General features: G+C 48.3%; 57 protein-coding genes, 7 tRNA genes and 1 rRNA gene. 19 read left to right on the top strand and 46 right to left on the bottom strand.

The window, feature by feature from the left end; all coding sequences use genetic code 11:
* Positions 1-13: 13 nt before the first annotated feature.
* The 3 genes from AC3B4V_RS09510 to AC3B4V_RS09500 all read left to right on the top strand — a co-directional run bounded on the left by AC3B4V_RS09510 (position 14) and on the right by AC3B4V_RS09500 (position 4,190).
* Positions 14-1,786 (top strand): CDP-glycerol glycerophosphotransferase family protein, encoded by a 1,773-nt coding sequence (locus AC3B4V_RS09510; protein ID WP_488378269.1) that lies wholly within the window; start codon positions 14-16, stop codon positions 1,784-1,786.
* A complete protein-coding gene (locus AC3B4V_RS09505) occupies positions 1,783-2,844 on the top strand; it encodes an acyltransferase family protein (protein WP_223041145.1) in 1,062 nt (353 codons plus the stop codon). Before AC3B4V_RS09510 ends, AC3B4V_RS09505 begins: the two co-directional genes overlap by 4 nt.
* 149 nt (positions 2,845-2,993) lie before the next feature.
* The gene (locus AC3B4V_RS09500) at positions 2,994-4,190 is read left to right on the top strand and encodes an MFS transporter (RefSeq protein WP_488378268.1); all 1,197 of its coding nucleotides are present in this window, start codon (positions 2,994-2,996) and stop codon (positions 4,188-4,190) included.
* 79 nt (positions 4,191-4,269) lie between these two features.
* Here AC3B4V_RS09500 and AC3B4V_RS09495 read toward each other — a convergent pair whose 3' ends face one another.
* From AC3B4V_RS09495 to AC3B4V_RS09485, 3 genes are all read right to left on the bottom strand, one after another.
* Complete coding sequence (locus AC3B4V_RS09495; protein ID WP_290714391.1) at positions 4,270-4,569, bottom strand: hypothetical protein; 300 nt, start codon at positions 4,567-4,569, stop codon at positions 4,270-4,272.
* A gap of 67 nt (positions 4,570-4,636) precedes the next feature.
* Positions 4,637-5,089 carry a DUF4385 domain-containing protein gene (locus tag AC3B4V_RS09490; protein ID WP_075642788.1) on the bottom strand — a complete coding sequence of 151 codons (453 nt, stop codon included), beginning with the start codon at positions 5,087-5,089 and terminating at the stop codon, positions 4,637-4,639.
* A gap of 49 nt (positions 5,090-5,138) precedes the next feature.
* A complete protein-coding gene (locus tag AC3B4V_RS09485; protein ID WP_326188582.1) occupies positions 5,139-5,768 on the bottom strand; it encodes a TetR/AcrR family transcriptional regulator in 630 nt (209 codons plus the stop codon).
* A 108-nt stretch (positions 5,769-5,876) separates the two neighbouring features.
* Between AC3B4V_RS09485 and kynU the strand changes: the two genes are divergently transcribed.
* Genes kynU through kynB form a run of 4 tightly spaced genes read left to right on the top strand, consistent with a single transcriptional unit; the run spans position 5,877 to position 10,044 of the window.
* On the top strand, positions 5,877-7,154 hold the full coding sequence (gene kynU, locus AC3B4V_RS09480) for a kynureninase (RefSeq protein WP_488378267.1): 1,278 nt from the start codon (positions 5,877-5,879) through the stop codon (positions 7,152-7,154).
* 10 nt (positions 7,155-7,164) lie between these two features.
* Positions 7,165-8,544 (top strand): amino acid permease, encoded by a 1,380-nt coding sequence (locus AC3B4V_RS09475; RefSeq protein ID WP_488378266.1) that lies wholly within the window; start codon positions 7,165-7,167, stop codon positions 8,542-8,544.
* A 23-nt stretch (positions 8,545-8,567) separates the two neighbouring features.
* Entirely contained in the window at positions 8,568-9,407 is an 840-nt protein-coding gene (gene kynA / locus AC3B4V_RS09470; RefSeq protein ID WP_050676921.1) for a tryptophan 2,3-dioxygenase, read from the top strand.
* Positions 9,408-9,420: 13 nt separating this feature from the next.
* A complete protein-coding gene (gene kynB / locus AC3B4V_RS09465; protein ID WP_064300471.1) occupies positions 9,421-10,044 on the top strand; it encodes an arylformamidase in 624 nt (207 codons plus the stop codon).
* 40 nt (positions 10,045-10,084) lie between these two features.
* On the opposite strand, the gene AC3B4V_RS09460 is transcribed toward kynB, so the two are convergent.
* The 3 genes from AC3B4V_RS09460 to cydD all read right to left on the bottom strand — a co-directional run bounded on the left by AC3B4V_RS09460 (position 10,085) and on the right by cydD (position 14,517).
* Entirely contained in the window at positions 10,085-10,726 is a 642-nt protein-coding gene (locus AC3B4V_RS09460; protein WP_488378265.1) for a cyclase, read from the bottom strand.
* 354 nt (positions 10,727-11,080) lie between these two features.
* The gene (gene cydC / locus AC3B4V_RS09455; RefSeq protein WP_488378264.1) at positions 11,081-12,790 is read right to left on the bottom strand and encodes a thiol reductant ABC exporter subunit CydC; all 1,710 of its coding nucleotides are present in this window, start codon (positions 12,788-12,790) and stop codon (positions 11,081-11,083) included.
* Positions 12,787-14,517, bottom strand: coding sequence for a thiol reductant ABC exporter subunit CydD (gene cydD / locus AC3B4V_RS09450; RefSeq protein WP_488378263.1), 1,731 nt, complete (start codon positions 14,515-14,517; stop codon positions 12,787-12,789). Before cydD ends, cydC begins: the two co-directional genes overlap by 4 nt.
* A gap of 208 nt (positions 14,518-14,725) precedes the next feature.
* On the opposite strand from cydD, the gene AC3B4V_RS09445 reads away from it, so the two are divergent.
* Together AC3B4V_RS09445 and AC3B4V_RS09440 are read left to right on the top strand one after the other, a co-directional pair.
* On the top strand, positions 14,726-15,208 hold the full coding sequence (locus AC3B4V_RS09445; protein WP_336449463.1) for an Rrf2 family transcriptional regulator: 483 nt from the start codon (positions 14,726-14,728) through the stop codon (positions 15,206-15,208).
* 22 nt (positions 15,209-15,230) lie between these two features.
* A complete protein-coding gene (locus tag AC3B4V_RS09440) occupies positions 15,231-15,599 on the top strand; it encodes a nuclear transport factor 2 family protein (RefSeq protein WP_488378262.1) in 369 nt (122 codons plus the stop codon).
* Between the two features lie 63 nt (positions 15,600-15,662).
* On the opposite strand, the gene AC3B4V_RS09435 is transcribed toward AC3B4V_RS09440, so the two are convergent.
* Together AC3B4V_RS09435 and ypfJ are read right to left on the bottom strand one after the other, a co-directional pair.
* Positions 15,663-15,830 (bottom strand): hypothetical protein, encoded by a 168-nt coding sequence (locus AC3B4V_RS09435; protein WP_488378261.1) that lies wholly within the window; start codon positions 15,828-15,830, stop codon positions 15,663-15,665.
* Positions 15,831-15,913: 83 nt separating this feature from the next.
* Entirely contained in the window at positions 15,914-16,756 is an 843-nt protein-coding gene (ypfJ, locus tag AC3B4V_RS09430; RefSeq protein ID WP_488378260.1) for a KPN_02809 family neutral zinc metallopeptidase, read from the bottom strand.
* Between the two features lie 183 nt (positions 16,757-16,939).
* Between ypfJ and AC3B4V_RS09425 the strand changes: the two genes are divergently transcribed.
* Entirely contained in the window at positions 16,940-21,385 is a 4,446-nt protein-coding gene (locus AC3B4V_RS09425; protein WP_488378259.1) for a hypothetical protein, read from the top strand.
* Between the two features lie 120 nt (positions 21,386-21,505).
* On the opposite strand, the gene AC3B4V_RS09420 is transcribed toward AC3B4V_RS09425, so the two are convergent.
* A complete protein-coding gene (locus AC3B4V_RS09420) occupies positions 21,506-22,678 on the bottom strand; it encodes a glycosyltransferase (protein WP_488378258.1) in 1,173 nt (390 codons plus the stop codon).
* Between the two features lie 49 nt (positions 22,679-22,727).
* Here AC3B4V_RS09420 and AC3B4V_RS09415 point away from each other — a divergent pair, with 49 nt between their 5' ends.
* The 3 genes from AC3B4V_RS09415 to AC3B4V_RS09405 are packed head-to-tail and all read left to right on the top strand — an operon-like array spanning position 22,728 to position 25,910.
* Positions 22,728-23,906, top strand: a complete 1,179-nt coding sequence (locus tag AC3B4V_RS09415; protein WP_488378257.1) for an MATE family efflux transporter — start codon at positions 22,728-22,730, stop codon at positions 23,904-23,906.
* A gap of 1 nt (position 23,907) precedes the next feature.
* The gene (locus AC3B4V_RS09410) at positions 23,908-25,047 is read left to right on the top strand and encodes a glycosyltransferase family 4 protein (protein WP_488378256.1); all 1,140 of its coding nucleotides are present in this window, start codon (positions 23,908-23,910) and stop codon (positions 25,045-25,047) included.
* Positions 25,044-25,910, top strand: coding sequence for a glycosyltransferase family 2 protein (locus AC3B4V_RS09405; RefSeq protein WP_488378255.1), 867 nt, complete (start codon positions 25,044-25,046; stop codon positions 25,908-25,910). Before AC3B4V_RS09410 ends, AC3B4V_RS09405 begins: the two co-directional genes overlap by 4 nt.
* On the opposite strand, the gene AC3B4V_RS09400 is transcribed toward AC3B4V_RS09405, so the two are convergent.
* Entirely contained in the window at positions 25,894-26,505 is a 612-nt protein-coding gene (locus tag AC3B4V_RS09400; protein ID WP_488378254.1) for a response regulator, read from the bottom strand. The two genes, AC3B4V_RS09405 and AC3B4V_RS09400, sit on opposite strands and share 17 nt — an antisense overlap.
* 43 nt (positions 26,506-26,548) lie before the next feature.
* On the opposite strand from AC3B4V_RS09400, the gene AC3B4V_RS09395 reads away from it, so the two are divergent.
* Positions 26,549-27,883 (top strand): sugar phosphate nucleotidyltransferase, encoded by a 1,335-nt coding sequence (locus tag AC3B4V_RS09395; protein ID WP_488378253.1) that lies wholly within the window; start codon positions 26,549-26,551, stop codon positions 27,881-27,883.
* A 35-nt stretch (positions 27,884-27,918) separates the two neighbouring features.
* Here the strand turns inward: AC3B4V_RS09395 and manA are convergent, their stop codons facing one another.
* From manA to AC3B4V_RS09335, 12 genes are all read right to left on the bottom strand, one after another.
* A complete protein-coding gene (gene manA / locus AC3B4V_RS09390) occupies positions 27,919-28,869 on the bottom strand; it encodes a mannose-6-phosphate isomerase, class I (protein ID WP_488378252.1) in 951 nt (316 codons plus the stop codon).
* A gap of 175 nt (positions 28,870-29,044) precedes the next feature.
* Positions 29,045-29,608, bottom strand: coding sequence for a peroxiredoxin-like family protein (locus AC3B4V_RS09385; protein WP_488378251.1), 564 nt, complete (start codon positions 29,606-29,608; stop codon positions 29,045-29,047).
* 117 nt (positions 29,609-29,725) lie between these two features.
* Positions 29,726-30,793, bottom strand: coding sequence for a YcjF family protein (locus AC3B4V_RS09380; protein ID WP_488378250.1), 1,068 nt, complete (start codon positions 30,791-30,793; stop codon positions 29,726-29,728).
* A 98-nt stretch (positions 30,794-30,891) separates the two neighbouring features.
* A complete protein-coding gene (locus AC3B4V_RS09375) occupies positions 30,892-31,374 on the bottom strand; it encodes a GNAT family N-acetyltransferase (protein WP_488378249.1) in 483 nt (160 codons plus the stop codon).
* A 64-nt stretch (positions 31,375-31,438) separates the two neighbouring features.
* The gene (locus tag AC3B4V_RS09370; RefSeq protein WP_488378248.1) at positions 31,439-32,797 is read right to left on the bottom strand and encodes a DUF4179 domain-containing protein; all 1,359 of its coding nucleotides are present in this window, start codon (positions 32,795-32,797) and stop codon (positions 31,439-31,441) included.
* The gene (locus AC3B4V_RS09365; RefSeq protein WP_488378247.1) at positions 32,772-33,314 is read right to left on the bottom strand and encodes a sigma-70 family RNA polymerase sigma factor; all 543 of its coding nucleotides are present in this window, start codon (positions 33,312-33,314) and stop codon (positions 32,772-32,774) included. The genes AC3B4V_RS09370 and AC3B4V_RS09365 overlap by 26 nt, the downstream gene beginning before the upstream one ends.
* Positions 33,315-33,415: 101 nt before the next feature.
* Positions 33,416-33,853 (bottom strand): GNAT family N-acetyltransferase, encoded by a 438-nt coding sequence (locus AC3B4V_RS09360; protein ID WP_488378246.1) that lies wholly within the window; start codon positions 33,851-33,853, stop codon positions 33,416-33,418.
* A gap of 107 nt (positions 33,854-33,960) precedes the next feature.
* Positions 33,961-34,662 (bottom strand): YjjG family noncanonical pyrimidine nucleotidase, encoded by a 702-nt coding sequence (locus tag AC3B4V_RS09355; RefSeq protein ID WP_488378245.1) that lies wholly within the window; start codon positions 34,660-34,662, stop codon positions 33,961-33,963.
* Positions 34,663-34,664: 2 nt separating this feature from the next.
* The gene (locus AC3B4V_RS09350) at positions 34,665-35,135 is read right to left on the bottom strand and encodes a DMT family transporter (RefSeq protein ID WP_023466690.1); all 471 of its coding nucleotides are present in this window, start codon (positions 35,133-35,135) and stop codon (positions 34,665-34,667) included.
* A 12-nt stretch (positions 35,136-35,147) separates the two neighbouring features.
* On the bottom strand, positions 35,148-35,810 hold the full coding sequence (locus tag AC3B4V_RS09345) for a Crp/Fnr family transcriptional regulator (RefSeq protein WP_064300451.1): 663 nt from the start codon (positions 35,808-35,810) through the stop codon (positions 35,148-35,150).
* A 12-nt stretch (positions 35,811-35,822) separates the two neighbouring features.
* Positions 35,823-36,248, bottom strand: coding sequence for a DMT family transporter (locus tag AC3B4V_RS09340; RefSeq protein WP_488378389.1), 426 nt, complete (start codon positions 36,246-36,248; stop codon positions 35,823-35,825).
* A gap of 121 nt (positions 36,249-36,369) precedes the next feature.
* On the bottom strand, positions 36,370-36,987 hold the full coding sequence (locus tag AC3B4V_RS09335) for a GntR family transcriptional regulator (RefSeq protein WP_064300450.1): 618 nt from the start codon (positions 36,985-36,987) through the stop codon (positions 36,370-36,372).
* Between the two features lie 185 nt (positions 36,988-37,172).
* Between AC3B4V_RS09335 and garR the strand changes: the two genes are divergently transcribed.
* The 3 genes from garR to AC3B4V_RS09320 all read left to right on the top strand — a co-directional run bounded on the left by garR (position 37,173) and on the right by AC3B4V_RS09320 (position 40,921).
* Entirely contained in the window at positions 37,173-38,063 is an 891-nt protein-coding gene (gene garR, locus AC3B4V_RS09330) for a 2-hydroxy-3-oxopropionate reductase (RefSeq protein WP_488378244.1), read from the top strand.
* Between the two features lie 3 nt (positions 38,064-38,066).
* On the top strand, positions 38,067-39,506 hold the full coding sequence (locus tag AC3B4V_RS09325) for a four-carbon acid sugar kinase family protein (RefSeq protein ID WP_488378243.1): 1,440 nt from the start codon (positions 38,067-38,069) through the stop codon (positions 39,504-39,506).
* A gap of 71 nt (positions 39,507-39,577) precedes the next feature.
* A complete protein-coding gene (locus AC3B4V_RS09320) occupies positions 39,578-40,921 on the top strand; it encodes a GntP family permease (RefSeq protein ID WP_064300447.1) in 1,344 nt (447 codons plus the stop codon).
* 42 nt (positions 40,922-40,963) lie between these two features.
* Here the strand turns inward: AC3B4V_RS09320 and AC3B4V_RS09315 are convergent, their stop codons facing one another.
* Together AC3B4V_RS09315 and AC3B4V_RS09310 are read right to left on the bottom strand one after the other, a co-directional pair.
* Positions 40,964-41,815 (bottom strand): PPK2 family polyphosphate kinase, encoded by an 852-nt coding sequence (locus tag AC3B4V_RS09315; protein WP_488378242.1) that lies wholly within the window; start codon positions 41,813-41,815, stop codon positions 40,964-40,966.
* A gap of 74 nt (positions 41,816-41,889) precedes the next feature.
* Complete coding sequence (locus tag AC3B4V_RS09310; RefSeq protein ID WP_488378241.1) at positions 41,890-42,744, bottom strand: SDR family oxidoreductase; 855 nt, start codon at positions 42,742-42,744, stop codon at positions 41,890-41,892.
* A 122-nt stretch (positions 42,745-42,866) separates the two neighbouring features.
* On the opposite strand from AC3B4V_RS09310, the gene AC3B4V_RS09305 reads away from it, so the two are divergent.
* Entirely contained in the window at positions 42,867-43,208 is a 342-nt protein-coding gene (locus tag AC3B4V_RS09305) for a winged helix-turn-helix transcriptional regulator (protein WP_488378240.1), read from the top strand.
* Between the two features lie 51 nt (positions 43,209-43,259).
* Here AC3B4V_RS09305 and AC3B4V_RS09300 read toward each other — a convergent pair whose 3' ends face one another.
* The 4 genes from AC3B4V_RS09300 to AC3B4V_RS09285 all read right to left on the bottom strand — a co-directional run bounded on the left by AC3B4V_RS09300 (position 43,260) and on the right by AC3B4V_RS09285 (position 46,263).
* On the bottom strand, positions 43,260-44,252 hold the full coding sequence (locus AC3B4V_RS09300; RefSeq protein ID WP_035399314.1) for an NAD(P)/FAD-dependent oxidoreductase: 993 nt from the start codon (positions 44,250-44,252) through the stop codon (positions 43,260-43,262).
* 64 nt (positions 44,253-44,316) lie between these two features.
* The gene (locus AC3B4V_RS09295; protein ID WP_488378239.1) at positions 44,317-45,210 is read right to left on the bottom strand and encodes a phosphotransferase family protein; all 894 of its coding nucleotides are present in this window, start codon (positions 45,208-45,210) and stop codon (positions 44,317-44,319) included.
* On the bottom strand, positions 45,207-45,689 hold the full coding sequence (locus AC3B4V_RS09290) for a GNAT family N-acetyltransferase (protein WP_488378238.1): 483 nt from the start codon (positions 45,687-45,689) through the stop codon (positions 45,207-45,209). Before AC3B4V_RS09290 ends, AC3B4V_RS09295 begins: the two co-directional genes overlap by 4 nt.
* A 13-nt stretch (positions 45,690-45,702) precedes the next feature.
* Positions 45,703-46,263, bottom strand: a complete 561-nt coding sequence (locus tag AC3B4V_RS09285; protein ID WP_488378237.1) for an isochorismatase family protein — start codon at positions 46,261-46,263, stop codon at positions 45,703-45,705.
* Between the two features lie 129 nt (positions 46,264-46,392).
* On the opposite strand from AC3B4V_RS09285, the gene AC3B4V_RS09280 reads away from it, so the two are divergent.
* A complete protein-coding gene (locus AC3B4V_RS09280; protein ID WP_156357224.1) occupies positions 46,393-46,566 on the top strand; it encodes a hypothetical protein in 174 nt (57 codons plus the stop codon).
* Positions 46,567-46,603: 37 nt separating this feature from the next.
* Here the strand turns inward: AC3B4V_RS09280 and AC3B4V_RS09275 are convergent, their stop codons facing one another.
* From AC3B4V_RS09275 to rrf, 18 genes are all read right to left on the bottom strand, one after another.
* Positions 46,604-47,203 carry a short chain dehydrogenase gene (locus tag AC3B4V_RS09275; protein ID WP_488378236.1) on the bottom strand — a complete coding sequence of 200 codons (600 nt, stop codon included), beginning with the start codon at positions 47,201-47,203 and terminating at the stop codon, positions 46,604-46,606.
* Between the two features lie 38 nt (positions 47,204-47,241).
* A complete protein-coding gene (locus AC3B4V_RS09270) occupies positions 47,242-48,009 on the bottom strand; it encodes an alpha/beta hydrolase (protein WP_488378235.1) in 768 nt (255 codons plus the stop codon).
* A gap of 23 nt (positions 48,010-48,032) precedes the next feature.
* Complete coding sequence (locus tag AC3B4V_RS09265) at positions 48,033-48,599, bottom strand: hypothetical protein (protein WP_488378234.1); 567 nt, start codon at positions 48,597-48,599, stop codon at positions 48,033-48,035.
* Between the two features lie 76 nt (positions 48,600-48,675).
* Positions 48,676-50,472 carry a glutamine--fructose-6-phosphate transaminase (isomerizing) gene (glmS, locus tag AC3B4V_RS09260; protein ID WP_064300436.1) on the bottom strand — a complete coding sequence of 599 codons (1,797 nt, stop codon included), beginning with the start codon at positions 50,470-50,472 and terminating at the stop codon, positions 48,676-48,678.
* Positions 50,473-50,883: 411 nt separating this feature from the next.
* Complete coding sequence (glmM, locus tag AC3B4V_RS09255; RefSeq protein WP_029343107.1) at positions 50,884-52,239, bottom strand: phosphoglucosamine mutase; 1,356 nt, start codon at positions 52,237-52,239, stop codon at positions 50,884-50,886.
* A gap of 29 nt (positions 52,240-52,268) precedes the next feature.
* A complete protein-coding gene (locus tag AC3B4V_RS09250; RefSeq protein ID WP_488378233.1) occupies positions 52,269-53,555 on the bottom strand; it encodes a CdaR family protein in 1,287 nt (428 codons plus the stop codon).
* On the bottom strand, positions 53,555-54,415 hold the full coding sequence (cdaA, locus tag AC3B4V_RS09245; protein WP_050676886.1) for a diadenylate cyclase CdaA: 861 nt from the start codon (positions 54,413-54,415) through the stop codon (positions 53,555-53,557). The genes AC3B4V_RS09250 and cdaA overlap by 1 nt, the downstream gene beginning before the upstream one ends.
* A gap of 79 nt (positions 54,416-54,494) precedes the next feature.
* Positions 54,495-55,115, bottom strand: a complete 621-nt coding sequence (locus AC3B4V_RS09240) for an anti-sigma factor (RefSeq protein WP_023466661.1) — start codon at positions 55,113-55,115, stop codon at positions 54,495-54,497.
* Positions 55,116-55,131: 16 nt separating this feature from the next.
* The gene (gene sigW, locus AC3B4V_RS09235) at positions 55,132-55,695 is read right to left on the bottom strand and encodes an RNA polymerase sigma factor SigW (RefSeq protein WP_023466660.1); all 564 of its coding nucleotides are present in this window, start codon (positions 55,693-55,695) and stop codon (positions 55,132-55,134) included.
* Between the two features lie 124 nt (positions 55,696-55,819).
* Positions 55,820-56,728: an arginase gene (gene rocF / locus AC3B4V_RS09230; RefSeq protein WP_488378232.1), complete on the bottom strand. Its 909-nt coding sequence runs from the start codon at positions 56,726-56,728 to the stop codon at positions 55,820-55,822.
* A 211-nt stretch (positions 56,729-56,939) separates the two neighbouring features.
* A tRNA-Ala gene (locus AC3B4V_RS09225) sits at positions 56,940-57,015 on the bottom strand.
* Positions 57,016-57,024: 9 nt separating this feature from the next.
* Positions 57,025-57,096: transfer RNA gene (locus AC3B4V_RS09220), tRNA-Gly, on the bottom strand.
* A 6-nt stretch (positions 57,097-57,102) separates the two neighbouring features.
* Positions 57,103-57,175: transfer RNA gene (locus AC3B4V_RS09215), tRNA-Lys, on the bottom strand.
* A 4-nt stretch (positions 57,176-57,179) separates the two neighbouring features.
* Positions 57,180-57,263, bottom strand: a tRNA-Tyr gene (locus AC3B4V_RS09210).
* Positions 57,264-57,301: 38 nt separating this feature from the next.
* Positions 57,302-57,374 (bottom strand) — tRNA-Thr (locus AC3B4V_RS09205).
* Between the two features lie 13 nt (positions 57,375-57,387).
* A tRNA-Glu gene (locus AC3B4V_RS09200) sits at positions 57,388-57,462 on the bottom strand.
* A gap of 2 nt (positions 57,463-57,464) precedes the next feature.
* Positions 57,465-57,539, bottom strand: a tRNA-Asn gene (locus AC3B4V_RS09195).
* A gap of 11 nt (positions 57,540-57,550) precedes the next feature.
* Positions 57,551-57,666 (bottom strand): 5S ribosomal RNA (rrf, locus tag AC3B4V_RS09190).
* Positions 57,667-57,671 lie beyond the last annotated feature (5 nt).

Below are 57,671 nucleotides of genomic sequence, written 5' to 3'. Positions count from 1 at the left end.
CAAGCGAGGAGAGATGGTTTTGATAGAAGAGACACTGACCCCTACCTTACATGCTGAGGTCACCTACTTGGAATTAGCTGGAACGACGTTTCGTTTCGAAGCACGTTTAAGTGGATTGGCTGATTTTTTGCGTGCCGAACAAACATTATTTGAAAATCCTACATCGCAACAGCAACCTGAACTTGAGGAACATGACGATGAGTATATTCAGTCTGAACCTACTGAAGCATTGGTACCGCTTGAACGTGCCATCGTCTTTCGTAATAAACGAAACAAACGGACGTTCATTTGCCGCTTTCCGTTCGAAGGTGACTGGACGGAAGAGTCCTTTACAGGCGAATTGAATCTGAATCATATCACGCCGACCGGTCGTCCATTGCCGATGGGCTATTTTGATGCGTTCTTCGCCATCGTCCAAGGAAAGACGATCTTACATGAAGCGCCTTTTGGTGATACGCGTTCGTTAATCCCGGTCGCTTACCGCGTCGATACAAAACATAGTAACGCCTTGATCTTACTCGAATATGAACTTGTCGTGCAGTATTCGGAATACAGCAACTCTTTAGGTTTCCATTCCCTGAAGAAAGGCGAATCGAAACGTCTAATCCAAGTCATCGATCGCTATAAGAAGTGGAAGAAGAACATGAAGAAGCGCGCGTTCAAGTTCCGTCGTTTTACATTTAAGGCGATCTATAACGTTACGAAATGGACGCAACCAATTCAAGAGAACAAAGTCATCCTCGCTTCGGATTCGCGGAGTGATATCAGTGGGAACTTTGCTTATATCTTGGATGAAGTCAAACGCCGCGATTTAGATCTTGATGTGAAAACCTTCTTCAAACCGAATCTTCAGTCTCGTCGTGATTGGCGTGACAAATTTGCCTTGCCATACCACTTAGCGACAGCAAAGACGATTCTTGTCGATGACTTCTATCCGATGATCTACCCGTTGAACATTCGTAAAGGCAGTGATTTGGTTCAAGTCTGGCATGCCGTTGGCGCCTTCAAGACATTCGGGTATAGCCGTCTCGGAAAACCGGGTGGTCCAAGCGCGAACTCGCTCAGCCATCGAAATTATACGAAAGCGATCGTCAGCTCGCATAATGTCGCCCGTCATTATGCTGAAGGCTTCGGGTTACGGGAAGATCAAGTCATCGCGACCGGTATTCCACGGACGGATATGTTCTTTGATCAACCGTTCATCGAGGAAGCGAAAGCACGTATCTATGAGGAATATCCCATCTTCAAACAAAAGAAAGTCATCATGTTCGCGCCGACGTTCCGAGGAAATGGTGCGAAGAGTGCCTATTATGATTTTGATCAACTTGATCTCGATGCGCTGTACGAAGCACTTCATGAGGAGTACGTCTTCGTCCTTAAACTGCATCCATTTATCCGCCGCCGGATGGAGATTCCAGAAGTCTACGCTGACTTCTTCCTCGATTTGACGGATCATCGTGAAATCAATGAGTTGCTGTTCGTCTCAGACATCTTGATTACGGATTACTCATCAACGTGTTTCGAGTTCTCCCTATTGAATCGACCGATGTTGTTCTTCGCGTATGACCTTGAGGACTACATCTCAAAACGTGATTTCTATTACGACTTCGAAGAATTCGTTCCGGGTCCAATCGTCAAGACATCGGACGAATTGATTGAACGGATTAAAAACAAAGACTTCGAAATGCATAACGTCAAAGCATTCGCAGAGTATTTCTTTGAACATCAAGACGGGAAATCGAGCGCCCGGTTCGTTGATCAAATCCTTCTGGGTGAGAAAAAATGAATCGCTCCATCAAACCAGTGACCACACCAGCGTACGATCATTGGCTTGGGAACTATAAGGTCTTACTCATCTTCATGGTAGTCTTCGGTCATTTGATCGAGACGTTCCGTGATTTACCGGGAAACGATAGTGTGAGGATGGCGTATAACGTCATTTACTTGTTGCACATGCCCGCCTTCATCTTCATGAGCGGCTACTTTTTCAAACAAGTTCGACCTCAACGCATCCTCGCCTTCGTTGCCCTATATTTCATCTGGCAATCGATTCACGAAATCTATTTGTCCTACACGCAGGATGATTCCTTACGTGAGATGCTCGATGGGTTACTCCATCCGCTCGTTCCGAATTGGACGCTTTGGTATCTGCTTGGGATCATCATTTGGCAAACCGTCACACCGGCATTCCAGGTGATGCGTTTCCCGCTGATCGTGAGTGTCTTATTTGCTTTATTGATCAATGCCAACCCAGATTCAATCACGAACTTCCTGTCGTTACAAAAAGTCGTCAGTTTTTATCCGTTCTTTTTGATGGGTTACCTCGTCAAAGAGCGCGGTTGGCTGACTGACGCCGGCTGGCGAAAGCAGATGACGGCACCGATCGGTCGACTGACCGGACTAATCGTCTCGCTCTTGATTGTCGTCTTCATGATTGTCTGGACGAAAAACGGATTTGATACGGTCTGGCTCTTCTATCGCGACACCTACGGGGAATTTGAAGTCTCGCTTCTAAAGGGAGCAGCGATTCAATTGTTCCTCTATGCTGTCAGTACGATCATGATCTTCTCGGTCTTGTTGCTCGTGCCGCACCGGTCATTCGGAGATCGATTCGACCAGATCGGCATACAGACGCTTGCGATCTACTTGATTCACTCGTTCATCGTCCGTTTGTTCCGTGATTCGGTTCCACCAGCCATTACGGAGTCGCCACTGTTACTAATCGGACTGTCCTTCTTGCTCGCTACCGGATTCGTCTGGTTGCTGTCGAGTCGCCCCGTCGTGACAATCTTCCGACCGTTGCTGTCACCGAACATCAAATGGTTATTAAAAAAAGAACAATAAGTCTGAACTGACTTCATCCTTCTCAAAGGATGGAGTCTTTTTTGAATCCTCGACTCGTCTACATTGACAGGTCCTTTAGCTTGAATCTAAGATAATGAAGGTGAAACAAATAACCGCTTACAGAAAGCGGGTCGAAAGAAGGGGTCCCCTTGCACGCGGATCAACGAAAAAAATTAACGGTCCTCATGATCAATATGTTTATTGCGGTCGGGAGCTTCGGGATCATCATTCCGATTCTACCCGCTTACTTAGCTTCGATTGGACAAGGTGGGACGGCGGCTGGGTTAATGATCGCCATCTTTGCCGGGGCACAACTCGTCATGTCACCGATTGCCGGAAAATGGGCGGACCAATACGGTCGTCGCAAGATGATCATCTATGGATTGATCGGCTTGACGCTCTCGATGTTTGTCTTCTACTTCTCCAATTCCGTCACGGTCCTCTACATCTCGCGCGCAATCGGCGGTGCCGGTGCTGCACTTCTGATTCCAGCGATTTTTGCTTACGTCGCGGACATCACGACGATGGATCAACGCGCAAAAGGAAACAGTTACGTCTCAGCTGCGATGTCACTCGGTATCGTCATCGGTCCTGGAATCGGTGGATTCCTTGCCGAGTATGACTTAAAATTGCCACTACTCGTCTCAGCGATCGTCTCGGGGGCAGCCGTCTTGTTCAGCGTTCTGTTACTTCAAGAAAGCGAAAAACACGATGCGACAGCGATGGCACCAGATGAAGGATCGATGCTTAAGAAACTGGGGACATCGTTTAAGAAACCGTACTTCGTCCCGCTCGTCATTACACTCGTCATGAGCTTCGGTCTCATGGCATACGAATCAGTCCTTGGTCTCTTCGTCGATGACCAATTCGGTGCTTCACCGAAAGACATCGCGATCATGGTGACGTCGACCGGGATCATCAGCGTTATTGCTCAAATCTTCATCGTCGATAAGCTATCACGTAGTCTCGGAGAAGGAAAGGTCTTGAACCTGTTCCTGTTCATCGCGGCACTTGGTTTCTTCTTATCGTTATTGACATCAAGTTATGGTGGATTCTTTGCGATTACCCTCGTCATCTTCCTTGCGACGTCAATTTTACGTCCTGTCTTGAATACGATGATTTCAAAGCTCGCTGGTAATGAGCAGGGCTTTGCTATGGGAATGAACAACGCCTACATGAGCATCGGGAACGTGCTCGGACCGACGCTTGCGGGTGTCCTGTATGACGTCAACATTCTCTATCCGTTCGCACTCGGTCTGATTTTCCTCGTCGTGACGTTCATCGGATCGTTCATCTGGCAAAAACGTCAAGCACGATTGATTGCCAAGGTCGAACAAAGTTCTTAAACGAATCAAAAATAGCCTCGATTGCTCCATCCCATCGGACAGAGCAGTCGAGGCTATTTCGTTTAACGATATTCGTCCGTCATACGGATTGTTCCTCTGTTCTTGACACGAGCAGTTTCGCAACGATTTCTGTTAACAAGAAAACGAAGACGACTCCTGTAAAATCCAGCGTCAACCACGGCATCAGACCATAGCCGATCAAAAGTGTCCCAATCATTAACGGACGATACGAAGAAAAGGATGGTCGATTCGAACGGACACTCAAAAGGACGCTCACGACACCAAGCACGATGAGCCACGTCACTGAAATATCATAGAAAAAGTGATCAATCAGTAAAAACAGACCAATCGGATACAGCGGAACCCACCAACGATTCATACACATGCCTCCCGTTTTCTTTTCAGTATCGCATGCTTTGAATTGATTCCCTTTATTTTGAAATGACTTATCCGTACTGCTTTTGATGCGCACGTTTAAGTTCAAGGTATTCTTCATCTGCCCGAATCAAATCCCATTTTTCTTGGAAGATGGCCGCAGATTTTGCTTTTTCTTCGTCGATCTCGCGCGTGTGCAATTCTTTGGTCTCTTTATCTTTATATTTGCGCCCACCCTTATAGTTCGCATAACGTCGTGCGCGCGTATGTCCCATCTGAATGAACTTCCGCGCCATATCCATACCGACGAAGTCTCCGTCTTCTTTATAAGCTAAATACATCTCATAAATTTTCTCAGACGATTCCTTCGCGATGTCCGGCGTCTTAAAACGCCAATGCGGCAAAATCTCACTTTTGTAAGGTTCGACGAGTAAGACCCCTTGCTCCCCGCGTCCAACCCGGTACTTTTCCGGCTCCTTACGAAAATCCGTCGTCTTGAAATCGAGATCGTAATCAAACGGCATCCCGGTCACGCTCCCTTCTACTTCGAAACGTTCCCTTCCCGTCCGTTCATCAATCCTCGATCCGGTAGAGTCCTTGCGTATAAATCGTCGCTAAGACGTGCGCAATCTCTTCGATCGTCGCTGTCGCCTCTTCGCGGACGACTTCGAATAAATACATCTCATTCGCGAAGAACCAACCACGGGCGACGAGTTTCGAGTCGACATCCTGCCGCGCAAGTCCTGTCTCCTGCGCATACTGGATATCCTGACTGATCCGATCAATGAACCGTTCCCGAATCGCTTTCCATTTCGCACGGACGATGTAAGACACGCCGATTGCTTGCTCGACAACCCGTAGTATCGCTCGTTCTTCTTCCGCGAGACGCAAGAAATCCGTCGCTTGCGTCACGATGCGTTCCTTTGCCTCCACCGGCGTCGTCGGTTCGAATGTTCGTTCCGCGATCGCGTGGAAGCGGCTCATGACATCTTCCATCAGGACGACGAGCAGCTCATCTTTCCCTTCAAAATGGACATAAGCCGTTCCGTAGCCGACGCCAGCTTGTTTAATCACTTGTGAAATCGTTGCCGTTTGAAACCCTTGTTCTAAGAAGACGTCACGTGCCGCACTCAACAGTTTCTCGCGTGTCCGCACTGTGCGCAGATGACGTTTATCGATTTTTTCTGGTTGAGAAGATGACATGTCCTTCACTCCTTTTGTTTTCTCTATTCGATAATATTGACACAATGTCAATTTGTTTGCTACGCTTTTGTCAAAATTGATTGAGCATTCATTTGAGGAGGATGACGTATGACACTGCAAGCAAAACGGACCGATGCTGCTGCTCAGGATGAGCAAGATGCACTCGCTGCCTATCGTGATGAGTTTTATCTGCAACCGGGTAGTATCTATATGGACGGAAACTCGCTCGGCTTATTATCGAAGCGTGCCGAGAAGACGTTGCTCGAGTCGCTATCAGACTGGAAAGAACTCGGAATCGATGGCTGGATGAAAGGACGTCATCCTTGGTTTGAATTATCGGAACGTCTCGCTGCTCTCAACGCTCCGCTCGTCGGCGCACAAGCGGAAGAAGTCATGGTCACTGGTTCGACGACCGTCAATCTCCATCAACTCGTCGCGACATTCTTCCAACCAACAGAAGGACGAGATAAGATTTTAGCGGATGCGCTGACGTTCCCGTCGGATATCTATGCCCTCCAAAGCCAACTTCGCTTACGTGGTCTGGATCCGGAGACACATCTCATCCAAGTATCGAGTCGGGACGGTCGCTTTTTAGAAGAAGACGATATCATCGCCGCGATGACGGATGATATCGCGTTGATCGTCTTGCCGGCGGTACTTTACCGAAGTGGACAAATTCTCGATATGGAGCGTTTGACGAAGGCAGCACACGACCGTGGCATCCTGATTGGTTTTGATGGTTGTCATTCCGTCGGAGCCGTTCCCCACGCGTTCCATGACTGGGGCGTCGACTTTGCCTACTGGTGTAATTACAAACACTTGAACGGTGGTCCTGGAACGGTTGGTGGATTATTCGTCCACGAACGTCATTTCGGAACGTTGCCTGGTCTGACGGGCTGGTTTGGTTCGCGGAAGGATAAGCAGTTCGATATGGATCATACGATGACACCGGCGGCACATGCCGGTGCCTTCCAGATCGGGACACCACACGTCTTAAGTCTCGCTCCACAAATCGGTGCATTAGAGATGTTTGACGAAGTCGGTATCGAAGCCGTTCGAACGAAATCACTCGCGTTGACGCAGTACATGATGGAACTCGTCGAGCAGGAACTCACACCGTACGGTTTCGTCATCGGAAATCCGATCGACGATAAACGCCGCGGGGCGCATCTCAGCCTCGAGCACCCGGAAGCAGCACGGATCTGTAAAGCACTCAAGGAAAATCGGATCATTCCCGATTTTCGGGCGCCAAACATCGTCCGTCTAGCACCCGTCGCGCTCTATAATACGTTTACCGATGTCTATGACGTCGTCGCGACACTCAAACGAATCATGGAAGATAAAGAATACGAACGTTTCGCGAATGAACGCGAAGTCGTTGCTTAAGGAGTACACCATGGAACAACCTACTGAACTACGGCGTGAACTCAAGACACGCCAACTCACGATGATTGCAATGGGCTGTGCGATCGGAACCGGTCTTTTCCTCGGAAGTGGACTTGCGATCGGGCTTGCCGGACCGAGCGTTTTGATCAGTTACGCAGTCGGCGCCTTCATCGTCCTACTTTTAATGGGCTGTCTGGCTGAAATGACGGTCGCTCATCCAACATCTGGCTCGTTCGGTACGATTGCCGAACGATATATTAGTCCATATGCGGGTTTTCTCGTCCGCTATTCATACTGGATCGCAAACGTTCTCGCGATCGGCGTTGAGGTCAGTGCGATTGCCATCTATATGAAATACTGGTTCCCGGACGTTCCCGGAGTCGTCTGGATTCTCGTATTCGCTGCCGCGCTAATCTATATCAATGCCACGACAGTCAATACGTTCGCGACCTTCGAATACTGGTTCTCAGTCATTAAGATCAGTGCCATCTTGCTATTCATCCTGCTCGGTGCCTACTTGGTCATCGGCAGTCCAAGTCCTGAGATTGGTCCGCAAAACTTCACGAATGATGATGGTTTCATGCCATTCGGTTTCTCGGGTCTCTGGATTGCGATCTTCATCTCTCTGTTCAGCTTCCTCGGAACGGAATTGATTGCCGTAACCGCTGGTGAAGCGAAGGACCCGGACGTTGCCGTACCGAAAGCATTAAAAGCAACGGTCTTCCGTCTTTCGACGTTTTATGTCATCACGATTGCTTTGATGTTGATGATCGTCCCGTGGCAACAAGCAGGCGGTGTCGATCAAAGTCCCTTCGTTAAAGTAATGGAGATGCTATCGATTCCGTATGCAGGCGGCATCATGAACTTCATCATCCTGACGGCAGCACTGTCTGCGATGAACAGTCAACTGTATGCTTCGACACGGATGATGTATTCGTTATCGAAGGCAACATATGCACCGAAAGTGTTTGGTCGTTTAAACCATAGAGGCGTGCCACTCTTCGCACTCGCCGTATCAACGATCGGGATTTTCCTTGCTGCGATCATCAGCAGTCAGTCGAGCGTCTCTTATCCGTTTATGATGGGGATTTCGATGTTCGGGGCAATTTTCACGTGGTTCATGATTTTCATCTCCCACCTCTACTTCCGTAAAGCGTGGGAACGCGAAGGCGGACGGACGTTACCGGTCCGGATGATGGGCTATCCGTATCTGACGGCTCTCGGTGCGTTGCTATTATTCGCACTCGTCCTGACGACGTGGTTCACGGATTTCCAAATCGTCTTGAAGTTTGGTATACCGTGGTTGTTGTTCTTGTCCGTCGCTTATTTCTTCTGGAAACGGGCGCATCCGGAACAACCACAGACCGCTGAAAAACGAAAACTGAATTAACATGATAAAGGGGATGAATGGGGATGACAAAGACAGATCCTACGTCTATTGAAGCATCGATTCAAACGGATTTTAAGAAAGATATGTCCTACGGGGATTATTTGCAACTAGATCCATTGCTTACGAGTCAACATCGCTTATCTGGGCATCATGACGAGATGCTGTTCATCATCATTCATCAAACGAGCGAACTATGGATGAAGCTGATCCTGCATGAGATGCGTGCGGCGACTCAAGCGGTCGCAAACGATGATCTCGAATCATCCTTTAAGATGCTCGCACGCATCTCAAAGATTCAGCACCAATTGATTCAGTCGTGGAATGTTTTGTCGACCTTGACTCCTGCCGAGTATTTAGAATTCCGCGATTCACTCGGTCACTCATCTGGGTTCCAGTCCTATCAAAACCGACAAATCGAATTTGCGCTCGGCTTCAAGAACGAGCAGATGCTAAAAGTTTATGCGCATGACGAAACACTCTATCCGATGATGCTCGAAGACCTGAAGACACCAAGCATCTACGACGAAACGGTCCGAGCGATGGCGCGACATGGTCTACCAATCGACGAGTCTGTCCTCGAACGTGATGTCACGCAAGACTGGACGCCGAATGCAAGTGTCGAAGCAGCTTGGGCGACCGTCTATCGGGATGTTGAACAATACTGGGATTTGTATGAACTCGGTGAAAAACTACTCGATATCGGGAGCCAGCAGCAGATGTGGCGCTTTAACCATATGAGTACCGTCGAACGGATTATCGGACAAAAGCCAGGAACGGGTGGTTCTTCTGGCGTCAGTTATCTACGACGTGTGCTCGACCACCGCTTCTTCCCGGAACTGTGGTCAGTCCGCACGACATTATGAGGAGGATGAAGCGATGACACGATGGATTGATGTTTCACAACCACTTGATCGCCACGTCACGACGTGGCCGGGGGATACACCGTTTGAAGCAACATTGACATGGAATAAGGCAGACACCGGTTCCGTCAACGTCGGAAAGGTAACGATGAGTCTGCATACTGGCACTCATGTCGACGCGCCGTTTCATTTTGACGATGCCGGACAAAAAATCATCGATCTTGATCCGGATCTCTACATCGGACATGCGCGCGTCATTTACTTACCAGGTCGTACAGACATCACAGCTGCTGATTTAGATGGCTTTGAGCTAAATGACGTCCAGCGCCTGATCATCAAAACGGATGGTTGGATCGACAAATCAACTTTCCCGGAAGCGATTCCCGTCTTGACGCCAAGTCTTGCTGAGCGTCTCGGGGAACTCGGAATTTCGCTGATTGGTCTCGACTTACCAAGCGTCGATGCGATCGATAGCAAGGAAATGGCAGCCCATCACGCACTAGCGCATCATGGAGTCCATATCCTTGAAGGACTCGTTCTCGATGCGATCACGCCTGGTGATTACCACCTCAACGCCGTCCCACTCCCGCTCGTCGATGGCGACGGTAGTCCCGTCCGTGCCTTACTTCGTCCATACTAAAAAATCCGTCCAGCAGACTCTCTGTTGGACGGATTTTTTGTTACTTAGGTAGTGGTTCGAACAAACTGGCTTCGATTTGACGAACGACATGTCCAAGGACTGCAAGCGATAGATCGACCTCGAATCCTTGATCCAGAGAATGATTCGCTCCTTCAATAACATCAATCGTCAGTTGTGAGGTGCGACACGTTTCAAGTGCCGCTTCATCATAAAACTTATCGGCTGTTCCGATGACAAGGAGTCCAGCTTGCGACGATGTGGCGATTTGATCGACTACTTCGGCTTCAAGAACGGGTGTTAAGAAGACGAAGCGTGCTCTCTGTAGATTCGGCTTAGCAAGCAATGCCGCTAGCGGAATCGTTCCTAACGACTTTGCGATGAACTGAACGTTTTCGTATGTATGTGTCGCAAGCACTTCTGAGACGACAGCGTCGACCCGGCGCGTCATGCAGACATTCGATTCTGCGTCTGTCATCGAAAAGAGCTCTTCCGTCACATAGTGAATACAGATGACATCGATGTCTCGAGCTAGTAGTGCCATCCGGCTGTAGTAGAAGTAAGGATGGTCGTACAAATAAGATGCTCCCGAGATCAAGAAGCAGACCTGTTTGGATCCCATTTGAAAATGATCATACGAAACGGTTGTCTGATCGACGACGATGGATGATTGTTCGATATGCATGAAATCCCTCCACACTTTTTCTAGACTTTACCATTTCAGAGATGGACTGTCATGCCTTTTTCGGTTCTCCCTTATTTCATGAAAAGTAGTGTGATGTAAGAAACTATCCGCTTATATCATCCTCGCTTTCCACAGGCGGGAGATAAGCCGCGACAACTCGCATTTCTTGCGATCTCCCGAGTCTTATCTATCCCTGACGAAAGCTACTTTGTTGCTTTCTTTTCCTGTAGGAGTCGAGGATGAATCTGCTTCTTCTCCCATTTAACAAAAAAGGTCGCTTTCCGATTTTTCATTCGGAAAACGACCTTCTGTTCGTCAAACATTTGTTGATTACCCTCTATCTTTTACTACTTATTAGCCAATCGGAGCAAACACAGACTGTTCGACTTGTTTTAATTCATAGAACGCTCCTTGTCGCGCCATCAATTCGGTATATGTTCCGACTTCGATAACGTGACCTTGATCCATGACGATGATTTGATCCATCGCTTCAAGACCCGCTAACCGGTGGCTGACGAGGACAAGTGTCGCGTCCGCTGCCCGTGCGAACAATCGATTGAGAATCATCTGTTCCGTCAAAGCATCGACGGAAGACGTTGGTTCGTCAAGCAAGTAAAGCGACGCTTCCCGCAAAAGCACACGGGCAATTGCTAAGCGTTGTTTTTCTCCTCCAGACAAGTTCTCGCCTTTTTCAAATACACGATCGTTTAATTCGAACGTCGTTAATCCGACATCATCGAGCGCTTGACGCATCGCATCATCCGTCGCTGCTTCGTTTGCGAGCAATAGATTATCGCGAAGCGTTCCATAAAAGTAATGATTCTGTTGCAAGACGACATTTGCGTGTTGCCAAAGCCCTTCCGGATCAACCGTCCGACTATCTTGACCAGCAATCGTTAATCCGTCTGTCGGATACATCCGTAACATCAATTGAAGTAACGTGGATTTCCCAGAACCACTCGCCCCGACGATTGCCGTCTTCTTGCCGGCAGGAATCGAGACGGTAACGTCACGTAAGACCGGGCGCGGTGCATCAGGGAACGTGAACGTCAATGCATTCGTTTCAAAGGATGGTGCCTGATCGAGAACGAACGTGTCATAGATTGGCTCCGCTTGTTCGGTCACGACTTCATCGAGTCGTTTCGCAGCATGGCGACTATCTTCAAAGAAGCCTGGTAAAATCGCCATCGGTGCCGCATTCTCGAAGACCGTCAGTGATGTCATGACGAGTAAGGCAAGGAAGACACCTTCGAGTTGTCCACTCGCGACGAGATAGGCACCGACACCAAGAACGAGCCAAGAGATGATCAGCGTCACCATCGTATTCAAAGCCAAGTTCGAGACGGCATGTAATCCATTCCGTTTTTCTTCCTCGACATATCGTTTCGCGACGGCATTCAGGTCCTGTTCTTTTTGATCAAGTTGCTGGTAAATCTTTAAGTCACGATAGCCTTGGAACAACTCTGTCACTTCTGTCGACAAGTCACCACGGCGGACACGAACTGAGCGTGCGAAACGCTGTTCGCGGTACGCGAACCAACCCGGAATCAAGAAACCCGTCAGAATCAAACCAAGTAGTAGAATCCCGGCAATCATCCACGAGAAGAAACTGACGAAAAAGATCGTACAGAAGAAGACCAGCAACAAGACGATCGGTGGATAGAGAACACGTAAGAACGTATTTTGCAGACTTTCGACGTCACCGACGATCCGAGCAAGTAAGTCCCCACTCCGGTATTTACCGAAAATTCCTGGCGCGAGCGGCTCGAGTCTCCGGTAGAACGACGTCCGGATATCACTAAGGATCGTAAACGTCGCCCGGTGCGAATAATAACGTTCCGCATACCGACTGACGGCGCGCGTCAGACTCGAGATTTTTTGCAGAGCAATCAAGACGGCAAGCGTCTGGATCGGTGGCAACAAGGCTGCCTTTGAAATCAGGTATCCACTTGCTGCGAATAAACCGACCGCTGTCACTCCGGCGAGGACACCGAAGAAGATCGACCAGGCGATATCGCGTTTTTGATGCACCATCAACCGAAAGACTCCTAGTAGTTCCTTCATCGTGTTTCCTCCCCTCTCTGGACGCTGCGCATCCGAGCATATTCCGAATCACGTCCAAGCAGTTCATCGTGAGTGCCACGATCGACGATTCGTCCGCCATCGAGGACGACGATTTGATCTGAGCGCTCGATCGTATGCAAGCGGTGTGCGACAGTAATGACTGTCGCTGCTTGTCCAAGCTGTTCGATCGCTTGTTGAAGCAATCGCTCCGTTTTGACGTCAAGTCCTGTCGTCGGTTCATCAAAGACGATGACGTTCGGTCGTTTCAAGAACGCGCGTGCCAACGCAACGCGCTGTTTCTCGCCACCTGATAGACCACGTCCACCTTCTCCGATCACCGTGTCGATCCCTTCAGGTAACGTCGCAATCAGCTCCTCGAGCCCTGCTGCCTGCGCCGCCTCAAAGATCTCTTCCGGCGTCGCTTGACGGAGTTCACCGATCGCGATGTTTTCTGCCAGCGTTCCGGCATACAGATACGGATGCTGCGAGATGTAGCTCAACTGACGGAACCAGCTCGCTTCCTCCACCTGACTGCGATTAATCCCGTCAAGCAGAATCCGTCCTTCTTTTGGATCCGCGAGTCCGGCAATCAACTGCAAGACAGTCGACTTACCGGCACCACTGCGACCGATCAACGCCACCTTTTGATACGGTTCAATCGCAAGTGTCACGTCTTGTAAGGCAAAGCGTCCTTCTTGATACGTAAAATCAACTTCATCCAAGACGATTCGTGGTGGACGGTTCATCGAAAGTTCTGATTGACCGAAGGCAACAGGACGATCGTCTGCTGTTAGTTCGGCTGCGATTTGTTTCGCTGCCGCGACACTACCTCGTCCCGTATGGAAGGCAGCTCCCATCTCTTTTAAGGCAAGATAGTATTCTGGTGCCAACACGAGCATCAGGAATGCCGGAATGAAGGTAATGCTTTGGAACAGAATCAAGCGCAGACTGACTTCAAGTGCAATCATTCCCATGCTGAGCATCGAGATGAACTCAAGCATCAACGACGATAAGAAGGCAAGCTTCAAAACCGTTAACGTCGCATCACGGAAATCAAGACTGCTTTTTTCGATGACGTCACGTTGTCGTTTCGCACGACCAAATAGCTTCAAGGTCGTCAGTCCTTGCAACGTATCAAGGAACGTTCCCGAGAATGCCGTCATCTTCTCGAGTTGAGCATCGGCCCGCTTTTGCGTCATGATGCCAATGATGATGTAGAACAACGGAATGAACGGTGCCGTGATCATCATGACGAGACCGGTGATCCAGTCATAGCTGAATGCCGCGATCAAGACCATCAAGGGAACGATCGTCGTCTGAACGACTTTCGGCAAGTACTGACTGTAGTAGCTGTCCATCTCGTCTACTGCGTCGAGCAAGACACTGACCTTCTGTCCCGCTTGCCCTTGTAGCATCATCTCGACCGAACGACCCGTGTATTTCGCAACGAGTGCTTCCCGAAGCGCCTGCTTCATGTGTGCCGATAACGTCGTACCGAGACGACCGTTCCAATACGTCACGGCGACCCGGAGCAACAGCATCCCGAGGACGACGAGTAGTAACGGAATGACGGCTTCAAACGGTTGTTCTTTCAAGAAAATCCGATCGACCGTCAAGACGATACCGTACGATTGACCGACGACCGCAACCCCCATCAGGAAAGCTGCAATGATGAATTGAATGAGAATACTGCGTGGAATCTGAACGATTCCTTTTAATGGATTCATATACAAACGTCCTTTCACAAAGTGTGAACGACTTTTAGTGAATATTTTCACATATCGTACATTTAGTATACCGAATCCGGAACGGGGATGCCATGCAGATGCTGTCGAAAAGGTGTGACGGTTTTGTGAGAACAGATGACTCGACAATTCTTTCGAATGAAACTATTATGGATATACATTATCCGCGTTTAACGAAAGGGGACTTCTCATGCAAATGAAAACCGGGGTCGAGCAATCCGTCTACGCGATGTTGCTCTTGACCTTCCTTCCGGATCGCGCTGTGTTGCCCGGTGAATTCATCAGTCAGCAACTCGGTGCCTCGCCGACTTATTTCCAAAAGCTCTTACGAAAACTCGTCCAGGCGGATCTGTTGTATTCCGTACCGGGTGTCAAAGGTGGCTTTCGCTTACGCCGTCCGGCAGACTCTATTCAAATCTTTGACGTCTATCAAGCGATCGAGGGCAAACAGACGTTGTATGCGTCAAGCGGTGTCTTCGAGGATTTGATGGGAATTCAGGAACAGGAAATCGGTCTACTCTCGAATCTAATGACAGAGGCGGAAGACGCGTGGCAATCGACGTTGAAGCGCGAATCGATTGGCTCGATCCGTCAAGCAATCGATGCCTCCTGTCCACCAGAACATTTAGAACGGCTGCATGCGTTAATCACAGACCGGATGATGACAGTTTAATGAACAGAAAGAGGTTTTTACTATGGTATTGAATCGTTATTTTGACTTATTCGACGCGTCACGCACAGACGCACAAGCTTTTGAGGATCTCGTTTCCTTATTCACGACAGACATCACGTTCATCCTGAACGGACAACCAAAGCACGGCATCGACGCCTGGAAACAGTTCGTCCGTCATGTGTTTACAGCGAATCAAGACATTAAGCACATGTACGCAGGCTGGGAAGAGACAACACCAGGAACATATGAAACACGCTGGGCAGTTTGCGGAAAACGGGCAAACGGTAGTGTCTTCACGCAAGACGGAAAAGATATCGCACGTCTCGATGAAAACGGACGGATCGCTTATCTGGAGAACGTTCCAGATGATCCGACGATGTTCCGTTCATAAGATGGCTTTTAAATACCAAAAAAACCTGTGTTCTACTTACGCGGAACACAGGTTTTTTTGTATTTAGCGCTTCAGTAAGAGCCGTTTCAATAAATAGCCCGTGATGACAAGTAACGATGCAATCGCGATATAGACCATGTAGATCAACAAGTCCGGCGCAAATCGTGACACGATGTACGTCATTACAACGACAGCCGTATAGAGCAATAAAAATAGACTGATGTGCTTCAACTTCGACACTCTCCTTTAAATCCTTCCCTCTTCTTTACGGAAACGATTGGAAAATGTTTCAAATGGCCTGTCGTTACTTCGTTTTATAGATTCTTCGCTTTGAATGTATCTCCGCCTTCGATCGTGCCGTTATCAAAGCCTTTTTGGAACCAACGTTCTCGTTGCGCCGATGTGCCGTGGGTGAAACTTTCCGGTACGACATATCCTTGTCCCTTCTCTTGTAACGTATCATCCCCGACAGCATTCGCTGCCGTCAACGCTTCTTCGAGATCGCCTTCTTCGAGTAGGTTTTCTCCTTGCGCATGGTGTGCCCAGACGCCGGCATAATAATCGGCCTGTAACTCGAATCGAACGAGGTACTTGTTGAACTTCTCCTCACTCATCTGCTCCCGAAGAGGCATGATCTCGTCCGATTTTCCGAGTAACGTTTGGACATGGTGCCCGACCTCGTGCGCAATGACATAGGCCATCGCAAAATCGCCCGGGGCCCCGTACTTCGTCTGCAGTTCATCATAAAAGCTTAAATCAATGTATAATTTCTGATCACCGGGACAATAAAAGGGACCGACGGACTTCCCTGCTTGTCCGCAAGCCGAATTGACTTGATCCGTGTATAAGACGAGCGTCGGTTTTTTATAGGTCTTACCATCTTCTTTGAATTCTTTCGTCCAGACCCGTTCCGTATCCGCTAAGACGACGGAAACGAAATCCGCTGCTTCTTTTTCCTGTGCTGTTTCTTCATATGTCGTGTTTTGCTGATCCCCACCGGTTAAGTCTCCGAGTAATTCAGCTGGGTTACCACCCATCAAGGTGATGACGATCAGCAGGATGATCCCGACACCACCACCGATGCCGGCGATTCCTTTCCCACCCATTCCCCGCCGATCCTCGACGTTCGAACTCCGTTGTCTTCCCTTCCATTTCATGCGCGTTCCTCCTACCCATTTCGTTAGTGGTCTTTACCCGAAAGTATTCGTCCGTAACGCTACGTCTCACGACGGACGTTCCCTCTCGCAAACATTGTTAAAATAAGTACATCCATTTCTAGGAATATCGCCCTCCTATAGAGAAGAGTGTCAGCACGTATTTTCGCAGAAAGGAGTTGTCCGATGCACTCGTTACGTCAACGCCTCAAGAACTTCATGTATACGTACCGTAAGGACATCCTTGTCCTATCTGGTATGTTTGTATTCATTCTGATCTATAGCTTCCCGTTGTTTCGTTCCGGCATGGTGACGTTCAGCGACATGTCTTTCGGACTGTCCTCACACCGTTATTTAGAAGAAATCTACGGTGCTTGGAACAACCGGTGGAGCACGACGACGCTTCTGAATGTAGCGCGATTGCTCTACATCCTGCCGTTTTATGTACTCAGTCTATTGTTTGGCTCATCCGGTCCTATTTTGATCAAGTCGTTCATCATCGGACTGTTGACGATCTCTGCTTTGTCGATGTTCGCTTTTACGAAGCGTCTCCACTCGGTTTATGTCTCAAAGCACTTTTCTTATCTCTCACTGATCGCTTTCGCGATCGCCGCGTTGTTTTATGCCTTGAATCCGTGGGTGATTACGCGAATTCAACATATTTATTTATTATGTGGTTACTCCGTCTTCCCTTACGCTTTGATGTTGTTCTTCAACATCTTCGACCCGAAGTTTCGGGAACAGCTCGATCCCGGTTTTCGTTTCTCTGACCGATTGAGTCGACGGACTTGGATTGATATCACTGGCTTATCGATCGTCTTCGCCTTCATGGCGGCGGGCATTCATTATTTCTTCTTCTCACTGATCTATATGGGCATCATGGTCGGACTCATTTTCCTAAAGACAAGTTGGACGCGGCGTAAAGAACGGGTCTGGTCGTCGTTACTTTGGTTTTACGTCCGGGCGACCTGTGCGTTTGGTCTCGTTTTTCTACTATTCAACGGATATTGGTTCTTGATGTACGTCGGCTCGATTCTGACCGGCTCACAAGCTTCACAACACAATATCAATGTCTCCGATACGTTGATGTTGTTCAGTCGGCACTCGAGCTGGACGAACGTTTTATTTTTAACGAGCTACTGGTGGCCGATGTTTGATTTGACGACGTTACCGCTGACGTTTTGGCTGGGTGGTGTCATTACGCTTTTACTCATCTTACTAGGAGCCGTCGTCGCGTATCGGCAACCGATCCACCTGTTCTTCAGTCTGCTTGCGGTTCCGCTGATCGTCTTCGCAACCGGCACCCATGAACAAGTTGCCGATGCGTTCGTCCTGTTCGTGACGAAGACACCTTTGATTGGTGCGATGTTCCGCGATCCGAATAAGTTGGTTGGGCTCTTGATGGTCAGTTACAGCTTGCTGCTCGCCGTCGGTTTAAATGCCGTCTTTACCCGTGCGTCCCGGACGATTCCACTGAAGTTATACCGGATCGTCTCGATCGTCGGTACGCTGATCGTCGTCGCCTGCTTTTTCCTTCCTTACCGGACTGTCTACATGGAAGGTTTTTATCATCCGGTCAAAATGCCTAAGGAATACACCACAATCCAAGATGAAGTCGATGGAAAGTGGTTGCAGTTCCCGATTGCAGACGAGATGACGCAACCAAGTACCGGGATCGCGACCCCACGCTGGAATCAAAATCCACGAAAAGGTGGCGAAATCAAGGCAACGGGTGACGTGCAAGTCTATACGTCGGAACATGATACCGTCTTTCATCATGAAGGGGCGTCACCGACGATCGGTTATATGATGACGTTCATGCAATATCTGCTCGATACCGGTCGGTCGGAACAAGCCGGACAGATCGCAAAAGCGTTCGGACTGAAACAATTCGCATACCGGGACGAGTACACGGGGATGAAGGATCGACAAGATTTCAATCTAAAGGTTCTACAGGAACAACGTGATCTCGTACAGACGAAACAAGTCGGCTTGTTCACCTTGTTCGACTTGATCGCACCGCTCGATACACGAACCGTTCCGCAAATGATTTTGACACCTTACGGACTCGAACGGTCAATCAGCTATCCGACACTGAATGGCTACGATCTCGGTCGTCAATCGATTTTGTATGCGACACAAGGACATCAGGATAGCCTCTCCTGGATGAAAAAGGGTGATATCGTTGAGATGGTCGAGGAAAACGACCTTATTCTCAGCCAAGTGCCGGACGAATACTACTGGAAACCATTCGATGCGATTGATTCAGCGAATGCTTTCCTAAACTGGGGTAAGACGTTCCTCCGAAATAATGACTGGCGCTGGTATTTGCGGACGCAAGGTATGACGAACCCGTCGTTTGACCTCGATTTTGGAGATGGGATCGGTCTCTCGTTTGCTTCCGCCCGGATTGACGCGCCGGTCTACAAATTAGACGGATTAAAGGCGAAGCAGGTTGCCTCCTTTAATTCGATGCTTGAGGATGAGACATTCTTCAAAGCCGATAACCCGGACATCGTCGACTTATCTCCGAACCCGATGTCAAAAGATAATAACCTGCCTGTCCTTCATGCGGAAGTCGCGGAAGGCGACCCAAAATACATCTGGCAAGTCGCAAAATCCGGTAAGCTGCCGGCACGACCGAATAACGCCTACCGCTTTGATATTACAGCGAGCGGTCGCGGGGTCGACCGGCTCCACGTCAAGGTCCGGTTCTTTGATGCGAAGGATCGCGAGCTGAATCAAACGTACGTCGTCGCTCCGCGTGATTCCGGTGATGTCGACGCGATTCACTTGCAAGGTGAATATGTCACACCGCGAAACGCAAAAACGATGCGGATTGATCTACTCAGTTTCCAGCGCCCCGAGCGGAAAACGTATTGGTGGGTCCATGATATTAAAATCTTCAGCTATGAGGATTATATGATCCCGAACACGTTTACGATGACGAAAGACCTGCCAGCCGGTCGTTACGCTGGGTTTGCCCGCGTGCTGCTGAACCAAAAAGGTGGACAACTCGATTTGACCTTCAATAAACGAGGCGTCACGATTCCAACTCGACAACGATCCGGTGCTAAACTCGCTTGGGTTCCGATCGGTTCGTTCACGACGCCGAGCGGTCCTGCGACGCTCAGCGTGACGAACACGGAAGGCTTTAATGCGATCCAAAATATCGTTCTGATTCCGGAAGAAAAGCTGACTGCTTTACGAAAACGCGTCGATGATACACTCGCTTTCACGAAGACCTTGATGGTACTCGAGGCAGAGACTGGATTCGATTACACCGGTCACTTGCAGTCGGAACGAAACTATCCTGGACTGAGTTTCGGGAAAGGAATCGCTGCGCAACGGGGACGTTTACAGCGTTCAATCGATATTCGCGAAGCGACTGACTATCAACTCCAATTGATGTTGACTCCACCGCCAGGCAACGATGGTCGAATCACTGTCAAAATCCGAGACGGAAAGCAGGTCGTCTTCGAACGCACTTTGTCTCGTGCTGATATTCTAAATGGTCAAAAACACCAACAACAGATTGGTGATCAAACGGTGACGTACGATCCGCTACACTTAGCGTTTCCGTACCGGATGACAGAGTTGAGTGATGTCTATCAGACGTTATACGACGTCAAGTTATCCGATATTCCACTCGAGAAGGGACGCTATCAGCTAGAACTATCCTATGCGAGTAAGGTGCCGTCACTCGTCGATTGGAAGGATCTACACAAGTTCGACCCGAACGAGATCGTCACTGATAAAGCCCTTGCCGCTCCAGAAGCAGCAGCAAATTGTGCGACGTGTGTCTCGATCACGAATGATATGTTCGACGCTAGTGAGACTGAAGACGGCTATACGATTGATTACGAGCCGACCTGCTCCTGTGATTGGTATATTTATGCCTCGCAAAAAATGAAGGTGAAACCATATCACGAATATTTGATCCAGTTCGACGCCGTCAGCAAGAACGTCCGTCAACGACACCTCAAAGTGTATTACCTAGATAAAGATGATCGTGTCATCGGTACGGATTTCATCAATGAAGTCGAAGAAAAGAAAAAGAAGCAGTGGAACCATTACGAACAAATCGTCATTCCACCGAAGAAGACCGTCCGGATGCAACTGCATATCTGGACGCGTGGAAATGAGAAAAAGGCTGGGCAATTGCGTCTGAAGAATTTAGAAGTGTTACCGTACGATCAACTGATTCTAGTCGATCAACTCGTTCTCTCCGAGCAAAGCGGTACGCTGTTCGCAACAGAACCTGCCCGTGCGCTTGACGTCGATGCCTCACAGATGGGACGGGATATAAAAAGTGATGCGCCACTCGGTCGCTTTACGGTTAATGATTCTCCGACACCGTTATTTAAACTCCAGACGGACCAGGAAATGATGCGTGGTGACACGGCATTAAACGGCGTCAGTCAGTTGTATCGTTCGAACGAAAAGACGGCACATGTGACCGTCGTATTGCGTCCGATTTATTACGCTGGACTGACCATTCTCGTCTTAGCGCTCCCACTTAGTACCTTGTTGATTTATTTCATGACAAGCAATCGTGGTCTGGCTATCCGACAACGTCTATCGTCCGTGTTCAAGCAACGTCTTCCTCGTCTAAAACGAAACAAAAAATAGTCTATCTAAAGAGGCTGGGACATAGCTAGCTGATTTTAACGAAAAGAAGGAATTGCCATCGCTCAGATGTGCAATTCCTTCTTTTTTTCATCTGTGAAACTGAATTATGTTCCAGCCTCTTCATTTGACCGGTACTTCGTCTTTTCGGTGGCGCTGATACAGGCTGACCATCGTTTTTAAGAAAGCGACGGAATCCTTGACGAGATTGACGTGCGATCCTTCGCGTTCGATACAGGTTACGGGCTGTTGATAGACCCGCAAGCGTTCTTTTTTTGCTGCATACATCAACTCTAAATCAATCGCGAGACCACTCTCGACATGGAGATAAGGCAACAGGCGATGAACGACCCGACGGTTGATGATCTTCAGACCGGTCTGCGAATCGGTTACACCTCTCGGTAAGAAGAACCGTGTCAGATTCCGTTTCCCGAAGCTCATGAAGCGTCGGACGGCTCCACGGTCTTCGATCGTCAAATCCTTCGTCCCAACGACGATGTCATAGTACCCTTCCTGGGCGATCGTCAACAGACGGGCGATGTCTTCGATTCGAAACGAATTGTCCGCGTCAACGAAGACATAATAATCACTTGAGATGTTTTTCATCCCTTCGATGAATAGACCGGCTTTTCGTGTATTCTGCTCGACCTGATGCACTTCGAGATAGCCGACGGTGAATAATGTATCCGTTGCCTCCATGACGATCGAACGGTACTCCTGCAGGAGTGCCTTCGATCGGTCAGACGAAGCATCATCAAAGAAGTTGATTGAGGCGTGGATGTAATCTTCGCTGATAAAGGTCGCCAGTGACTCTAAAAAATCTTTTACATAATTAAAGCGTTTCTCTTCGTTAAATATTGGCAATATAAAGGCTATAGTATCCTTTAAAATGGGATATTCAGGATGGATGATATGCTGGATTTCTGCAAACAATTCGTTCGGATAAGCGGGGCGATAGGAAAACAGACGAAGCATGCCATCACCTTGAACCAAATGATATGGAAAATCACCTTTTCGTCGAATCGCTTCCTTGACCATCAGAATTTTTGATCGGGGACGCATCGCACGAATCTGATTGGCGATGGCGAGCTCATCTTCACGTGTTTCATAATCAACGATATACAATAAAATCTCGTGTGTTTCCGCTTCCTTAATTTCTGTAATGGCAATTTGTTGGAAAGAAGCAGGACATTTCCCTGGTTGTGTATAAAATAGAACAGGATAATAGGAAATCAGTGATTCGTAAGGAATCTGACGAAAATGATCCGTGAACACAGCAATGTATTCTTGACTCATAAGACTCATCCTTTCCATGAAAACACTCTGACTAGTGGGAGGTGTACTGATGACGAGCTTTATCCAACGACATGCTGTCCTGTTGATTTTTCCAATCCTCGATGTGGCATTGAATGTCGTCAACTATGCTTATCACTTATTGCTGGCCCGCGAACTCTCTAGTGCTGTTTACGGATTGCTCAACGCCTATTTAGCTTTCTTAGGTCTTTTACTGATTATAGGTAGTGCCTTACAATGGACTGTCACCCGGGACTACAGTCAACAAAAAACGAATGATTACAAAAATCTCAGTATACGCATTTTAGCGATTACAGGATCTATCTTACTTATTTTACTTTATGCATTACCTTATTTCCTGCCATTTACCAAAATAAACCTTCTGATTGTTTACTTTATTGTCGGTTTTCACATTCTTCTGTCCTTTCGCCGTGGTGTATTGCAAGCAACCGAACGCTTTTATGCACTCAATCTCTCGTATTACATCGAATCCGTCGTCAAAGTCTTAGCCACTTGGCTCTTGATTCAACAAACGAACGTCACCTACGCGCTCATTTTCATTCTACTCGGCATGATTGCTTCCTATCTGTTAAGTCTTACGCAAGTTGCCTTTCCTGCTAGTGCAGGACAGCTGCAAGCCGGCGGACTTGTCCACATGATTCATACACAGGTCGTCATGACCTTATTCTTCACACTCGATAGTCTGCTTGTCACACGCTATTTCCCGCAACTAGCAGGAGACTATTCGGTTGCTCTACGCTTTGGTCAACTGTTGTTATTCGTCGCACTCTCCTTGGCACAGCTGTTGTTGCCACGTTTAAGTCAAAAGAGTCAAGAGGACTCGTTCCATCTTTGGGAACGTCGATTTTACAGTTTTCTCCTGGGTGGACTTACTCTTGCTATCCTCATCTACTGGACGATTGTTCCGTATCTGATTCCTCTATTGTTCGGTGATGGTTATGAAGCGGCAACACATTACATCAAATATATGGTTTTCGTCTATGCCGGTATTACCCTGATTCAGTATGAAGCCCTCGTTCAGTTTTCGCTTCATCGAACGGGATACTTAAAAGGGTATTGGCTGATTCTTATTCTGTTCGCCATCGCACTGACGACGATGCACGAAACGATTGAAACATGGTTACTTGTCCAGGCGTCTGTTTTCTTGATCAGCGCCGTCGTACTACGCTTCACCTTGCCGCGGCACCCGAATTTAGTGAAGGAGGTATGACATGAAACCCCATTTACTTTTTTTATCTTGGCGAGACATTAAACATCCGAAAGCTGGTGGTGCAGAGGTCTTCACCCATGAAATGTTACGTCGTGTTAGCGACGACTACGATATCACACATCTCTCGCCTGCTTTTGATGGCGGGCACGATGTCGAATACCTCGACGGTATCACGTATATCCGTAAAGGCACATCGTTATCAATCGTCCCCTACGCTTTTTCTTATTATCAATCTCATGCTGCAACGATCGATCTCGTTGTTGATCAGATGAATACCCATCACTTCTTTACGCCGCTCTATGTTCCACAGTCAAAACGCGCTCTCTTCATTCATCAGCTGACACGCGAAATTTGGCAAATCAATGTTCGAGCACCATTTTCGTATATCGGCGAATGGACGGAGACACCGCGTCTGAAGCTTTATCAAACCGGACGTGCCTTGACCGTCAGTCAATCAACGGCAGACGACCTGCTTGCTGTCGGATTCTCAAAGGACAATTTGACGATTTTACCGGAAGGTCTTTCCTTTACACCGTGGCAAGAAGTCGACTGGCAACCAAAGGATGAACACCCGACATTTCTCTATGTAGGACGCATGTCTGCCTATAAAGGCATTAATGATGCACTTCAAGCGTTCGTCATGCTGAAACGAGAGTACGCAGACGCTCGTTTCTGGGTCATTGGGAAAAAGGATGAGGACTATATCGCTGAGCAACTTGACCCGCTCGTTCCGGAAGAGATGCGTGAGTCGATCACCTATTTCGGCTTCGTCAGTGAAGAAGAAAAACTCGAACGGATGAGTCGTGCTACCGCTCTCCTCTTCCCTTCAAAACGCGAGGGATGGGGGCTGACGGTTAGTGAAGCTGCTGCTGTCGGTACACCGACCATCGTCTATGATGCACCCGGATTACGCGATGCTGTCCAGTATGGCATGACCGGTTATATGGCAAAGAGTCAGACGCCTGGTGCACTCGCTGCTGAGATGCGTGCTTGCTTACGTGATCCGGAAGAATACGAAACCATCCGACTAGCCGGTCATCGGTTTGCGCAAACTCTGCACTGGGATCATACAGGTCAGGCATTCCGCCAATGGTTAGAACAGGAACTATTACCCATTGCATTGAAGGAGGATTATTCATGATCGGAATCGCGATGTCGACTTATGAGAATGAAGCTATCATTGCCGAAACGATACGCTCTCTAAAAATCCAGCAGGCTCCGTTCTTCTGTGTCATCGCAGATGATGGCTCAACGGATACAACTGTTGAGACGATGCGACAATTGACCGACGGGGATGAACGTTTTGAAGTACTTGCCTTGCCACACGGAGAACGAGGCATTGCTCGGAAAACAGCAATCGATCGTCTCAAACAATTTGGTGTGCACTATCTATACATCATCGATTCAGATATGGTGCTCGAAGATCAGCTTCTAAAAAGTTGTCTGCTCTACCTCGATGCCCATCCGGAAGTAGGTGCCCTCGTCATACCGGAGCTCGCATACAGCGATTATGCGAACTACTTTAGTAAGGTAAAAGTCTTTGAGCGAAATCTGTTTAATGTCCCAAGTGATCAGCTCGATACGCATACGATGGAAGCGGCCCGTTTTTGGTGTCTCGATGCCTATATCGCTTCTGGTGAAATTGACCCTTCACAAATCAGCTTTGAAGAGACACAACCGACGATTCGTTATTTAGAGCAAGGCGGAACGATTCGCCGAGCTACCTTCACGCATGTCCGTCACAACGAAAAGCAGGTCGAATTAAACGACCTGCTCCGAAAAAAGCGCTATTACTTTGATGTGATGCCCGCGACACTCGACGCTGAACAAGGCGGCTTCATGAAAGCATTGCGTCGCTGGTACTTTTTCCGCCCCGTTCTGTATCATCAGTCAAATTTAAAGAAGTACGGTCGTCATCCCGTTTTGACGGTCGGTGTCATCTACATGTATCTTCGTCTCAGTTTTATTGGTGTCGAGTCCTTATTTTTCAAACGGGTTTCGTAATGCTTCCGACGACTGATTGATACAAAATGTAGGTACCGAACTGCGTGGGGAACTCTAAACGCTGTATCTGGTCTTCTTCACACACCTCTTGTTCGGAGTGACTAATGATTAAAGAGCGTTGACTCGCAATCGTTCCATCTTCAAAAAATAAACAATACGGACGATCTGAACTCAAAAGCACGCTCTCGAAATGGTTGACCAAATTACGTTTCCGTTGCTTCGTTTCGACGACTTCATCACCAATTTTAGTCATGATCGAGAGTATGCGCTCATCAATTTTCAAGGGCTTCGTCATCATACGACTGACATTCCCTGCATTTACTGCTGCGAGTAGCGTATGCACTTGCATATAATCAGTCAACACGATTTGTTTCGTTAATGGCGCACGCTGCTTGGCGATTCGTAATAACTCAACACCATCCATTTCTGGAAGCCGTAATTCTGTCAGTAATACATCCACGTCGGATGCTGCGAGTTGCTCGAGCGCTTCTTCTCCCGATTTTGCCTCACAGACATCTTGCCCAGAAGCCAGCAATTTTCGACGCAAGATGTGTCGTGTCGGTTCATGAGAATCAACTAATAGGTAAAGTGCCATATGTGATCGCCTCCATTTTATTAAAAGAAAGGATGTTGAAAACATGTATATTCTCTTACTATCAGGTGGATCCGGAAAACGACTTTGGCCACTGTCGAACGATTTAAATTCGAAACAGTTCTTAAAAATCCTTGAAGACCGTGAGGGAAATAAACAATCGATGATGGAGCGGGTCTTCCAACAACTTCAGGAAGTCGGCTTAGATGACCGGACCGTCATCACGACGACAAGCTCACAAGTCGACGCGATTGAAAACCAACTCGGTTTTCGAACGTCCATCATTCAGGAACCGTCCCGTCGCGATACGTTTCCCGCAATCATGCTCGCAACGAGTTATCTCGCCGAGCGAATTGATTTAGAAGAGACCGTCATCATCATGCCGGTCGACCCTTACGTCGAACTTTCGTTCTTCGAGCGGTTCGATCAACTTGATCAAGCCGTTCAAGCGAATCCAGATGCATTACATCTGATGGGTGTCGAACCGTTGCATCCGACGTCTAAATATGGTTATATCATTCCGCAGACGGCAGAAACGATGTCTATCGTCGAACGCTTCCAAGAGAAACCAACACTTGAGGTTGCCGCAGATTTGATTGACCAAGGTGCGCTTTGGAACTGTGGTGTCTTCGCCTGCCGACTGGACTTTTTAATGCGGTGCTTAGAAGAACAAAATGTTCCAACGTCGTTTGAAGCACTGCGTTCCGAGTATGAGGCACTAGAAAAAACGTCGTTTGATTATGCTGTCGTCGAAAAAACGGACGCTTTATTCGTTCATCGGTATGATGGCTACTGGAAAGATCTCGGGACGTGGAACACTTTGACGGAAGAAATGCCGCATCCACTCCACGGGAACGCCCGGATGCTCCACTCGACGAATACACATATCGTGAATGAGTTGCAGGTACCCGTATTAGGAATCGGACTCGATAACTTGATCGTATCCGTGAGTCCGGATGGTGTTCTCGTTGCTTCGAAAGATGAAACACCTGCCTTAAAAGACTACTTGACGGATGCAACACTCCCACCACAATTTGAATGGAAACGATGGGGGTACGCGACGATCTTACATCAACAGCAACTAGAGGACGGACGGTACGCTGTCACCCGTCGCCTGCATATCAAGGCACATCAACAAATTAGTCACCATTATCATGCACATACGGATTCAACGTGGAGTATTTTACAAGGACGAGCGGAAGCATTGATCGACGGGCAATTGCAGCAACTCGGTCCGACTTCCGTCGTCCACATCCCGCAAGGTGTTCCTCATACGCTGACGACACTTGAAGATTTAATCATGATTGAAATCAAGTATTCCATCGATTGGACGGAACAAGATAACTATCCGCTACCGACCTCCCTCCGATCTAACCCTTGACTACAAGAACGACGCCAGATGAGGCGTCGTTCTTTTTAGCTTAAAAAAACTTCACTTGTCACGAACGTCACTGGACCTGTCATTTCAAAATCTCCAGCATGACGTGGGAGAAAGAACTGGCTACCTTTTCGTAGATGTATATGTTTTTCTTCTTGACGCGCTACTCCTTCTCCTTCGATGACCGTCAACAAACGAAAAACCGAATGATCCCGCAAAGCATAATGACCCGTCACATCATGACGGATAACCGTGAAGGAAGGTACTTGTAAAAGTTTCGTCATCACACCGCCTTCTTTTTCAATTATTTCTAGCTGATTCGTCCACGGTTCATCTGGAATCGTCGTGACGGCAATCGCTTTTTCGACGTGCAACTCGCGTGGTTTTCCATCATCACCTAGGCGATCGTAATCATACAGACGATACGTTCGATCACTCATCTGTTGAATCTCCAGGAGAACGATACCTGGTCCTAACGCATGAATCGTACCGCTCGGAATATAGTAAAATTCTCCTTTTTTTACACTTTGATGCCGTAATGATGTGTTCCAGTTTTTTTCTTGCGCACAACGGAATAGATCGTCCCGTGTTTTTAGATTGTGACCAAGAATGATTTCTGCATCTGGTGTGGCTTCTAGGATATACCAACATTCGTTCTTGCCGTATGGCTCTCCTTCAAGCCGCCGTGCTTCTTCGTCATTCGGGTGCACTTGAACAGATAAGTAAGCCGATGAATCCAGTAGCTTCACGTGCAACGGAAATGCATCAAGCAAATAATCTCCAAATAGTTCTGTTCGATGTGTCTCCCATAGTTCATCTAGCGTCTTCCCCTGATAAGGTCCATCTAAAAAGTGTGTCCGACCACTTGCGTGGGCGGAAGCTGTCCAACATTCTCCAATTTGTCCTTCCGGTAAATCAAACTGAAACAACGCTTCTAATCGTCGACCGCCCCAAATCCGTTCTTTGAAAACTGGTTGAATGGTATACATATCGACGCGGACTCCTTATCACTCCGGAGTGACGCTTCACCTCCACTATGTTTAGTTACCTCTTTATACCCATTTCCATGTATATATTATCCAAGTGAAGGTGAATTGATGCATAAAAAAACCAGGTCACAGATGTTTCTGCGACCTGGTTTAGAAATAAGTTACGATCTGTCATTCATAAGTTGATTTGTTCAATGATCGTCTGCGGATCAACGCGCTTTGTATAATCCGATGGTACTTCTGCAAAACGAATCACACCGTCCGTATCAATAATGAACGTCGCCGGTTTCGGTAACTGCCAATCCTCATTTCCGTTGTGTTTTGCTACATCAAGTCCCGATGCCTTGTAAATCTCGATCAAGTAATCTGGCAGGTCGAACACTAAATCAAATTGGCTTGATACATGTAAATCAACGTCACTCAAGACAGGGAAACTTAACGCATTCTTATTTGCTGTCTGCTCAGCAAATTCAGGTGTCTCTGGACTGATCGCAACGACGGTCGCTCCCTGAGCACGGATTCGGTCGATTTCCCGTTCGTACGCGCGAAGCTCGAGATTGCAATACGGACACCAGCCGCCCCGATAGAACGTCAAGATGACAGGACCTTGCTCGAGTAATGTCTCGATTGCCACCGGCTTGCCGGATACATCGGGTAACGTAAAGTGTGGAATCGTATCACCGACCCCTAAACCTTTAGCGATACCGGAAGCAGCGAGTTCAGCTGTCGCTTCCGCCATCAGGCGTTGTTTTTCAGCAGGTGCCTTTTGTCGAATTCCGATTGATACTGTTTGATTTCTTCGAGTAATCGTGTCATGTGTTCTCCCCCTTTATTGCTGTATAGAATAACAGGGAAATTACTCGTTTGTCTCTTCTGACGACTCCTCCGCCTTCTTCCGGAATCGTTTCACGAATCCCATCAGTTGTTCCGGTGTCAGTTCGAGCTTATTCTCATAGACATATTTCGTTCCGTATCCGAGTGCAAGGGTCGCTGTCGAAGCGACGCCCGCGGCAATGACGGCACCATACCCTGGAACTAGCTTCGCAATTTGCCGAAAAGCGGTCTTTCCGGAGTTTCCGACGATCGTCACGACAAGTAATTCCTTCGCACTCTCTTTGGATAACTGGCGTTCGTACAGATTCGATAACTTGAGCATCAAGCCGATTTGAATTGAAGTCAACGGAATGATATCAGCTCCTGGAAACGGCACGGCACCGATCGCACCAGAAGCTGTTCCGGCACCTACAATCCAGTTGTTGGCAATCTTTCCGCGAACGGTTGGATCCATCTGGCGAACGAACACATTATCCTTGTCGAACTTTTTTAAGATATCGAGGACCTCCCGGCGGAGCCGATCAATGTTCGTTCCTTCTCGTGCTGATACGGGAATGATTTTGGGTCCTGGTAGTTTTTCTGCAATATGGTGGACAATCGTATCGACATCATCCGTCGCATCCATCTTCGTCACGACAATCAAGACATTTTGGTTATGTTGATAGATCTTACGGAAGTTTTTCGTCTCCGTCTCAGATAAGACGGTACCTGCCGCATTTAAAAAGTAAAGGATGACATCGGCACTTTGATAGTACGTCCACGTCGCTTCCGAGTTCTGTGTATTGGCATCATTTAATCCTGGTGTATCGACGAAGATGACTTTATCCTCCGGGTGCTGCCTTACTTGATCAATCCGGACCGTTTCACCCGGGCGCGCCCCGACCGTTGCGACTTCACGACCAAGAATCGCGTTCAAGGTTGAGGATTTCCCCGCATTGACGTCTCCGATCAAAGCAACCGTCACGTCCTGCTCCAGCGATTGATTGAAATCCCGTCGCTCCGATTCAAACGACTGATCAAAGATTTCCTCCAGTTTGCGTTTCCGTTTTTGTTGATTGGTCTCGAGTCCTTCACCAAAAAAATCATCCATCGTGATCCCTCCCCCTTCTTCTACTGTCTGTCTTTTCCCGTTATCCCTCGCTTTCAACACAAAGAAGGCAAGGGAACATTGCGTCCACTTGCCTAATTTTAGAGATATGTGCTGCGTCGCTCGAGCAATACCGTATCGCGCCATCTGCCTCCGAGCCGACCAATTCGCTCCCGGCGACCGACTTCCCGAAAATCAAAACGTTCATGAAGGCGCAGACTCGCTTGATTTTCCGGAAAAACTTGCGATTGCAACGTCCAGATCCCGGCTGCTTCACTTGCTTGAATGACGTCTTCCATCAAGCGTGTGCCGACACCTTTACCGCGTGCTTCTTCCGCGATATAGAGGCTGATTTCAGCGACACCAGCGTATGCCGGAATCGAAGAGAATGGACTTAACGCGACCCAGCCGAGCAATTGCTCGTCTTCAATCGCAACGAGACGACTGTGTTCATGGTGATGCCTCGTCCATTCTTCGTATGGTAATGCTTCCGTGCGAAACGTCGCATTCTCCGTCTTTATTCCTTGTTCGTAGATCCGAACGACTTCTGGGTAATCGTCCGCTATCATTTGACATACTTTCATCTCATCAGACTCCTTTGTTGCTCACTGTTGATTCTAGTTCGACAGTATGTCAGGAGTCTCCTGTTTAATCGACGGTGAACGGGATTGGTTTCAAGTCGATTGGTGTGTTCGTCACGGTGTTGGAATAGCCGGTTTGTAGATAGAAGTCATCGATTGCATCTATTTGTGACGCCGATAGCGTGAACGTCGCCCGTAGTAGCTTTTGTTTCGCATCGATGACTTCAACAGTCGGTTTGATTTCGCGACCATCCGGTGGTTCGTTTCCTTGAATCAGGAACATACTGTTTTTAACATCCAACTTGATATCTGAAATTTTTTGATCCGAGTTCGTCAAGAAATCGACTTGTACGTGAGAACCGGACGTCTCTACCTTTTGAATCGTCATCTTCAATGGATGATGCGCATCTTGTTGCGTATAAGGGAAAGATGTCTTCTTTAGTGACAGCCAATGTGTCTTCGGTGAAAGGCTCAAAGAAGGATGCAACGTATAGGACCCGGATGGAATGACATAATTTCCGAATCGAATCCGCGAGACATCCGTTCGTTTCGACCCGCTGACCGAACTACTTACTAACGATGTTCCAACTGACCAGTTTTTGATGATCTCCTTCCCTTTATCATCAAACAGAGCCAGTTCTAGCCAATATTGATCCGACTTCGGATAAACCGCCGTATAATCAAACGTCGTACTTGCCTGTCCTTTTGTCATCTGTTTTAACGTGACATCGACCGCATAATCAGGATTTTTTACCGTCGTATTAAACGTCTGTTCAATCGCTTGCAATCGTTTGACCGGAACCTCGAATTGCCAGTTCCCGTCTAGACCAAACATTTCCGAAATCACGAGTGGTACCTGCATGGAATCACTTAATTTCTGTAAGCCGACATCATATTCAATTCGGGCTTTCCATGCCTTACCGTCCTGTTTGAAATATGCCAGTTCTTGATTTTCAGTACCTTCGAATCGTTTATCACCTTTGAACACTTCATAAAACGCCGCTCGTTTCGTTTCGTTGACGTTTGGTACACCAGTTGCCGTCAGGTTCATCCCGATTGTCGTACCATCATAGTAGGCGTCGACGACCTTGATCGTAATGCCTTGATCGGTTACCGTCTGATCAATTGCTGTTGCAAGTTGTTTCTTCTCGATTTCCGTACCGACTGTGCCCTGTTCTATAAAGGGACGATACAGTCCACCAATCAATGGAACATGCGACATCGCGGAAGCGAACGGTGGAACGATGAACGTCGTCACGAATAGCGAGGCGGCAAGACCTGCGATGGCGACGTACTGTTTCCGACGAGGACGTCGTTGTTTTCTTTCCGCTACGCCTTGCGTAATGCCTTGACGAATCCGGTCTTGTAAGGCGTTCGTTGGGACAGGAATTTTTTCATAATCATTTCGTAGATCGTGTTGCTCCATAATCCATTCCTCCTAACTGTATCTTCAATTCTTCGCGTCCTCGCTTTAAGTACGTCTTGACCGTATTGAGAGTGATGCCGATGAAGCTTGCGATCTCTTTCATCGGAATATCATGAAAATAGTAGAGAACTAAGACGTCCCGGTATTCTTTTCGCAGATGCGATAAAGCGTGCACGAGATCAAGATGTTCGTCTCGCGATTGGTCTTCCTGCACTGGAATATGAAGTAAGATGTCATCAGTTGGTTGTTGTTTTTCCAACACACGATAACAATTACGAATGAGGATTTTCGTGAGCCATGTCACGAAATGTTTCGGTTCCTTCACTTGTTCGATCGAGATGAACGCTTTATAAACTGTCTCTTGTACGACGTCTAAGGCATCGTGTTCGTTCTTCACATAAAGATATGCTGTTCGGTAGAGTTGTTCGCTATGTAGGAGCACCAATTGCTCAAACGCCGCTTCATCGTGCTTCATCGCACGGCGGACGAGTGTCGTGTGCTCGTTTCGTAAGTCCATCGTGTTCCCTCCCTTTACTTATTAGAGCATGATGAGCCGAGAAAAGTTTCAAAAAATATCCAAAAGAAAAGGACTCTTGCGTTTCAAGAGTCCTTCATCCTTCAAATATCTAATCGTACTGCCATTTCCCGACCGAATCGATCCCCGTGGTCGATGAAGCCGAGACTCGCATACAGGCGGTGTGCCGCCTGATTATCCGGTCGATAGCCGACGACGATTCGTTTTGCAGCAGGTAACGCGCGCATCTCGTCAATCACGGCTTGCATCGCTAATCGTCCGATCCCGTTCCCTTGTTGCGTCTGATCGATCATGATGCGGTAAATCCAGTAGCCGTTGAGTTCTTCTAGCTCCGTGTTGTACATCACAAAACCAACGACGGCTTCACCTGCAATGATCGCCCGAAGGACAAGGCTCGGTTCGAACTTCGCTTGCGCGATCGAGTAGACATTCGCTTCCATGAAGTCTTGCTGTTCTACTGTCAGTGCCAGCTCACAACACGCTTCCCAGTTTTCTGCTGTTACCGGTACAAGTTGAATCATGTTCATTTCCCCTTTTAGTTAGACGGGAGTTGCCTCCAGCGTCTGTTGATCACATCGTTGCACAGTGATCGCCCCCTTTCCTTCTCTCTCCTATCGGTTGGTTTGATTCATTGTTGAAGAACTGCTGCGTTTTCAAGCAAAGCAGGTAGTTCGGCTAACGATGTAATCGTAAATGTCGGCTTGATATCCGTCGCTGATTTTCCGTCTGGATTAAACCAACATGTTGCGATACCAGCTTGATTGCCACCTGCGATATCAGCTGACAAGGAATCCCCGACGATGATTGTTCGCGCTGGGTCGAATTGTGGAATCCGCGCAAACACATGATTGAAAAATCCTGCCATCGGTTTTTGAAAACCTGTCTCTTCTGAAACGAAAATCCCTTCAAAGAAATCTGTTAATCCAGCGCCATCGAGCCGTGCGCGTTGTGTCTTCGAAATACCGTTCGTGACGACATACATCGTGACGTTTCCGGTTAGCTGCTCAAGTAGCGCCGTCGCACCCGGAATCAATTCTGTTCCTTGTGCGAGATAGCTACGATACGTTTCGTCAACTTCTCGTCCGTCGACCGTCCGTCCTTCTTCCGCGAAGAACGTCACGAACCGTGAGTGAATGACTTCCTCGCGTGTCACCTCGCCTCGTTCAAGTGCTTTCCAAAGCGCTTGATTGAGTGTTTTATAGCGCGTTTCTCGCTCCGGCGTCCACTGCAACTCTTGTTGCTCGAGCAGGCGGCGAAAGGCAATCCGTTCCGTCGCTTCAAAATCGAGTAATGTATGGTCAATATCGAATAATACCGTCGTGTAAAACATATTCAAGCTCCTTTTCGTACGTGTTGTACAGTCGTTGTTTTCCCGCCCAGTTGAAATAAAAGAACTCCGCCACCAATCAGTAGCACGCCGAGTGCTTTCGTCCACGTAAACGGAACGGTCTGTAAACCGAACCAACCGAGCGTATCCCACAGTAAGGCAAACAGGATTTGTGATACCATGACGATCGAAATCGCACGACTCGGTCCGAGTTGTTGAACGCCTTGCGTCACACAGAGGACGACACCGACACCGATGATTCCGCTGAACCAAAACCAGGTTTGCGCCTCTTTTAGGGCAAACAGTTGTGATCCTTCGACGATTAAACCAATCGTCAGTGAAGCGAGGAACCCGAGTCCAAGAACTAGCGTCGTCGTCGCCCAAGCACCAACGTGTTCTTTGACTTTTGCGTTAAACGTATTTTGAATACAGACGAGCATGCCCCCACAAAGGGCAAGGATGATTCCCGTAACCATGTCGCACCTCCTTCATTCGTAAATGCTTTCTCCGACTCGCTCCATCAATCCGTCTCGATCAATGATCTCAATCGTATGCTGCGTCCGGCGGATCAACCCATCGTCGACGAACTGGCGTAAGACACGATTAACATGACGATAGCTCGTCCCGATCAAATCTGCCGCATCGACGAGTTCCTTACTCGCAAAAGCATCCGTATTAGGTGTCATCGACAACAAATAACTGGCGAGCCGAACTTCAACCGGGTACAACAGATTGAAGCTGAGCGTATGCGATTTTAATTCAAACTTTTTCGTAATCGTCTCGAGTAAAAATAATAGAAAGGCAGGATGATGGACACGTGCTTCTTCCAAATCCGGATAGGCAATGCGTAAGACGGTCACTGGTGTCACTGCCTCGACCGTGTTCATCAAATCAATCTTTCGGACGAACTCAATATCACCGACGAGATCAAACGGATGTTTAAAGGACAACACGAGACGTTTCCCCGTTGCCGACATATGCGTGATCTTCAATTTCCCTTCGACGAGCAGGTAGAGTTCATGCGCAACATCACCTTGTCGGCATAAAGCCTCACCCGGTGCGAACGTCTGAATGTGCATCGCCTTGCGTAGCGATGCGTCAAAGACATGCGTTAACTGATACCGCTCCAGATAGCTCACAATGTCCGTCACTTCTTCTCCTCCTTAACTCTTTAAGATGAAGATGCCTGCGACCATCATCACGATGCCGATGATCTGCGGACCCCGCAGTCGACGTTTCATGACGCCGAACCAGCCTCTTCCGTCAATCCAGAGTGCCAGCGCTAATTGCGCCAATAAAAAGAGCGAAATCGTCAAAGTCACGCCCATCCGGTGGACCGCTGTCATGTTGCTGAATAATATAATCGCCGCAAAGGCTCCTCCTGCCAGATAGAGCGGTTTGACACGTCGCATCGCTGAAAAACTGTGATCCCGTAAGACGATCGCTAAGAGGATCGCAACGATGAACCCGGTCATCTGAGTGATCGTTGCCGCTTGCCACGTCCCGATCGTTTGACTGATCCGGGCATTGGCAACACTTTGGAGCGTTAAGAAAAAACCACCCGCAATCGCAAATAAGACACCACGCATGTGCATACTCCTCTCTTGTTCCATGATACTTTCATTTAACGAGAGTTACTCTGATTTGAACAGGACATTTGTCCTGAGAACGCGTCAAGATGTAAAAAAGGATGAACGATATCAACCTCGTTCATCCTTTCATCCAGTTCAAACAAAATTCTAAATCCAGTTGAAGATGCGCTTTCATCAATCGCTCCGCTTCTTCCGGTTGATGATTCAAAATCGCTTGATAGATCTCATCATGTTCTTCAATCAAGAGTGGTCGTTTATGGTGGACAACAGTCTTACGGAATAGATAGATGATGGATTGCATCCGGTCAATGATATCAATCATCACCGGGTTGTTCGTTGCCCCGACGATCACATCGTGGAATTCCTTGTTCGCCGCCATCACTTCTTCGAGTTCGCCCGTTCTACCGATCTCGACACACTGCTTCAACTTTTCTAAATCGGCTTCTCGCATATATGTCGCACAATGACTGGCTGCGAAGCCCTCAAGCAACATCCGGACTTGAAAGATGTGTCGCAGATCCATGTCGCTCGGATTGACGACACGTTTTTGCTTAATCAATCCTTCTTGCTCCAGTTTTCGAATCGAATCTCTGACGGGAGTACGGCTAATTCCCATTTCCTCAGCTAGACGCTCTTCGACTAACTTCGTTCCACGTTCCAGTTCTCCGTTTAAGATGCGATCCCGGATGTATTCATATGCCTGAACATATGCTAATTGTGTCGTTTTCTTCCCCACAGACATCGTCTCCTACATTCGAATTTCTTCTAGTTCAAAGTATAAGTTTAATATTGGGAATTGGAAAGAGACATATTTTTGTATACATTTTTAAATAAATTGTATACAAAAATGAACTTAGTGTGTACAATTCGGTTAAAGACTTTATGAAAGCGCTATCTTTTTATGAAAAGGAGTTTGATTAGATGAACATACGCGTTGGATTTATTGGTTTAGGCATCATGGGAAAACCGATGGCCTTGAATATACTAAAAGCCGGTTATGACGTCACGGTGAATGATTTAAATACGGAAAGTGTCGAGACACTCGTTCAAGCGGGTGCGGCATTCGGAACACCTGCTGATATGGGAACGACGTGTGATGTCATCATCACGATGCTACCGGCTTCGCATCACGTCGAGCAAGTCGTCCTTGGAGAAAACGGTCTCTTACAAACGGCTACAGCTGGAACGATCTTGATTGATATGAGTTCGATTTCCCCTGTCGCCTCGGTCGAGATTGCACAACAAGCAGCACTACGCGGAGTCGAGATGCTCGACGCACCCGTCAGTGGTGGAGAACCGAAAGCAATCGACGGGACGCTTTCCATCATGGTCGGCGGGAAAGACGACGTCTTTGAAACCGTCCGACCACTCCTAGAAGTCATTGGTGCCAGCGTTACGCTTGTCGGCAAAAACGGGAGCGGTGTCACGGCTAAGCTTGCCAATCAAATCATCGTCAATTTAAATATCGCTGCCATGTCCGAGGCATTGACGCTCGCTGCGAAAGCAGGCATCGATGTAGAGAAGATGTATCAAGCCATTCGCGGTGGTCTTGCGGGTAGTGCCGTGCTCGATGCGAAAGTACCGTTGATTCTAGAGCGAAACTTCGTTGCCGGTGGACGCATCGATATCAACTTAAAAGATATGACGAACGTCATGGAAACCGCGCATGAGATTGGTGTTCCTTTACCCCTCTCTAGCCAACTCGTTGAGATTTTCCATGCATTGAAAATTGATGGAAAAGCTGCGGATGATCACGGCGGCATCATTCAGTACTACGAAAAATTAGCACATGTTGAAGTAAGGAAGGTGTAAACGATGATTTCGACATTCCCGACATTACCAAGTAAAACGACACTCAACCAATTACCATCCCTACCGAATGCAATAGTAGTAGATGAATTGTTAGTTGAAGCCTTACATCAGTTTCCTCATAAAATCATCGTCCTCGACGATGATCCAACAGGTGTGCAGACCGTCCATGGCGTGTCTGTCTATACTGACTGGACGAGCGAAAGTATCGAGGCCGGATTTAGCGAAGACCAGTCGATGTTTTTTATTTTGACGAATTCTCGTGGATTTACGCGTGAAGAAACACGACAAGTCCATGAAGACATCGCGGCTACCGTCCAAGCCGTTTCCGATCAACGAAATCAGCCGTTTATTTTAATTAGTCGTGGTGATTCGACACTTCGTGGACATTATCCGCTCGAAACGGACGTCTTACGCCAAACCCTCGAACAACAGTCCAGTGGTCACTTTGACGGTGAAATCCTGATGCCATTCTTCCAAGAAGGTGGTCGTTTTACGATCAACGATGTCCATTATGTGCTTGAAGACGACACACTCGTACCAGCAGGGCAAACGGAGTTCGCAAAGGACCGGACGTTCGGTTATTCCGCTTCGCACCTTGGGGAATGGGCAGAAGAAAAATCGGGTGGGGCTTTCCCAGCTGACACCGTCATCTCCTTATCACTGGATGATTTACGACAGGTCCGTCTTGACGCACTCGTGGCACAACTGATGAACGCTCAAGATTTCAATAAAATCATCATCAATGCGACAGATTATCTTGATGTCAAAGTCGCGACGATTGCTCTGATTCGCGCGATGAATGCAGGAAAACGATTTTTATTCCGGACGGCCGCAGCTTTTACGAAAGTCATCGGTGGAATCGATCAGCGTCCCCTCCTGACAAGAGAAGAACTCGTGTCCGATACGACGCCTGGCGGTTTGATCATGGTTGGATCACATGTCCAAAAAACGACAGAGCAACTAGCCGAATTAAAAACGTGTGACTTCATTCATTTCATTGAGTTTGATGTCCATCTTGTCCTGTCTCCTGATCAATTCGAACAAGAAATTAATCGAATCATCACGACGACGGAACGATTGATTGCATCTGGACAGACAATTGCCGTCTATACGAGACGAGAACGTCTCGACCTAGGAGAGAATCAACAAGAGAATGAATTAAAGCTATCCGTTAAAATTTCTGATGCTGTGACGAGCATTGTCAGCCGTCTGCATGTACGTCCAAGCTACATCATTGCTAAAGGTGGAATCACGTCAAGTGATATCGGGACGACTGGTCTGAAAGTCAAACGAGCAACTGTTGCCGGTCAAGTCAAACCGGGCATTCCGGTTTGGAAAACAGGAGCCGAAAGTAAGTTCCCCGGACTGACATACGTCATCTTCCCAGGGAATGTCGGTTCAAAGACGACGCTAAAAGAAGTCGCAGAGTTACTTCACACTTGATATTTATGTAAGCGGATACAAAGAGTGAGTCATCACCTCAGTGGAATTCATGATATGAAGGAGAGATCTTGATGGTTACGGGTAATTTATTGGTCGTCATTTTTATTCTGTCTCTAGCTCTACTGTTCTTTTCCATCCTAAAGCTTAAAATCGAACCGTTTCTGGCACTTGTAGCGATTTCCATCTTGACGGCTTTAGCCATCGGGATGCCTGTCAAAGAAGTCGCATCCGTCGTCACGACTGGTTTCGGGAACACACTCGCGGGTGTCGGTATCCTGATTGGTCTTGGTGTCATCTTTGGTCAATTTCTTGGTGCATCGGGTGCTGTCGAAAAGATTGCCCAAGCTGTCTTGAATGTGTTCGGACCTAAAAAGTCCTCTGCCGGACTTGCCCTGACTGGAACAGCGGTTTCCATTCCTGTCTTTTTTGATGCAGCTTTCGTCATCTTAAGTGGATTGATTCGTTCGCTCTCTTCTAAAACAGGTATCTCCGTCGTCAGTTTCGTTACGGCACTCGGTGTCGGTCTGATCGTCTCGCACAACATGATCGCCCCGACACCTGGACCACTCGTCGTCGCAGAAAATACAGGATCAGAGCTCGGCTTCTTCATTCTGTATGGGATCATTGTCGCCATTCCAGCTACCCTCGTTGGTGGTTACCTATATGGTATGTTCATCGGAAAACGAATTAAGCATTCTGGCGACATCGAAGAACTCTCGATCGACCCAGCGGATTTACCAAAGAAAGAAATCGGCACAGGACTTAGCTTCTTCATGTTAGCTTTACCCATCGTCTTGATTTTATTGAATACGGTCTCTCAACTGCTATTTCCCGGAACTTCGATTGCGACGTTCTTTGGATTCATCGGTGAGAAAAACGTTGCCTTATTGATTAGTGTCTTTGCTGCTGTCATCTTATTACGCCCATACATCGCAATCCCAAATGCACGCTTATACTCGGAAGCAATCAGTTCAGCCGGAATCATCATCTTGATTACCGGAGCCGGCGGTGCCTTTGGAGCCGTCATCAATAATAGTGGCATCGGGGATCACCTCATTACGACGATGCAAAACTGGAGCATCCCGGTTCTTTTGCTGGCATTCATCTTTTCACAGATCCTCCGGGCGTCACTTGGATCAGCGACGGTCGCCCTCGTTACGACATCGAGTATTCTCGGTCCGATGGTCGGAGAATTAGGTGTGTCTCCGATTCTTCTTGGTCTAGCGATTTGTGCTGGTGGGATTGGACTCTCCTTACCCAACGATTCAGGTTTTTGGGTCGTCAACCGGTTTGGTAAATTGACGATTCCTCAAACACTCCTTGCTTGGACCGGAGGTGGCTTTATCGCTGGTTTAACAGCGCTCGCTACGGTCTTCCTCTTAAGTCTATTCACAGGGATCTTACCTGGACTCTAACTCAAAAATGCCACCGATGACATTCATCGGTGGCATTTTTGTTCATTCGTTTTCCAATCGTTTAATCGCTTCATCTAGTTGTTCCTGATCCTCTTCCGACAACTTCGGATATTGCGGATCAATTTCTTTCAGAACGTCATTCATGACTTCAGTGACGATATAGCGAGAATACCATTCGTCATCTGCCGGCAAGATGTACCACGGTGCATACGATGTCGATGTCGCCGAGACAAGCTCAGCAAAAATCTCATGGTATTCGTCCCAGTGCTTGCGTTCTTCAATATCACTGAACGAGAATTCGAAGTTTTTCTTTGGATCCTTCAGACGAGTCAACAATCGTTGCCGTTGCTCCTCTTTTGAGACATGGAATAAAAACTTGACGACCCGGAAGCCGTTCTCGACGAGATAGCGTTCAAAGTCATTGATTTGGCGATAGCGCATCTGCCACACATCTCCGTCATCCGGCTTTTCTTCCTCTTCGAGCAAATCATGGATTCGTGGCGCAATGACTTCCTCATAATAGGAACGGTTCAAGATGCCGACTTCCCCTTTTTCCGGTAGTCCTTCGTGGATCCGCCATAGATAATCATGTTTTTGCTCCGTATCCGACGGTTTTTTAACGGAAATCGTCCGAAGTCCTTGTGCGTTCAAGTTGGAAAAGATGTAGCTGATCGCCTCATCCTTCCCCGCTGCATCAATCGCTTGCAGGATGACGAGGACGCCGTTCTTTTCTTCAGCATGCAAACGCCAGTGTAACTCTTGTAACGTCTCGACACTTGTGGGAATCCGCTTCTCTCGCAATTCCGCTTCCGAAATCTCATGTTTTTCTGATGTCGGGTAATTCGAAAACGAGACTTGCTCGCCTTCCTTAACACGATAGGATGACAGTTTCATGGTAGGGCTCCTCCTTTAATTGCTTCTAAAAGGGGTTTACCCTACTCGTTCATCCTGAAAACGTTCAGATGAACTTATCTTTTCAAAAGGAGACGGACTCCCTCTTCTAGCGTCGTCACAGGACGACCGAGTAATTCTTCAAAATCAGTACTTTCCACTGCAAGGGTCCCTGCTGCGATATCTGCCTGGATACCAGTTAACATTGGAATCAAGAAGTCAGGTAAGCCAGCTGCTTGCATCCGTTCGCCATAGGTCGCGCCATCTACTTCATCTAAAGCGACCGGTCGGTTAAGCACTGTTCCGACTGCAGTCGCAAGTTCTGCTTGTGTATGCAACGGTCCCGATAGTTCATAGATCGCTTTTGGATGCTCAAGCGTCAGCCCCGTCGCAATCGCCAACGCATACTCATCTTGTAACGCCCATCCGACTTTGCCTTCACCTGCAGCCGTTAACCAATCTGCGCCTTGTGAAACGGCATCAATCGTTCCGAGTTCATTTTCGAGATACCAGTTGTTGCGGAAAAAGACATACGGGATACCTGTCGCTTGAATCGCTTCTTCTGTGACCCGATGTGTTCGCGCAAGTCCGTTCGTACTGTGTGCCGCATTGGCGATACTCGTATAGCCGATCAGCTTGACGCCTGCCGCTTGTGCTGCCGTGACAGCGGCTTGATGTTGCCGGATCCGTGTTGCTTCTTCACCGTCCGTCGAGATGATCAGCAGACGATCGATGCCTTGAAACGCGTGTCCGAGTGTTTCCGGCTGATCAAAATCACCATGCCGGACATCGATTCCTTGCGCCGTAAGGGTTGCCGCTTTTTCAACGTCACGGACACTAACCGCTACATGTTCGATGCCGACTTGTTCACTGAGATGTTGCACGATCCGTGCACCTAATTTTCCGGTTGCTCCTGTAATTAACCATTTCATGATGAAACCACTCCTTTGAAGTTTGATGTTGTTCTTCATGATACGCCAGGTGATACACTAAAAAAAGTAGGCACTTATCTGAAACTAGGTCCCTCAAAACGAACCAATGGGAGAGGATGAACGTGGCTGTATTCGATTCAACAACTAATCAACGGACGGTTTGTCCAGTCACTCGGGTCCAACAGATGGTCGCTGGCAAATGGAAGATCATCTTGCTCTGGCACCTGACACACGGGACGCATCGTTTTCATGAACTGCAACAATTAACAGGCATCTCTAAAGGAACATTAACGCGTCAGCTTCGCGAGCTCGAGGCGGACGGTTTGATTCAACGACACGTCTTTGGCGAAGTTCCTCCTCGCGTTGAATATTCCCTGACGGATGCCGGACATAGTTTTTTACCGATTCTTGACCAAATGGCAGCTTGGAGTGAGCAACACTTCCAGGGGGATGATCGTGAGTAACAAAAAAACATGCGCTTCTTCTCGATTCAGAAAAGAAGTGCATGTTGTCGTTCATTCCGTCGCTGTCACCGTCTGACGTAAGTGGGTATCAATCGCCTCTGCGACGCGTAATCCGGAGATGACAGCACTCTCGACGCGCGTCCGCCCTGACGCATCATCGGCTTCAAGGAACGCATCCCCGGCAAGCCAAAGCGGATGTGCCGCTAGTTTCAAATGCGGTGTCCGGTAAACCGCACGTGCCTGAGCGTAACGCCAACGTTTGAGCTGACGCGAAACAATCGTCACCGGTCCGAGTTGCTGTTGTAACAGCCGCTCGACTTCAGCGAGTGTCTCTTCTTCCGGACGCTCGTACCAGTCTTCACTGAAGCGAGCTGTCATATAGACGCTCAAGAGTGTCGTCTTCGAAATCTGCTTCTCGGCATTATTGACGAGTTTTAACATCCCATCGACGAGTTGTTCGTCTTGTAGGCCGACTTCCCCGATCGTCAGTCGCTCTTTGATTTCAAACAGACCCACGAATGTCGGCTCGAACGTCACTTGGCGTAACTGCTCATGATCGTCATCTCCAAGCGCCAGATCAGAAGACTGCAACAGTTCATATGCTTGCGGCACAGGCGCCGTCACGAGTAACGCATCATACGTACCTTGATGATCCGTAGCTTGTGTGACGAGTTCGTCCTCTGTTGCCGTAATATGCGTGACCTGTTCATTCAACTGGACGGGAATCCCTCGACCAATCGCTTGTACGAGTTGATTCATACCATTCGTTGCGACATAGCGTGGAAAATCCGTTCCGAACCACTTACGAACCCATCCCTTCTCAAGCCATTCGTCGACTTCGCGTTCCAACTCTTCCGTCCGCACCGTGAAGAAGACGGCACCATGATCCGCTGTTCCTTGATCAATCCGACGAGTTGCCATTCGCCCCCCGACGCTCTGGCTTTTTTCGATGATTTCAACAGCATGTCCTGCTGCCTGCAATTGACGTGCCGCAAAGATTCCGGCGAGTCCACCACCGATGATTCCGATTCGTTTCCCTGTCATCTCGCTTCCCCCTCATATTCCTCATTTCCCTAAGTATAGAGGTTTCTTCCAAGACATGGGTGAATCAATACCCGTCCGATATGCTCGTCATCTGTAATTCCTGCTCGATGAGCATGATGTTCTCCTCAAAGAACACCCGGTGCTCTCCTAGTCCACGTTTGATGCACCACCCGACGGCCGTGAGTGCTTCCCACAAACGATAGTATGCTAGATACGTCTCGATTGGTACGTCTGGGTGTAACGTCGCGTATCCTTCTTGAAATGCCGTGACGTAAGCGGAACCGAACGTATTGAGATTACGGACGATCTTCGTGAAGTCCATCTCGACGGCCCCGTAGCGGGTCGTCTCGAAATCGATCACCCCTGTGACTTGATCACCTACCGTCAGTAAATTTGCTAGGCGGAAGTCACAATGTGTGGCAACGGGACATGAAGGCTCCGGTAACGACTGTTCTCGTCTGACTAACTCTGTTTGGATGTTCTCTAAAAAAACGGGATCAAGTTCGGATGTGATGAACGGCATGAACCCCTTGAGTTTTTCATTCCGGAAGCGTCGCCAGTCCTGAACCGGATAGGCATAAAATCCATCTTCCGTATACTCGCCATAGGCTTTTCCTATGCACGTATGCAGCATTGCGAGCGTTCGACCAATTTCGTACGCCAATTTTTTAGTCATCGTGACTGGTGCCTGTCCCGGTAAGGCAGCAAGGACGAACGCCCCTGTCGTCTGCCCGGGAGCTGCTTCAGCTAAGATGTACGGCACGGGTACAAACCCTTCTAGTACACGAATCCAGCCACGCTCCCGGTACCACTTTTCAGCCGTATACGGGCGCTTTAAGAAAACAACCTGACCATCCGTTAGGACGAGACGATCGACTTCAGAACTATACGATTCGTCGACGGTCGCGCATGCTGCGACGTCGAGTTGAAAATGTTCAATCCATTCGTCTCGTGTCATTCCGTCGTCCCCACTATTTTCTGTAGCGTTTCACCTGGTAGACCGTCAATCGGTCCAACATAGGTCGATTCAAAACCTAATCCGATCAAAATACGGCGCGATGCTTCATGCGCTGGATCAATCGTTGCCGTGACGACCTGTAGCTCTTCTTCTATCGCTAACTGTAAGAGACGCTCTGCAATCGCTGTGCCGTATCCGCGTCCCCACTGATCGGGTAGCAGCATGTAACCGAGCTCTGCTTCGAACGGTTGCGTTTGACTCCGAGTCATGCGTCCGATTCCAATCCATGTCTCTTCGGCATAAATCAAATACGATCCGAGTCGGTCGTGCTGCTGTTGTTCAAGGATTCGGTCAAAGCGCTGTTTCGTTTCCGCATCTGTTAATGCCTGTTCCGTGATGTAACGCATGACACGTTCGTCTTGGACGAGCGTTGCGTAGCGTTCGTAATCGGGCGCTGTTATTTTTTGTAATTCAATCATCTTATTCTCCTCTTCATGTCCGGTAATCATTGTGGGTTGGGGTGAAGACATCTTCCGTCGACGGACGAACAATCGCAAAGTGCTCGACGTTATAATGACCGTGCAAGACTTGATTGTGGTGGGCGATCATTTGCTCCGGCGTCAGGACATCGGAGCCGTTCGTCGTATGCCCGTCGGCGACGAGTGTGACATCAAAGCCGTGCACCGTCGCACTGCGCACCGCGGTATCGATGCAGTGTTCCGTCTTACAGCCTAAGACGATCAGATGTTCAATCGATGCTTGCTGTAGATGATCGAGCAAGGGGGTGCCATGAAACGCATTCGTCGCCGCTTTATCGAACGTGACACTGGACGCTGGAACGGGAATCGAGTCATGGACTGCAAACCCGGGTCCTGTTCCGCCAGCGACGTCCAGATCCCGAATGAAAACGACCGGGATGTTCCGATCGTCTGCTTCGAGTACGATCGCTTCGATGACATGCGCGACTTGTTCTTTTAAGTATACCGGACGTTCTTCCGTGTTCCCGTCAACGAGTTCCTGTTGAAAATCAATCACTAGCACCGCTTGTTTCATCGTCATGTTCCTCCTTGTAAAATCGACTGCTTGTTTCCTTCCCGTTCATCTGAATGATTTCCTGCTCCTGACAGACGCGAAACTTTTTAGCTGTTGGATTCGTTAAGAAGAAGGAAAGGATGTGTCTGGATGATTTGGTTTGGCGTCATCTTCTTATGTGTGCTTCTCGTCAATCTGACACTGGAGAAACTGATCATGAACCGGACGATGACAGGTCGCTGGTTCGTACGCAACTTACTCATTTGTCTCGGGATCACTCTATTACTATTCGGAATCGAACGTTATGTCATATCCGGATTCTAAAAAAGCAGATAGCGATTTTCGCTACCTGCTTTTTTAGTTAATAGACTTCGTAATTTTGCCCCGTCTGTGCCCCTTCGACACTCTTTTCGAACGCCGTCGCGACACGTGACGCCGGAACGGCTTCAAAACCACGGAAGAAGGGTCCGTACTTCTCGAGCGACTCGATCAGTACGTTCGGACTGACGCTATTGATTCGAATGCCTCGTGGCATCTCGATCGCTGCTGCATGAACGAACGCTTTGACTCCACCGTTCGCAAGCGCAGCAGATGCGCCTTGGCGAATCGGATCATCCATCATGATGCCAGTCGTCAGCGTAAAGCTTCCCCCGTCTCGTACTGACCCTAAACCAAGTAGGACGAGATTGATCTGACCTTTTAGTTTACTGTCGATTCCGATTTGATTAAGCTCCGGTGTTAAGTCCGTCAATGGACCAAAATGAGCGCCACCTGTGGCACTGATGACGGCATCAACAGAACCGACTGTTTCATACATCGCTCGAATACTTGCCTCTGACGTAATATCGACTTGTATATCCGCTCCACTTCGCCCGGCACGAATGATGTCATGTCGCCCACTCAACCGTTCGACGACTGCCTGCCCAATCGTTCCGCTTGCTCCTACTACTAAAATTCGCATGATCCCTTCCCCTTTCACGTCTAGCTTACTTATCTAGCCTACTGCACAGCAGCTGATGGTTTCAAGGAATCTACCGGATGCGTCTTCAAGAAGTTAAGGATTTCTTCGAACAAACGTTGTTTATCCCGATCGAGTGTCAGTAGATGTTTACTGTTCGGAAGAAGGACCTTTTTCTGATCTCGGCTCGGCACTGTCGTTTCGATTCGCTCGAGACTCGCATGATAGACGGCATCATCTAAGGCACCAAGGAACAATGCGATGGGTTGCGTGATCTTTGGCAAGACGACTCCCGTGTCGAGGATGAACTGTTGCAGTGCCCGTAAGTCTTTCTCCGGTCGTGGAAAATGACGGTCGACAAAGTCTACGATCCACTCTGGTGAACGATCGTCAAACTGAAAATACCGTTCTGTATAGCGACGGACGCGGTGCTCGAGTCCCGCAATCGTCCGCTCAAGAATCGGCGTTGAGAGTAAGACGAGTCCGGCACATCCTGACTGTTCTGCCAATCGAAGTGCCATCACTCCACCGAGTGATTGTCCGATCAAAAAGATGTCGTTGTACCCTTGATCACGTAAAAACGCGAGTCCGGCTTGCGCGGATTGCCAGACGTCTTCGATTGTCGTCTCAAACAAGCGCTCCGGCGATTCCCCGTGCCCGGCGTAATTGAGAGCGTAACAGGTATAGCCGGCTGCATGTAAAAAACGAGCGAGACCCCGCATCTCATTCGCACTTCCAGTAAAACTATGTAACAACAAAACAGCAGGTCCGGGTCCTTCTAAGTACAGATCCTTTGATTTCGTAATCAAGTGCGCCCCTCCTTTTCATCTCTTCACACTTCCTCTACCGAAACATCCTCCCGTAACGATTTTATAATCCGAAAGCCTGGGTAGTCCGCTTCGGATCGTCGTTCGCCACTTGACCGATAATAAGCATTCCAGTAACTGATCATCCGGTCTTCGATTCGCTTCATGTATGCCGGATCATCCTCGACGAACCGCCGCTTCACTTCCGGATCCCATTGCTCGATTGCGGGTACGATGATGTCGACGATTTCACGGACGTACTCACTAGCAAGTTCGATGATATAGGCGAGGACCCATCCGTCGTGTGGATGGTTTTTAAGTAACTGCTGAAGATAACGCTCACGAACATGACCATCATGGTGACGGGTGTAGAGACAATATAACATCGTCTGTTGTGTCGACGTCAGTTCCTTGATCCGCTCCGAGTCGATTTCTGACACGTATAAACGCATCGGAATCTGTATGTGTTCCTGCTCTACTTTCACTTTGATTGTTCCTGGTGATAAGCGTGTCCATGCAAATGGTAAACACGCTTTAACGACCCGAACGTCCTGTTCATATCGTTTAGGAAATGCGGTGATCCAGCGGTTCATCTCGTTCTCCTCCTAATATAAAAAACTCCAAACAGCAGACGCTTACACGCCTGTCATTTGGAGTCGATTTGTTTCCTTATTCAACCGTTACCGACTTCGCCAAGTTACGTGGCTTATCGACGTCACAGTCGCGACCGAGTGCCGCGTAGTATGAGATCAATTGAAGTGGCAAGACAGACAAGAGCGGTGACAAGAGTGGCTCGACTGCTGGGATGACGAATGCATCCGTCGGCAATTCAAGACCTTCTGCTGCGATGACACACGCGTTTGCCCCACGTGCGACGACTTCCTTGACGTTCCCACGGTTGTTGAGGTGAACGTGTGGTTGTGTCACGAGCGCGATAACCGGTGTGTTGTCTTCGATCAAGGCGATCGGACCGTGCTTGAGCTCTCCACCCGCGTATCCTTCTGCTTGGATATACGAGATCTCTTTGAGTTTCAATGCGCCTTCCATCCCGACGTACGCATCTTGTCCACGACCGATGAAGAACGCGTTACGTGACTCAGACAAGTATTCTGTCGCGATTTCTTGGAAACGATCCTTTTGAGACATGACTGATTCCATCGCACTTGAGATTTTACCGAGTTCCTTCATGAGATCGAAGTTGACGGCAACCCCTTTCGCTTGAGCGAGGTCAAACGCAAGGACAGCAAGAACAGCGATTTGAGCTGTATACGCTTTTGTTGAAGCAACAGCGATTTCTGGACCTGCGTGGAGCAACAATGTTGCGTTTGCTTCACGTGACAATGTTGATCCTGGAACGTTCGTGATCGTCAGTGCCGGGTGACCGAGTTTCTTCGCTTCGACGAGAACGGCACGGCTATCCGCTGTTTCACCTGATTGTGAAAGGAAGAGGAAGAGCGGTTTCTCTGTCAATAATGGCATGTTGTATCCGAACTCAGAAGAGATGTGAACTTCTGTCGGGATGCCTGCGATTTGTTCGATCAACTGTTTTCCGATCAAACCAGCATGGTAGCTTGTTCCACAACCGATGATATAGACACGGTCACGACCGAGTACGAGATCACGGACCGATTGGTCGAGTGTGATGTCGCCTGCTTCGTTTTGATATTTTTGAACGATGTTACGAATGACCGCTGGTTGCTCATCCATCTCTTTGAGCATGTAGTGCGCGTACGTTCCTTTTTCGATGTCTGATGCATCGATTTCAGCCGTGTACGCTTCACGCTCTTGGACGTTCCCATCGAGATCTTGGATCGTGACGCTATCACGCGTCAAGATGATCATCTCGCCATCATGCAACTCGATGAATTGATCCGTTACTTGTAACATTGCCATTGCGTCTGACGCGACGACGTTGAACGTACCGTCACCGAGACCAACGAGAAGTGGTGATTTGTTTTTTGCGACGTATAAGACGTCTGGATTTTCAGCATCGATCAATGCGAGGGCATACGAACCGTGCAAGACACGGAGTGTTTGACGGAATGCTTCCGCAACGTCACCTGTCTCGTTGAAGTTCTTTTCGATCATCTGAACGATGACTTCTGTATCCGTGTCGCTGAGGAGATCGACATTCAATTCTGCTTTTAGCTGCTCATCGTTTTCAATGACGCCGTTGTGCACGAGTGTGAAACGTGCTGACGCACTTTGGTGCGGGTGCGCGTTTGGTACGCTTGGGACACCGTGTGTTGCCCAGCGTGTGTGTCCGATTCCGACTGTGCCGTCTGCATCAGCAGGAACGACTTCGCGTAGCGCAGCAATCCGGCCTACTTCTTTATGGACTTGGACGCCGTCGTTGACGAACGCAAGACCTGCCGAGTCATAGCCGCGGTACTCGAGCTTCTCGAGACCTTTTAATAAAATTTCCTTCGTGTTGACCTGTCCGATCATACCTACGATTCCGCACATGTTACATCTCTCCATTTACAAGTATTTCCCTAAAGAGGAAACGGCTCTTGTTGAGAGGATCCCGATCGGTCTGTTTGTCCGTCCAATCACTTGAACGATTTCAGAACGATTTACGGTATGGATCTGGTACCGGGAGGCATCCGCCGAATGATTCGATAAACCTCCACCTCGTCAGCTTTCATCCTACGAAGAAAGCCCTGGCGCTTCTTGTTTCCGTCTGACCCCGTTTCTGTCCGACTTCACCATCATACGAACTTTAATCTGAAAAAGCAAGAAAGGTAACGTATTTGTAACTATTCCCGATATTTTTCTAATCAATACGTATAATCCCTATATTTTGTAAAAATCTCAATCTGTTTTTCTAAAATAATTGTAAAAAAGAAGCAGAGCAATCGCTCTGCTTCAGGCTGCTTAGTTTTCTTGTAACGCATAGTTCTCACGAACGACGTTCGCGATCCGCTCGACGTATGCATCACATGCTTCTTGTGTCGGAGCTTCTGCCATGACACGAACGAGTGGTTCTGTTCCTGACGCACGAACGAGGATCCGTCCGTTCCCCGCCATCTCTGCTTCGACTTCAGCAATGATCGCTTGCACGGCAGGACCGCTCATTGCGCCATTTTTGTCTGAAACACGGATGTTTACGAGACGTTGTGGGAAGATCGGCATCTCAGCTGCGAGTTCCGATAACTTCTTCCCTGTCGCTTTCATGATTTGCAACAACTGGACGCCCGACAACATGCCGTCCCCTGTCGTTGAGTAATCCATGAAGATGATATGACCCGACTGTTCGCCACCGAGTGTATAGTCGTTCTTACGCATCTCTTCGACGACATAACGGTCACCGACCGCTGTCTGAAGCGCCGTCATCCCGTTTTCTTCGACGGTTTTATGGAAACCGAGGTTACTCATGACCGTCGCAACGATCGTGTTGTCTTTCAGACGACCGAGTTCGTTCAAGTATTTCCCGCAGATGAACATGATTTTATCGCCATCGACGATATCACCGTTCTCATCGACTGCGATCAAGCGGTCGCCGTCTCCATCAAACGATAAACCAACATCTGCGCCTTTTTCCTTAACGAAGGCAGCGAGATGTTCAGGGTGTGTCGAACCAACACCATCATTGATGTTGAGTCCGTTCGGAGTTGTACCGATCGTGGATACTTCTGCTTCCAAGTCACCAAATAGACGTGGCGCAAGGCTTGACGTCGCCCCGTGTGCACCGTCGATCGCGACATGGATACCTGAGAAATCTTCATCCGATGTCTGACGAAGCATGTGGAGATATTTCTGAGCCCCTTCATAGTAATCATGAACGAAGCCGAGTTCTTTTCCGGCTGGACGTGGCAATGTATCTTCTGCTTCATCGAGCAATGCTTCGATTTCAAGTTCTGTTGCGTCATCGAGCTTAAAGCCGTCTGAACCGAAGAACTTGATCCCGTTATCTTCCACTGGATTGTGCGATGCAGAGATCATGACTCCGGCTGTCGCATCCATCGTTTTTGTCAGGTATGCGACACCTGGTGTCGAGATGACACCAAGACGCATGACTTCTGCACCGATTGATAACAGACCCGCGATGAGTGCATTCTCAAGCATTTGACCAGATACACGTGTATCGCGTCCAATCAAGACTTTTGGTCGTGTGCTTTCGTGTTTCGTCAACACGTAACCACCTGTTCGACCGAGGCGATACGCAAGTTCCGGTGTCAATTCTACGTTTGCGACGCCGCGTACGCCGTCAGTTCCAAAATACTTACCCATGTGTTATTTCCTCATTTCACTAATTTGTTTTAATTGGTCAGAATCGATGTCCGGGGAATCGCTTTTAATGTGACATCCATATTATCCGGACGCAGGACATCAAAGGCTTTTGATGTCTGATACGAGATCGGCAATCCATGCGTTCCTTCTTTTAATCCTGTCACGTCGATGACCGCTTTGATATCCGTCGCATCAATCGATGCTAAATCAGATTCTTTCCCGCGGACGACGACATCAATCGTTTGATTGTAATCAATCGTATACTTTGATTCATCGAATCCATTCAACGTGACCGTCACACCCGGAATCGTTTTCTCCGCTCGATCCTCGACGGTTTCTGTCGTCGAATTGGCATTTTCTTTTTCGACGACGATATTGACAGTGACCTGTGTCGGATCCATCGCTGTCGCGTTTTCCGGTTCAACGAGTTTGACGGTTTTTTCCGTCGTCTTCGTCAATCCTTTGAGCGAGACCGCTTCCGTATCAACAGAACCGATACGCTCTAATTCTTCTTTTGTTCCATATAGACGAGCTTCCGTCGTGACGGGAACGATTTTGACGACGGTATACCCTTTTTTAACGTTGTCTTTTGTCTTCACATTAATCGGTACCGTCTTACTTTCCTTATAGATCGGTACTGTGATTTCTAATTGTTCCGGTTGATAAGATGCACTGATCGTATTCCCGTTCGTGTCAGTCGCTTTAGCATTGAACGTCTCTTTGAACGTCTCTGCCCGACCGGTCACATCGATCGGTACTTGGATCGCTGAAATCGCCTGTAACTTCTCTGCGCCTCCCGTGACTTCAACAGTTTGTTGGTTCGGCTGCGCTTCCCCAGCGACATATCCTTCAGCGATTTTGTTTTTATTGAGTAAGGCGACTTGTACCGGTACTTCCTTTGTAATCTTCTTATCGAGGAAAACTTCGATCGTCTCCTGTTTTGGTGTCACCTCGACATCTTTTCCGAAGCCAGTTGCTGTGACACGGACACGATGATAGCCAGGGTCGAGTCCTTTCAAATCAATCGATAATCCAAAATCTTGGACGAGCCGGAGCATCGTCAAGCTACTCGACGGCCCTTTGACGGTCACTTCCATACTATCTGGAATATTATAGGCGACCCACTGCGATTCATCATACTGGACCGTGACCGGAACGTCAAATTTCGTCGAACCTTGTCCTGCGATCGGTAATAGACTAGCAGCATCACTTTTTCCCGTCGTATTCGAACCTGCGACCATCAAATACAACATGACGGCTAAGGCGACGGCAACGATGCGTAAAAACCAGCGTTCATTGAACCACTTTTCGAACATTATTTTTTCGCCCCCATCCAGTTCAAGAAGGAAGTATTCGTCGGTTCGGCCTTGACGATCGTCTCAAGTAACTTCGTCCGTAAGGATTCTTCGTCGAGTTCCCGGTACAGACGTCCATTGATGGCGAGTGAGACACCACCCGTTTCTTCCGAGACGACGAGCGTGACGCTATCCGTCACCTCACTGACACCGATGGCAGCGCGGTGACGTGTTCCAAGCTCTTTTGAGATATGTGCACTCTCAGACAGCGGTAAGTAACAAGCGGCTGCTGCTAACTTGCCTTGCTGGACGATGACGGCACCATCATGTAAGGGTGTATTCGGAATGAACAAGTTGATCAACAACTGACTCGTGATTTGTGAACCGAGCGGAATGCCCGTCTCCACGTATTCACTCAGTCCTGTCTCGCGTTCAATCGTCACGAGTGCTCCGATACGCCGTTTTGACATGTACTGAGCAGACGATACGAGTGCATCGACGATTCGAACTTGTTCATCTTCATCACTGATGGCACTACGTGAGAAGAATTTACTCGTTCGTCCTAAGTGTTCCAGTCCACGTCGGAGTTCAGGTTGGAAGATGATGATGATCCCCAGTAACCCGTAGGTGATGATTTGATTCAATAAGAATTGCAATGTTTTGAGTCCAAAAAAGCCACTCAAGAACCAACTGATCAAAATGACCGAGATCCCTTTAATGAGCTGGACTGCTTTTGTTCCTTTGACAATGATCATGAGACGGTAAATGACGAACGTCACGACCGCAATATCAATCACGTCATTAATATAATCGTACCAATGTACGTTTTCTCCCAGTTTCAACAATTGAAATTGAAGTGGTTGCCAGCTGAAGTAATTCACCAACCGTGCCCCCTAACTCATCTGATTTAAACAGTTTCCATTATAGCACAAAGGGACGAGTTCGACTCGTCCCAGCTGATTATTGAAATAGACGCTTGATTCCGTACCAAACGCGTTCGAATAATTGATCAATTTCCTTGATTTCTCCGGTCACGCTACCAGCACTCGCCGTGTAAGCTTTCCCGTCAACGGTCATGACATCGCCATTGACTTTCCCTTCGATTCGGACGTTCCCACCTTCGACATATAGATCTTGATCGACCGTGACGCCTTTCGGGACGACGACCTCGCCATTTTGAGCGACGATGCCTGGTGCATTCGTATAGGATAAGTCATGTTCTTCTTGTGCCATATAACCACCTAGGCTACCGACCGACAAGAGTAAGAAAACAGCCGCTGCCGCGAGCAATGGGTACTGCTTCATCTTCCCTCCAAAACGAGACGGTTGCGGTTGGTGTAGCAAAGCAGCGCTTGGCGTCTCCACCTGTTCAGGCAATTGTGCCAGCACGCGGGATGTAAAATCTGCCGATAATTTAGGCGCTGGAAGTTGACGCAGTCGAGCATCAAGGAGCCGATACTCTTCGAACTCGTCCATCGCGTCTACTTCTCGTAACTCTGCTTCTAATCGCTCGAATTCCTCAGGTGGTTGGTTTTGGTCTAAATAATCCTGGATCCGTTCATGTACATGCTCTCTTGACATGGTGAGTTCCTCCTTCTCATCGTTTAGCAAAATGCTTCTTCAGCGCTTCTCGTCCACGATGAATTCTAGTTTTGACAGTAGCGACGGGTAATTCGATCATTTCACTGATTTCCTTTAGCGAAAGATCCTCTACATATTTCAGGACGAGTGGGACACGGTATTTTTCTGGTAAAGCTGCAATCGCGTCCCCGACTTCGTTTCGTTGCTCGTTATCGACCACTTGGTCCTCCGGCAAGGTGTCCTTGCTCTCGAGTTGTGAATACAATGTCAGTCCTTCAGTACCTGACATCTCAGCATCAAGAGAATAGTCAGGTTTCTTTTTCCGTAATCGGTCAATCGATACGTTCGTGACGATTCGGTACAACCAAGTCCGGAACTTCCATTGTGCATTATACGAATCAATCTTCGTAAATACACGGATGAAGGCTTCCTGTGTCGCATCCTCCGCTTCCATTCGATCGCGCAAGACGCGGAAAGCCACAAGAAAGGCACCTTCCTTATATAGATCAACAAGTGCCGCGAATGCATCACGGTCTCCCTGTTTCACTCGCTCAATTAAGCGTAGTGTCGTTTCTTCCACTTTGAATACCCCCCGCTCTATGCGGTCAATCTCTTATACGAAGTCGACCGATAAATGTTTCATCTCCTTTTAAATTGTAACAAAAAAACTTGAACCCCGATGAAAAGAGTTCAAGTTCTATCCATTATTTTACTAAGCGATGTGTTTCCATTGCCAAAAGTAGATCTCCGATCAGTTCATTCGCAAGTTCTGCTGTTCCATTTCCTTCTTCAAGCAACGGATTCACTTCAACGAATTCAGCTGCAATGAAGTCTTCTGCCGTTGCGCAATGCTGGAGCACCGTCTTCGCGTCGTCTAAGAAAATGCCATCGGCGACACGTGTTCCTGTACCAACGACGAGTGATGGATCGAGACCATCCATATCAAAGCTAAGATAGAACGCATCCGTCGTTTCCTTCAAATAGGCAATCGCTTCTTCCATGATCGCGTCCATTCCCCGAGTTCGGATCGCTTCCATATCATAGACACGAATACCAAGACGATCAATCAGCTCTTGTTCGCCTGGATCAACGTCACGTAATCCGACGAAGACGAGATGTTCCGGTTGCAGCTTGACATCTGTTCCTCCGACTTCCGTTAAACGCTGATGTCCTTCCCCAAGGGCTACAGCGAGCGGCATACCGTGGATGTTTCCAGACGGTGATGTTTCCGGTGTATTCAAATCACCGTGTGCATCGAACCAGATGACGCCAAGACGTGGTACAGTCTGGCGTAATCCTGCAATCGTTCCGATCGCCATGCTGTGATCACCACCGACTAATAACGGAAAACGTTGCTCCGATAACGCATCACGTACAATTAGATGCAAGTCATTCGTCGTATGGACGACGCCTTCAAGACGTTTCAGCTTCGGATCTTCTTCTCGGACCGCATCCTCGGATAAAACAGCCGCTTCCCCGTAGCGTACTGCTTCTTGTCCCCGTGCTTCGAGTGTCGCGAGTAGACCCGCTTTTTCGACAGCAGCAGGTCCGTGTTCAGTGCCTGGCTTTCCTTGTCCATAACGGTACGGTACGCTGATATACGCGATGTTCATACGATATTCCCCCTATGTCATAGTCACTTCTACATATATTGTAAGCGGTAACAAACAAGTGGTTCAACTCAACAAAAAAACGCATGAATATACAAAAAAACACCGTGAAGGGAATCACGGTGTTCTTGCGTACGTACTCTGGTTATGCTTGGCATTTCATATAAAAAAAACTTAAGACGAACGAAACTCGCTTAAGATCTTTAAATAAAATTGGTGGAGCCTAGCGGGATCGAACCGCTGACCTCCTGCGTGCAAGGCAGGCGCTCTCCCAGCTGAGCTAAGGCCCCAAAAGAAAAAGCGGAAGACGGGATTCGAACCCGCGACCCCGACCTTGGCAAGGTCGTATTCTACCACTGAACTACTTCCGCAAGAAATGAGCCATGCAGGATTCGAACCTGCGACCCTCTGATTAAAAGTCAGATGCTCTACCAACTGAGCTAATGGCTCGACATGGTGGGGGGGGGCGGATTCGAACCGCCGAACCCGAGGGAGCGGATTTACAGTCCGCCGCGTTTAGCCACTTCGCTACCCCCCCAGTTTGTCTAGGAAACTTATACAATTGAGAAAAAACAGTGCCGGCAACAGGAGTCGAACCCGCGACCTACTGATTACAAGTCAGTTGCTCTACCAGCTGAGCTACACCGGCACAAAAAGTATAATGGTGACCCGTACGGGATTCGAACCCGTGTTACCGCCGTGAAAGGGCGGTGTCTTAACCGCTTGACCAACGGGCCATTGGCTCCGCAAGTAGGATTTGAACCTACGACCTACCGGTTAACAGCCGGTTGCTCTACCACTGAGCTATTGCGGAATAAATTAAATGCCTGGCAACGTCCTATCCTCACAGGGGGAAGCCCCCAACTACTTTCGGCGTTCAAGTGCTTAACTTCCGTGTTCGGCATGGGAACGGGTGTGACCACTTGGCTATCGTCACCAGACGATC

This window comes from Exiguobacterium sp. E17S, from assembly GCF_057772545.1.
Note: the sequence above shows the minus strand (reverse complement) of the source record. Positions and strands in the feature narration are given on the sequence as shown.

Bases quoted from the DNA above. Each gene is read 5' to 3' on its own strand.
- AC3B4V_RS09510 (WP_488378269.1), top strand. From the start codon at position 14: ATGGTTTTGATAGAAGAGACACTGACCCCTACCTTACATGCTGAGGTC.
- AC3B4V_RS09505 (WP_223041145.1), top strand. From the start codon at position 1,783: ATGAATCGCTCCATCAAACCAGTGACCACACCAGCGTACGATCATTGG.
- AC3B4V_RS09495 (WP_290714391.1), bottom strand. From the start codon at position 4,569: ATGAATCGTTGGTGGGTTCCGCTGTATCCGATTGGTCTGTTTTTACTG.
- AC3B4V_RS09490 (WP_075642788.1), bottom strand. From the start codon at position 5,089: ATGCCGTTTGATTACGATCTCGATTTCAAGACGACGGATTTTCGTAAG.
- AC3B4V_RS09485 (WP_326188582.1), bottom strand. From the start codon at position 5,768: ATGTCATCTTCTCAACCAGAAAAAATCGATAAACGTCATCTGCGCACA.
- kynU (WP_488378267.1), top strand. From the start codon at position 5,877: ATGACACTGCAAGCAAAACGGACCGATGCTGCTGCTCAGGATGAGCAA.
- AC3B4V_RS09475 (WP_488378266.1), top strand. From the start codon at position 7,165: ATGGAACAACCTACTGAACTACGGCGTGAACTCAAGACACGCCAACTC.
- kynA (WP_050676921.1), top strand. From the start codon at position 8,568: ATGACAAAGACAGATCCTACGTCTATTGAAGCATCGATTCAAACGGAT.
- kynB (WP_064300471.1), top strand. From the start codon at position 9,421: ATGACACGATGGATTGATGTTTCACAACCACTTGATCGCCACGTCACG.
- AC3B4V_RS09460 (WP_488378265.1), bottom strand. From the start codon at position 10,726: ATGCATATCGAACAATCATCCATCGTCGTCGATCAGACAACCGTTTCG.
- cydC (WP_488378264.1), bottom strand. From the start codon at position 12,790: ATGAAGGAACTACTAGGAGTCTTTCGGTTGATGGTGCATCAAAAACGC.
- cydD (WP_488378263.1), bottom strand. From the start codon at position 14,517: ATGAATCCATTAAAAGGAATCGTTCAGATTCCACGCAGTATTCTCATT.
- AC3B4V_RS09445 (WP_336449463.1), top strand. From the start codon at position 14,726: ATGCAAATGAAAACCGGGGTCGAGCAATCCGTCTACGCGATGTTGCTC.
- AC3B4V_RS09440 (WP_488378262.1), top strand. From the start codon at position 15,231: ATGGTATTGAATCGTTATTTTGACTTATTCGACGCGTCACGCACAGAC.
- ypfJ (WP_488378260.1), bottom strand. From the start codon at position 16,756: ATGAAATGGAAGGGAAGACAACGGAGTTCGAACGTCGAGGATCGGCGG.
- AC3B4V_RS09425 (WP_488378259.1), top strand. From the start codon at position 16,940: ATGCACTCGTTACGTCAACGCCTCAAGAACTTCATGTATACGTACCGT.
- AC3B4V_RS09420 (WP_488378258.1), bottom strand. From the start codon at position 22,678: ATGAGTCAAGAATACATTGCTGTGTTCACGGATCATTTTCGTCAGATT.
- AC3B4V_RS09415 (WP_488378257.1), top strand. From the start codon at position 22,728: ATGACGAGCTTTATCCAACGACATGCTGTCCTGTTGATTTTTCCAATC.
- AC3B4V_RS09410 (WP_488378256.1), top strand. From the start codon at position 23,908: ATGAAACCCCATTTACTTTTTTTATCTTGGCGAGACATTAAACATCCG.
- AC3B4V_RS09405 (WP_488378255.1), top strand. From the start codon at position 25,044: ATGATCGGAATCGCGATGTCGACTTATGAGAATGAAGCTATCATTGCC.
- AC3B4V_RS09400 (WP_488378254.1), bottom strand. From the start codon at position 26,505: ATGGCACTTTACCTATTAGTTGATTCTCATGAACCGACACGACACATC.
- AC3B4V_RS09395 (WP_488378253.1), top strand. From the start codon at position 26,549: ATGTATATTCTCTTACTATCAGGTGGATCCGGAAAACGACTTTGGCCA.
- manA (WP_488378252.1), bottom strand. From the start codon at position 28,869: ATGTATACCATTCAACCAGTTTTCAAAGAACGGATTTGGGGCGGTCGA.
- AC3B4V_RS09385 (WP_488378251.1), bottom strand. From the start codon at position 29,608: ATGGCGGAAGCGACAGCTGAACTCGCTGCTTCCGGTATCGCTAAAGGT.
- AC3B4V_RS09380 (WP_488378250.1), bottom strand. From the start codon at position 30,793: ATGGATGATTTTTTTGGTGAAGGACTCGAGACCAATCAACAAAAACGG.
- AC3B4V_RS09375 (WP_488378249.1), bottom strand. From the start codon at position 31,374: ATGAAAGTATGTCAAATGATAGCGGACGATTACCCAGAAGTCGTTCGG.
- AC3B4V_RS09370 (WP_488378248.1), bottom strand. From the start codon at position 32,797: ATGGAGCAACACGATCTACGAAATGATTATGAAAAAATTCCTGTCCCA.
- AC3B4V_RS09365 (WP_488378247.1), bottom strand. From the start codon at position 33,314: ATGGACTTACGAAACGAGCACACGACACTCGTCCGCCGTGCGATGAAG.
- AC3B4V_RS09360 (WP_488378246.1), bottom strand. From the start codon at position 33,853: ATGATTCAACTTGTACCGGTAACAGCAGAAAACTGGGAAGCGTGTTGT.
- AC3B4V_RS09355 (WP_488378245.1), bottom strand. From the start codon at position 34,662: ATGTTTTACACGACGGTATTATTCGATATTGACCATACATTACTCGAT.
- AC3B4V_RS09350 (WP_023466690.1), bottom strand. From the start codon at position 35,135: ATGGTTACGGGAATCATCCTTGCCCTTTGTGGGGGCATGCTCGTCTGT.
- AC3B4V_RS09340 (WP_488378389.1), bottom strand. From the start codon at position 36,248: ATGCGTGGTGTCTTATTTGCGATTGCGGGTGGTTTTTTCTTAACGCTC.
- garR (WP_488378244.1), top strand. From the start codon at position 37,173: ATGAACATACGCGTTGGATTTATTGGTTTAGGCATCATGGGAAAACCG.
- AC3B4V_RS09325 (WP_488378243.1), top strand. From the start codon at position 38,067: ATGATTTCGACATTCCCGACATTACCAAGTAAAACGACACTCAACCAA.
- AC3B4V_RS09320 (WP_064300447.1), top strand. From the start codon at position 39,578: ATGGTTACGGGTAATTTATTGGTCGTCATTTTTATTCTGTCTCTAGCT.
- AC3B4V_RS09315 (WP_488378242.1), bottom strand. From the start codon at position 41,815: ATGAAACTGTCATCCTATCGTGTTAAGGAAGGCGAGCAAGTCTCGTTT.
- AC3B4V_RS09310 (WP_488378241.1), bottom strand. From the start codon at position 42,744: ATGAAATGGTTAATTACAGGAGCAACCGGAAAATTAGGTGCACGGATC.
- AC3B4V_RS09300 (WP_035399314.1), bottom strand. From the start codon at position 44,252: ATGACAGGGAAACGAATCGGAATCATCGGTGGTGGACTCGCCGGAATC.
- AC3B4V_RS09295 (WP_488378239.1), bottom strand. From the start codon at position 45,210: ATGACACGAGACGAATGGATTGAACATTTTCAACTCGACGTCGCAGCA.
- AC3B4V_RS09290 (WP_488378238.1), bottom strand. From the start codon at position 45,689: ATGATTGAATTACAAAAAATAACAGCGCCCGATTACGAACGCTACGCA.
- AC3B4V_RS09285 (WP_488378237.1), bottom strand. From the start codon at position 46,263: ATGAAACAAGCGGTGCTAGTGATTGATTTTCAACAGGAACTCGTTGAC.
- AC3B4V_RS09280 (WP_156357224.1), top strand. From the start codon at position 46,393: ATGATTTGGTTTGGCGTCATCTTCTTATGTGTGCTTCTCGTCAATCTG.
- AC3B4V_RS09275 (WP_488378236.1), bottom strand. From the start codon at position 47,203: ATGCGAATTTTAGTAGTAGGAGCAAGCGGAACGATTGGGCAGGCAGTC.
- AC3B4V_RS09265 (WP_488378234.1), bottom strand. From the start codon at position 48,599: ATGAACCGCTGGATCACCGCATTTCCTAAACGATATGAACAGGACGTT.
- glmS (WP_064300436.1), bottom strand. From the start codon at position 50,472: ATGTGCGGAATCGTAGGTATGATCGGACAGGTCAACACGAAGGAAATT.
- glmM (WP_029343107.1), bottom strand. From the start codon at position 52,239: ATGGGTAAGTATTTTGGAACTGACGGCGTACGCGGCGTCGCAAACGTA.
- AC3B4V_RS09250 (WP_488378233.1), bottom strand. From the start codon at position 53,555: ATGTTCGAAAAGTGGTTCAATGAACGCTGGTTTTTACGCATCGTTGCC.
- AC3B4V_RS09240 (WP_023466661.1), bottom strand. From the start codon at position 55,115: ATGTCAAGAGAGCATGTACATGAACGGATCCAGGATTATTTAGACCAA.
- rocF (WP_488378232.1), bottom strand. From the start codon at position 56,728: ATGAACATCGCGTATATCAGCGTACCGTACCGTTATGGACAAGGAAAG.